The organism is Pseudomonas saliphila (assembly GCF_008638345.1).
In the GTDB taxonomy this organism is placed as follows: domain Bacteria; phylum Pseudomonadota; class Gammaproteobacteria; order Pseudomonadales; family Pseudomonadaceae; genus Halopseudomonas; species Halopseudomonas saliphila.
The window spans coordinates 1-56728 of the sequence record NZ_VTVA01000022.1; the positions used below are offsets into that span (position 1 = coordinate 1).

51 protein-coding genes, 1 pseudogene and 1 CRISPR repeat array are annotated in these 56728 nt (G+C 57.8%); of the genes and pseudogenes, 33 read left to right on the forward strand and 19 right to left on the reverse strand.

Annotated elements, in window-relative coordinates; genetic code table 11:
• Positions 1-213 precede the first annotated feature (213 nt).
• Both FHK95_RS18005 and FHK95_RS18010 read left to right on the forward strand, forming a co-directional pair.
• Entirely contained in the window at positions 214-1161 is a 948-nt protein-coding gene (locus tag FHK95_RS18005; protein ID WP_178114841.1) for a ParB N-terminal domain-containing protein, read from the forward strand.
• A gap of 483 nt (positions 1162-1644) precedes the next feature.
• Positions 1645-2349, forward strand: coding sequence for a recombinase family protein (locus FHK95_RS18010; RefSeq protein ID WP_150306033.1), 705 nt, complete (start codon positions 1645-1647; stop codon positions 2347-2349).
• Between the two features lie 51 nt (positions 2350-2400).
• On the opposite strand, the gene FHK95_RS18015 is transcribed toward FHK95_RS18010, so the two are convergent.
• From FHK95_RS18015 to FHK95_RS18030, 4 genes are all read right to left on the reverse strand, one after another.
• The gene (locus tag FHK95_RS18015; RefSeq protein ID WP_150306034.1) at positions 2401-3681 is read right to left on the reverse strand and encodes a DUF6538 domain-containing protein; all 1281 of its coding nucleotides are present in this window, start codon (positions 3679-3681) and stop codon (positions 2401-2403) included.
• A gap of 765 nt (positions 3682-4446) precedes the next feature.
• Positions 4447-5139, reverse strand: coding sequence for an HIRAN domain-containing protein (locus FHK95_RS18020; protein ID WP_150306035.1), 693 nt, complete (start codon positions 5137-5139; stop codon positions 4447-4449).
• Positions 5126-5950, reverse strand: a complete 825-nt coding sequence (locus FHK95_RS18025; RefSeq protein WP_150306036.1) for a hypothetical protein — start codon at positions 5948-5950, stop codon at positions 5126-5128. The genes FHK95_RS18020 and FHK95_RS18025 overlap by 14 nt, the downstream gene beginning before the upstream one ends.
• A gap of 270 nt (positions 5951-6220) precedes the next feature.
• The gene (locus tag FHK95_RS18030; protein WP_150306037.1) at positions 6221-6412 is read right to left on the reverse strand and encodes a hypothetical protein; all 192 of its coding nucleotides are present in this window, start codon (positions 6410-6412) and stop codon (positions 6221-6223) included.
• A gap of 491 nt (positions 6413-6903) precedes the next feature.
• On the opposite strand from FHK95_RS18030, the pseudogene FHK95_RS18035 reads away from it, so the two are divergent.
• Positions 6904-7134 (forward strand): annotated as a pseudogene (locus FHK95_RS18035) (LLM class flavin-dependent oxidoreductase); the annotation flags it as partial.
• Between the two features lie 70 nt (positions 7135-7204).
• On the opposite strand, the gene FHK95_RS18040 reads toward FHK95_RS18035, so the two are convergent.
• On the reverse strand, positions 7205-8011 hold the full coding sequence (locus FHK95_RS18040) for an IclR family transcriptional regulator (RefSeq protein ID WP_150306038.1): 807 nt from the start codon (positions 8009-8011) through the stop codon (positions 7205-7207).
• Between the two features lie 190 nt (positions 8012-8201).
• Between FHK95_RS18040 and xsc the strand changes: the two genes are divergently transcribed.
• The 3 genes from xsc to FHK95_RS18055 are packed head-to-tail and all read left to right on the forward strand — an operon-like array spanning position 8202 to position 11895.
• On the forward strand, positions 8202-10022 hold the full coding sequence (gene xsc / locus FHK95_RS18045) for a sulfoacetaldehyde acetyltransferase (RefSeq protein WP_150306039.1): 1821 nt from the start codon (positions 8202-8204) through the stop codon (positions 10020-10022).
• Positions 10023-10055: 33 nt separating this feature from the next.
• Positions 10056-11129 (forward strand): phosphate acetyltransferase, encoded by a 1074-nt coding sequence (gene pta / locus FHK95_RS18050; protein ID WP_206668617.1) that lies wholly within the window; start codon positions 10056-10058, stop codon positions 11127-11129.
• Positions 11130-11136: 7 nt separating this feature from the next.
• Complete coding sequence (locus FHK95_RS18055) at positions 11137-11895, forward strand: TSUP family transporter (RefSeq protein ID WP_150306040.1); 759 nt, start codon at positions 11137-11139, stop codon at positions 11893-11895.
• A 35-nt stretch (positions 11896-11930) separates the two neighbouring features.
• Here FHK95_RS18055 and FHK95_RS18060 read toward each other — a convergent pair whose 3' ends face one another.
• The 4 genes from FHK95_RS18060 to FHK95_RS18075 form a co-directional block, all read right to left on the reverse strand.
• On the reverse strand, positions 11931-12305 hold the full coding sequence (locus FHK95_RS18060) for a Lin0512 family protein (RefSeq protein ID WP_150306041.1): 375 nt from the start codon (positions 12303-12305) through the stop codon (positions 11931-11933).
• Positions 12298-12651, reverse strand: coding sequence for a Lin0512 family protein (locus tag FHK95_RS18065; protein WP_150306042.1), 354 nt, complete (start codon positions 12649-12651; stop codon positions 12298-12300). The genes FHK95_RS18060 and FHK95_RS18065 overlap by 8 nt, the downstream gene beginning before the upstream one ends.
• An 85-nt stretch (positions 12652-12736) precedes the next feature.
• Positions 12737-14473, reverse strand: a complete 1737-nt coding sequence (locus FHK95_RS18070) for a cobaltochelatase CobT-related protein (RefSeq protein WP_150306043.1) — start codon at positions 14471-14473, stop codon at positions 12737-12739.
• Positions 14470-15450 (reverse strand): AAA family ATPase, encoded by a 981-nt coding sequence (locus FHK95_RS18075; RefSeq protein ID WP_150306044.1) that lies wholly within the window; start codon positions 15448-15450, stop codon positions 14470-14472. The genes FHK95_RS18070 and FHK95_RS18075 overlap by 4 nt, the downstream gene beginning before the upstream one ends.
• A 261-nt stretch (positions 15451-15711) precedes the next feature.
• Between FHK95_RS18075 and FHK95_RS18080 the strand changes: the two genes are divergently transcribed.
• The gene (locus FHK95_RS18080; protein WP_206668618.1) at positions 15712-16146 is read left to right on the forward strand and encodes a nuclear transport factor 2 family protein; all 435 of its coding nucleotides are present in this window, start codon (positions 15712-15714) and stop codon (positions 16144-16146) included.
• 46 nt (positions 16147-16192) lie between these two features.
• On the forward strand, positions 16193-17638 hold the full coding sequence (locus FHK95_RS18085; protein ID WP_150306045.1) for an NAD(P)/FAD-dependent oxidoreductase: 1446 nt from the start codon (positions 16193-16195) through the stop codon (positions 17636-17638).
• 6 nt (positions 17639-17644) lie between these two features.
• Here the strand turns inward: FHK95_RS18085 and pdxR are convergent, their stop codons facing one another.
• Positions 17645-19111 carry a MocR-like pyridoxine biosynthesis transcription factor PdxR gene (gene pdxR, locus FHK95_RS18090; protein ID WP_150306046.1) on the reverse strand — a complete coding sequence of 489 codons (1467 nt, stop codon included), beginning with the start codon at positions 19109-19111 and terminating at the stop codon, positions 17645-17647.
• A 956-nt stretch (positions 19112-20067) separates the two neighbouring features.
• Here pdxR and FHK95_RS18095 point away from each other — a divergent pair.
• From FHK95_RS18095 to FHK95_RS18125, 7 genes are all read left to right on the forward strand, one after another.
• Complete coding sequence (locus FHK95_RS18095; RefSeq protein ID WP_150306047.1) at positions 20068-21081, forward strand: TRAP transporter substrate-binding protein; 1014 nt, start codon at positions 20068-20070, stop codon at positions 21079-21081.
• 75 nt (positions 21082-21156) lie between these two features.
• On the forward strand, positions 21157-21720 hold the full coding sequence (locus FHK95_RS18100; protein WP_150306048.1) for a TRAP transporter small permease: 564 nt from the start codon (positions 21157-21159) through the stop codon (positions 21718-21720).
• Positions 21721-21722: 2 nt separating this feature from the next.
• The gene (locus tag FHK95_RS18105) at positions 21723-23063 is read left to right on the forward strand and encodes a TRAP transporter large permease (protein ID WP_150306049.1); all 1341 of its coding nucleotides are present in this window, start codon (positions 21723-21725) and stop codon (positions 23061-23063) included.
• A 60-nt stretch (positions 23064-23123) separates the two neighbouring features.
• Positions 23124-23630 carry a universal stress protein gene (locus tag FHK95_RS18110; RefSeq protein WP_150306050.1) on the forward strand — a complete coding sequence of 169 codons (507 nt, stop codon included), beginning with the start codon at positions 23124-23126 and terminating at the stop codon, positions 23628-23630.
• A 65-nt stretch (positions 23631-23695) separates the two neighbouring features.
• Positions 23696-24667, forward strand: a complete 972-nt coding sequence (locus tag FHK95_RS18115; RefSeq protein WP_235906830.1) for a YeiH family protein — start codon at positions 23696-23698, stop codon at positions 24665-24667.
• The gene (gene thiS / locus FHK95_RS18120; RefSeq protein ID WP_150306052.1) at positions 24667-24867 is read left to right on the forward strand and encodes a sulfur carrier protein ThiS; all 201 of its coding nucleotides are present in this window, start codon (positions 24667-24669) and stop codon (positions 24865-24867) included. Before FHK95_RS18115 ends, thiS begins: the two co-directional genes overlap by 1 nt.
• A 63-nt stretch (positions 24868-24930) precedes the next feature.
• The gene (locus FHK95_RS18125; protein WP_150306053.1) at positions 24931-25731 is read left to right on the forward strand and encodes a thiazole synthase; all 801 of its coding nucleotides are present in this window, start codon (positions 24931-24933) and stop codon (positions 25729-25731) included.
• 341 nt (positions 25732-26072) lie between these two features.
• On the opposite strand, the gene FHK95_RS18130 is transcribed toward FHK95_RS18125, so the two are convergent.
• The 8 genes from FHK95_RS18130 to FHK95_RS18165 form a co-directional block, all read right to left on the reverse strand.
• Positions 26073-26360 (reverse strand): helix-turn-helix domain-containing protein, encoded by a 288-nt coding sequence (locus tag FHK95_RS18130; RefSeq protein WP_150306054.1) that lies wholly within the window; start codon positions 26358-26360, stop codon positions 26073-26075.
• Between the two features lie 618 nt (positions 26361-26978).
• Positions 26979-28757: a mechanosensitive ion channel family protein gene (locus FHK95_RS18135; protein ID WP_150306055.1), complete on the reverse strand. Its 1779-nt coding sequence runs from the start codon at positions 28755-28757 to the stop codon at positions 26979-26981.
• Between the two features lie 206 nt (positions 28758-28963).
• Positions 28964-29914 carry an isopenicillin N synthase family dioxygenase gene (locus tag FHK95_RS18140; protein WP_150306056.1) on the reverse strand — a complete coding sequence of 317 codons (951 nt, stop codon included), beginning with the start codon at positions 29912-29914 and terminating at the stop codon, positions 28964-28966.
• Positions 29915-29979: 65 nt separating this feature from the next.
• Positions 29980-30639, reverse strand: a complete 660-nt coding sequence (locus tag FHK95_RS18145) for a TetR/AcrR family transcriptional regulator (RefSeq protein WP_150306057.1) — start codon at positions 30637-30639, stop codon at positions 29980-29982.
• Between the two features lie 60 nt (positions 30640-30699).
• On the reverse strand, positions 30700-31452 hold the full coding sequence (locus FHK95_RS18150; protein WP_150306058.1) for an outer membrane protein OmpK: 753 nt from the start codon (positions 31450-31452) through the stop codon (positions 30700-30702).
• A gap of 52 nt (positions 31453-31504) precedes the next feature.
• A complete protein-coding gene (locus tag FHK95_RS18155; RefSeq protein WP_150306059.1) occupies positions 31505-32431 on the reverse strand; it encodes an ABC transporter permease in 927 nt (308 codons plus the stop codon).
• Between the two features lies 1 nt (position 32432).
• Positions 32433-33521 (reverse strand): ABC transporter permease, encoded by a 1089-nt coding sequence (locus FHK95_RS18160; RefSeq protein WP_150306060.1) that lies wholly within the window; start codon positions 33519-33521, stop codon positions 32433-32435.
• A complete protein-coding gene (locus FHK95_RS18165) occupies positions 33508-35064 on the reverse strand; it encodes an ABC transporter ATP-binding protein (RefSeq protein WP_150306061.1) in 1557 nt (518 codons plus the stop codon). The genes FHK95_RS18160 and FHK95_RS18165 overlap by 14 nt, the downstream gene beginning before the upstream one ends.
• Before the next feature lie 214 nt (positions 35065-35278).
• Between FHK95_RS18165 and xdhA the strand changes: the two genes are divergently transcribed.
• The 10 genes from xdhA to FHK95_RS18215 all read left to right on the forward strand — a co-directional run bounded on the left by xdhA (position 35279) and on the right by FHK95_RS18215 (position 46253).
• Complete coding sequence (gene xdhA / locus FHK95_RS18170; protein WP_150306062.1) at positions 35279-36736, forward strand: xanthine dehydrogenase small subunit; 1458 nt, start codon at positions 35279-35281, stop codon at positions 36734-36736.
• The gene (xdhB, locus tag FHK95_RS18175) at positions 36729-39083 is read left to right on the forward strand and encodes a xanthine dehydrogenase molybdopterin binding subunit (protein ID WP_150306063.1); all 2355 of its coding nucleotides are present in this window, start codon (positions 36729-36731) and stop codon (positions 39081-39083) included. The genes xdhA and xdhB overlap by 8 nt, the downstream gene beginning before the upstream one ends.
• The gene (xdhC, locus tag FHK95_RS18180) at positions 39083-39964 is read left to right on the forward strand and encodes a xanthine dehydrogenase accessory protein XdhC (RefSeq protein WP_150306064.1); all 882 of its coding nucleotides are present in this window, start codon (positions 39083-39085) and stop codon (positions 39962-39964) included. Before xdhB ends, xdhC begins: the two co-directional genes overlap by 1 nt.
• Positions 39961-40461 carry a 2-oxo-4-hydroxy-4-carboxy-5-ureidoimidazoline decarboxylase gene (uraD, locus tag FHK95_RS18185; RefSeq protein WP_150306065.1) on the forward strand — a complete coding sequence of 167 codons (501 nt, stop codon included), beginning with the start codon at positions 39961-39963 and terminating at the stop codon, positions 40459-40461. Before xdhC ends, uraD begins: the two co-directional genes overlap by 4 nt.
• Positions 40458-40799: a hydroxyisourate hydrolase gene (uraH, locus tag FHK95_RS18190; RefSeq protein ID WP_150306066.1), complete on the forward strand. Its 342-nt coding sequence runs from the start codon at positions 40458-40460 to the stop codon at positions 40797-40799. Before uraD ends, uraH begins: the two co-directional genes overlap by 4 nt.
• The gene (gene guaD, locus FHK95_RS18195) at positions 40799-42178 is read left to right on the forward strand and encodes a guanine deaminase (protein WP_150306067.1); all 1380 of its coding nucleotides are present in this window, start codon (positions 40799-40801) and stop codon (positions 42176-42178) included. Before uraH ends, guaD begins: the two co-directional genes overlap by 1 nt.
• A complete protein-coding gene (locus FHK95_RS18200; protein WP_150306068.1) occupies positions 42159-43364 on the forward strand; it encodes a urate hydroxylase PuuD in 1206 nt (401 codons plus the stop codon). Before guaD ends, FHK95_RS18200 begins: the two co-directional genes overlap by 20 nt.
• A 208-nt stretch (positions 43365-43572) precedes the next feature.
• A complete protein-coding gene (locus FHK95_RS18205) occupies positions 43573-44622 on the forward strand; it encodes an ABC transporter substrate-binding protein (protein ID WP_178114843.1) in 1050 nt (349 codons plus the stop codon).
• Positions 44623-44688: 66 nt separating this feature from the next.
• The gene (locus FHK95_RS18210) at positions 44689-45474 is read left to right on the forward strand and encodes an ABC transporter ATP-binding protein (protein ID WP_150306069.1); all 786 of its coding nucleotides are present in this window, start codon (positions 44689-44691) and stop codon (positions 45472-45474) included.
• Complete coding sequence (locus tag FHK95_RS18215; RefSeq protein ID WP_150306070.1) at positions 45471-46253, forward strand: ABC transporter permease; 783 nt, start codon at positions 45471-45473, stop codon at positions 46251-46253. Before FHK95_RS18210 ends, FHK95_RS18215 begins: the two co-directional genes overlap by 4 nt.
• A 470-nt stretch (positions 46254-46723) precedes the next feature.
• On the opposite strand, the gene FHK95_RS18220 is transcribed toward FHK95_RS18215, so the two are convergent.
• Positions 46724-47791 (reverse strand): BMP family ABC transporter substrate-binding protein, encoded by a 1068-nt coding sequence (locus tag FHK95_RS18220; RefSeq protein ID WP_150306071.1) that lies wholly within the window; start codon positions 47789-47791, stop codon positions 46724-46726.
• Positions 47792-48054: 263 nt separating this feature from the next.
• Here FHK95_RS18220 and cas3 point away from each other — a divergent pair, with 263 nt between their 5' ends.
• The 8 genes from cas3 to cas2e are packed head-to-tail and all read left to right on the forward strand — an operon-like array spanning position 48055 to position 56234.
• On the forward strand, positions 48055-50634 hold the full coding sequence (cas3, locus tag FHK95_RS18225) for a CRISPR-associated helicase Cas3' (protein ID WP_150306072.1): 2580 nt from the start codon (positions 48055-48057) through the stop codon (positions 50632-50634).
• A gap of 11 nt (positions 50635-50645) precedes the next feature.
• A complete protein-coding gene (casA, locus tag FHK95_RS18230) occupies positions 50646-52142 on the forward strand; it encodes a type I-E CRISPR-associated protein Cse1/CasA (protein ID WP_150306073.1) in 1497 nt (498 codons plus the stop codon).
• Positions 52143-52147: 5 nt separating this feature from the next.
• Complete coding sequence (casB, locus tag FHK95_RS18235; protein WP_150306074.1) at positions 52148-52681, forward strand: type I-E CRISPR-associated protein Cse2/CasB; 534 nt, start codon at positions 52148-52150, stop codon at positions 52679-52681.
• A complete protein-coding gene (cas6e, locus tag FHK95_RS18240) occupies positions 52678-53322 on the forward strand; it encodes a type I-E CRISPR-associated protein Cas6/Cse3/CasE (protein ID WP_150306075.1) in 645 nt (214 codons plus the stop codon). Before casB ends, cas6e begins: the two co-directional genes overlap by 4 nt.
• Before the next feature lie 13 nt (positions 53323-53335).
• A complete protein-coding gene (gene cas7e, locus FHK95_RS18245; RefSeq protein WP_150306076.1) occupies positions 53336-54370 on the forward strand; it encodes a type I-E CRISPR-associated protein Cas7/Cse4/CasC in 1035 nt (344 codons plus the stop codon).
• An 8-nt stretch (positions 54371-54378) separates the two neighbouring features.
• On the forward strand, positions 54379-55089 hold the full coding sequence (gene cas5e / locus FHK95_RS18250) for a type I-E CRISPR-associated protein Cas5/CasD (protein ID WP_150306077.1): 711 nt from the start codon (positions 54379-54381) through the stop codon (positions 55087-55089).
• Between the two features lie 4 nt (positions 55090-55093).
• The gene (cas1e, locus tag FHK95_RS18255) at positions 55094-55969 is read left to right on the forward strand and encodes a type I-E CRISPR-associated endonuclease Cas1e (RefSeq protein ID WP_150306078.1); all 876 of its coding nucleotides are present in this window, start codon (positions 55094-55096) and stop codon (positions 55967-55969) included.
• Positions 55947-56234, forward strand: a complete 288-nt coding sequence (gene cas2e, locus FHK95_RS18260; RefSeq protein WP_150306079.1) for a type I-E CRISPR-associated endoribonuclease Cas2e — start codon at positions 55947-55949, stop codon at positions 56232-56234. Before cas1e ends, cas2e begins: the two co-directional genes overlap by 23 nt.
• A gap of 47 nt (positions 56235-56281) precedes the next feature.
• Positions 56282-56675: a CRISPR direct-repeat array (repeat unit 28 nt; unit sequence GTCTTCCCCACGCACGTGGGGGTGTTTC).
• Positions 56676-56728 lie beyond the last annotated feature (53 nt).

Sequence of the window (56728 nt, forward strand, 5' to 3'; positions counted from 1 at the left end):
GGTGTGATCGCCGGTCGCTTACGGCGCTCGCTGTACCTGACTCAGTAGCTCCGCACTGGTTAAAGCTCGGCGGCACTGGAAAAGGTCGGGGAGGCGTGCTTTTGCCTCAACCGCTGAGAGGCTGAGGGATCTGCTATGGGACATTCATCCGTACAGCAGATCGAGCTATCAGCCGTTCTCACACACCCGCAGCTGCAGAACCGGAACGTGGGGATGCAGAAGTACAAAGAACATTCTGACGCCAAGCGCTACAAGAGCCATATCAAGGAGCTTCAGAGAAGCATCCGTACAGCTGGTCTACAGGTGCCGCTCAAAGTGGTCGCTGCAGAGGAAGGAGGCGATTGGAAGCTGGCCCCCGGTGCAGATCGGCCTCACTTCGAGCCTGGCCGGTATTGGTTGGTGGATGGCCACCATAGGAGGGAAGCGTTACTCGTTGAGGGTCACCAGATGGTAGCTGTGGAGATACTGCCTGGGCTTGGTTTCGAGGAAGCATTGGACGCCTGTCGTCTCTCGAACGGCCACGTTATACAGCCTATGTCGCCAGACGAGCGTACCGAGAATGCTTGGTCAGCACTCAACCAGAAGCGCGACACATACCGCCGAATGGAACTGAAACAGGCAGCGGAACTGCTGCAGGTATCTGAGCCTACCATCAAGCGATTCAGGAAGACGGTCAGGGATGACGGTATCAAGGCGGGATGGATCGATGCTGATGCTTCCCGAGACAAGCAGAAGCTGCAACTGCAGGAGTACTGGAACAAACCATCCACTCTCAGAACCCTGTCAAAGGTTCCTTGGAGGATGTACAAGCGGAGACTCCGGCAGGGCTCTGGTACGACCAGCGACGCGGCACGACGTCGGATGATCAAAATGGCAATGGTCCAGTACGGCTTCGGGACTGACGGTCGGTTTCGCCCTGAGGACCTCGTGGCAGCGTGGGTTGAACTCGGGAAGGAGGCAGATCGGGCCGATGCCCACCAGTACCTGCTCGACAAGTACAAGCCGAAGATCTCTCAACCGAAGGAGGATGACGATGATGATGATGATGGTAGCGTGCCTGTCTCTTCAGGATTCTCTGTCCATCCTGAGATACGTCAGATGGCATATCGAGGTCTGGAGATTTCAGCGATAGGCGAAGGCTTTGACGAGGGATCTGTATGAGGGGCTCCGAGAGCTCCCGTCTTGCTGGAGACACCATGATTCAAAGGGCGAGAAATTTTTCGCGATAAATCTGAGAGTGCATAAGAGAGACGAGGCTCAGGCTTGTAACCCCCGGTACCCCGGGTCTCGTCTGCTGCGTAGGCAGGCACCACCCCCACAGCTTCGCCACATCGCAGCACCGCTGGAATGGGAGAGAGCAACCAGCTGTGGTCTTGAAGCTGTTCTATTCTCCCAACCTTCCGGTCATTGTCCCTGAGATGCGGCTGGGGCAGGCGTGTTTGCAACATCATCTCGCGAAGCCACCCCGAATCTGACCTCAAGTAGGCCTGAGAGAAGCATCTGGAACTCTCCCTTGCTTTGGTGCTGGGAGAATGACCGGGAAAAAGGGAGGATAGCGATGCCGATGCATAAAAATTGACAAGCGCGTTCTTTTGTACAAAATTGAGCAACGGTCGTTCGTCGGTTATGTACAGGAGAGGATTGATGAAGGTAGTCGCGTATCAGCGAGTGTCCACGGCGCGGCAGGGAGTGAGTGGGCTGGGTCTGGAAGCACAGGGACAGGCGATCAGGGACTACGCAGCGAAGCGCGGAGCTACGGTCATCCAGTCGTTCACTGAAGTGGAAAGTGGCAAGAACAATGCGCGACCAGAGCTGACGAGGGCCTTACATCTTGCCAAGGTGACCGGAGCCACGCTGGTGATTGCTAAGCTCGACCGGCTTTCACGCAACGCCGCCTTCCTACTTACGCTTAGGGACTCGGGTGTCCGGTTCATAGCCGCAGACTTGCCAGATGCCAATGACCTCACCGTAGGTGTGATGGCGCTGGTAGCTCAGCAGGAGCGAGAGGCAACTTCAAATCGGACACGAGAAGCTCTCAGCGCTGCGAAGGCGCGAGGAGTGAAGCTGGGCAACCCGAACGGTGCAGCGGCCCTCAGGAAGGCTGACAAGGGCAACGGAGCGGCAGTCACGGCGATCAAAGCCGGGGCGGACGAGCATGCTTTGAACCTCGCGCCCGTTTTGGAAGCGCTTAGGTCTGAAGGACTCACTTCTCTCGGTGCGATAGCGGACGCCCTGAACGAGCGGGGAATGCTGACACCTCGGAACGGGAAATGGCATCGGTCGTCAGTCAGGAATCTCTTGGAGAGGCTGAAGGGAGCGAGGCAGGTGGGAGGCAGCGTTGTCAATTGAGCAGCTCTTGAACGCTCCCTGCCGGATCTCAGCTGGACAACCGATGCTGGTTCAGCTTGTGGGGTATGCGAGCAACTCCACGGCGCGTCGCTGCGTCTCTTGTACGTTACCGCCGGAGTAGAGTCCGTAGGTAAGGCCAGGTTTGTCATGACCAACGATGTCTGCGGCGAGGTTCTCCGATACATCAGCATTCTCCAACAGCGTCACCATGGTCTTGCGGATGGAGTGGAATACATGGTCCTCCGAGTAACCCAAGCGAGACTTTAAACGGCCGAAGCGTTTTCCTATAGCGTTGGATCGGTCCCCGTATTTGTTTTTTGTGAGTCCACTCAAGAGGTAGCCATCGGTCGACGTTTCGATCAACCGGTTGACGAGAGGCGCGAGCTTCGTATGAACGGGCACCTTACGAATACCTGCTTCGGTCTTGCTGTCGACGATGTTAAGCGCCTCTGTGGTGGCGTTCGCAGTTTGTAGCGAGCACAGCTCTTCGATCCGAGCCCCGGTGTACATACCTAACCAGATCAGGTCGGCAAGCTGGGCGTCTCCTTGTTCCAAGGCAGCTCTGTGCAATGCCACCACCTCCTTCGGCTTGAAGGGAACCCAGCCTTTCTTCCGTTTTCGTTGCGTGGCGTTGTCCAGTCGACGCACTGAGCGAGGGAGCTCGAAAGGCATCGGACCGGCAGAGACTTGGCGATGATCCTCGAAGTACTGCCAAAGGTTACGCCCAGCAGAAAAGATCCGCTTAACGGAGGAAGGCATGTAACCGTTTCCCCCGTCTTCCTTCGGGAGCATCAGCAGTTTCACCCACTCTCGTACCCGCTCAGGTGTGAGGGCCTCAACAGTCTCGAAATGCTTTGCGATGAGCTTCGCATCACTGAGCATCTGATCCATCGTTTTCTCTTTGAGATGCAACGTGGAGTGCCACTCGTGGAGTGACGGAGCGATAAGCGTGTGTCCAGCCAGCGCAACCCCTACCAATGCCTGGGCCTCTGCAGGGCGACCGAGTCTGTCAAGTTCTCGTGCTTTGTCTGCCACTATCCCTGAGATCACCTCGTAGAGATCGAACTCATCTGCGGCCTGCAATCTGCGGAGCTCATCGCGAACCTCCAAGGCGTAGTGCTGGATGGCTGACTCCGTTGTCTGGCCTCGCGCTTTCTCGATCTCCGCTTTCCACTCAACGACCATTGCGAACGCTCGCGCTTGCGCCATTTGCTTATCACCCGTGCCTGTACTTTTGATGAAGCGGAGCTTGTCACCGAAGTGATGCCGGACATCCTGGGGGATTGTCAGCAGGGCGTACCAGCGGTTCTTGCGGCGTTCGAGGTAACTCATAGGGCAGGCTCGTGTAGGTGTGTTTTACCACCTCAATTTACCACACCGGCGGCCGCCAAAGCTCGGTATCCTTGATTCGTGGGGGCTGCAGACCGATGAGCGGAGTGTCCCTCTCTCTCCGCCATATATAAGCTTCAAGGCCCCGTTATTCGGGGCCTTGTTGTTTCTGGAGGTCGATCGGTCCCCCATTCAGTGTCGGTGAGCTTTCTGAATACGCGCCTCCACCACGCCGTAATGGACCATGCCTGCTCGCATTGACGGAGCTGCAGTAGGCTGCACACAGGAGACTCGCAGGGCTTTTAGCTCACGGTTCGTCCGGAGTAGCATTACAGCTCGCATAAGCAGAGTACCGACATGGATATCACCCGACCCAGCCGTACTGCCAGATTCTTCGCCTTACCTTCTTTCTCGTGCTAAGCGTTTTTGCTCTGGCGCTGCTACCCGGCGACAGCGAATCAACCGAGCCTTTTTTGGCCTCTTAGCACTGGCGACGAATGCTGGCCGAGTCTTATTCGCGCTGCTTGCATTCGTCAGCCTTGCTTGGATAGCGATCAACGGCTATCGTCTCGCGCGCTGGGATTCTGGCGTTAGGAACGGCGATTGTGTCGACTGCGGTGGCAAGATGACCCAACTCTCCGGGCGGCATCGCAACTATCGCAAGTGCCCGTTCTGCCTTTAGAGGCGACGGGGGTGGTAGACGGCCCGTCTCGGGAAAGCAAGCATGAAAAAGCCCGCCGAAGCGGGCGTGAGGAGCCTAAAGGGATCCTACCTACACTGCACCAACAGGATGATTTGTGCGTGTGCCTCGCTGGATCCTGTTTTGAGCACGGTGCCGGTTACTGTCATTGCCTCCAGCATCCGGGCAAAGCCCGAGGTGACGGCTTTGTTGATGTAACCAATTCTTCCGTTCTCGCTGTGCACGGCAATCGCCTTGGGGTCGTGCTCGTTCTCCGGCTCTGGTCGAAACTTGACCTGTGTGCCCGGTTGAGGCATCTCAGATGGGCTTATCTGATACCGGACTCCCGTCAGCTCGATTAAGATATCAGCTGGCGCGGTCACGTCCGAATAGTCCGGGCACAGCTCGAAGCTGTCACTTTCCAGGCGTGCCCCGGTGTAACCGAGCAGGGCCATGTATGATCCGGTGAATTCTTCCGGAAGGCCGTATTGCGAAAGGTATCGCCCGAAATCTGCACGCTTGCGGGGTGGCAACCTGGTAGAAAAAGCATCCAGGGCATCGTCCACTGAGCTGACATTCTTCGTGAACGCTGGAAACCCAATGAAGCCTTCTTTTTCGGCTTGCTTGTAGTCATCGCTGTTTTTCGCGTAACGGAATTTTACTGTGTCTCCGTCTCTTAACAGCTCCCCGACGATACGGCGATGCCTTGGGGAGCAATCGCCAGAGTGGTGCCACACAAGAAAAAGCCGTGATGGCTCAAATATGTGGTTAATTGCGCTCATTCAGGTTTTCCATAATCAGCTGAAGCCGCCTGCTGGTAAGCCTCAAAACGAAGTCGGCTCTGTCACGGGTAAGTCTAGCATCTATCGGCATCGGCAATTCAACGAGGCGATCCAGGACGCGTTCTAGCTGGCCGAATTCAAAGTCCTTCAGCCTCTTGATAAGAAGCTGACGCACCTTTGGATTGTGCTCGGCGATGAATCGCATAGACTCCACATGGCCGATTTGCTCAAGCCTGTCCAAGGCAAATCTGATGTGGTGCGTACCCTTTGTGATGAATCCGTCGAGGCGATGGTCGGTCCAGTTGTTAAATTTATGCGGCAGCAGCTGGTAGCCTAGGCTAGTTCCATTATCGAACCACGGCGCAAACTGGAGTCTTATACTGAAGTTCTCCTTCTTCCGGCGCGCCACGCTTTTGGAATTTGGAGACAAGTTGACCAGGTACCCCCAGTTCTCCTGATGCCGGTCGGTATTCCCGATTACGCAATCGAACAGCATCATCGACCAAAAATCGAAGATTTGGTTGTCGCCGATGAATTCCTTGTTCAATTGCATCGCTGTCTGCAGGTTGTGCTGAGCGCCTTTTTCTTTATCAAAATTCCGTATGTCGCGATAGAAAAAATACCCGGCTGCATAAAACATATCCACGCCAGGCTCATAGAACCATTCGCTCAGTGACCCACACTCGCCGGTGAGGGAATCATAAGCGGCGTGCGCAGGAGGGACCGGCACATTGAGCAACAGGCCTATTTGGTACGCGATAAGCTCACACCAGAATTGCTCTGGATATCGAGGGTCTGAGAGCTTAAACATGTACTGCCAGTCAGGCTTGATGACATGCTGCACAGGCTGAGCGGGCGATATGACGATCCTTTTGGGCCGAGCACCTTCCGGATATGCCTCGGAAAACTCAAAGTGCCGCCCCCAATCGCATACGTCTATCGGATTCCACTGTATCATCGGGTGCCTATTAGTCTCGCATGCAAGCTATTGCAGCTCGATTTAAAATGAGCCGACTGCGATGGTTGCGATGGTCAATCTTGCTCACGAAGGAGTTGATCGAATGGCCGATTTGAGTCCGCCTCACCAGTTGCAGCCCCGCCTGATATCGGTAATTGCGCTACCCGTCCCAGATACATCGCACACCGCCATTACCGGGCTCTCGCTATAGGGAGTAACGTAATGGCAGCTTGCTGCCTGAGTATGCTTTGCCTCCCAGCCGGTGATGCCGGCCAGGTTAGCATTGCTGGTGGTGGAGAACGCTTGATATTCCATGGGTGTCTTCCTTGAATACTTAGCTTACAGTTTTACCGGGCCGATAAACATGCATCCTCCTTGCTTCTTCAGCCAGCGAGAATGTATCACCGAAGATGAGCGGCGTCACCGATCCGGACCGGACAGTCACGGGTGGGCTCACAAGCGTTGCCAATTTTTCTTCGATTCTCGCGCCACGTCGATCGTAATGTTCAACAAACTCCACACAAGGACGTCCCTTTGAAGTTGCCCATCGTGAAAAAGGAAGCACTAGACCGTGCGTTGGAGGTGTTCGATCTGCAAATTCGCAACAAATCCGAGTGGGAGGCTTGGGAAAGAAATCAAGCTCACCGATACGCTATCCAAGCCAATGGTTTGCTCTACCCGGCAAAAAAATCGTCTCTCTCACAAAATTGGGGTCAGATGACGACCCCAATTACTCTTTTAAGCGCAAAAAAAAAGAGGGCGCAATGCGCCCTCTGATTAGCCACTTATGGAGTGATCGGTTTTGCCACTGCACCATGGTGGGTACGCCGCAGCAGATTGCGGACAGGATGGAGCACTGGTTTAACAACGAAGGCGCTGCCGGGTTCAACCTGATGCCGCCGTCGCTACCCTCGGGTATTGAAGACTTTATCGAACAGGTGGTGCCAGAGTTGCAGCGTCGCTGGCTATTCCGCACCGCCTACCAGGGCAGTACTCTGCGCGAGCATCTAGGCTTGGCACGCCCTGATAAGTCCTGAACAGGGGGCAGGCCGCTGCAACAAAAAAGCCGCATTCGGATGCGGCTTTTTCGTATCTTGTTGTTCCGGCTCAGGCGGTTTCGACTGCCGGCACGCCTTCCTGGCAAATCGCCGCAATTGCATCTGCGGCGCGCCTCAAGGCCGGTAGGTAGCTCAATGCTTGTTCGCGATTCACCCGCATAATCGGCGCCTGCATGGCCACACCGATGTTAGACACCCCTGTGGGGTTAGACGCCAGCACTGCAATGCACAACAGCCCGGGCAAGAATTCTTCATCGTCAAACGCGTAACCCTGCTGCTTGACGGTTTCAATCTCCCGTTCCAAAGCCTGATGGTCGGTGAGGGTGTTGTGGGTGAACTGTTTCAGCGGAATATCAGCCAATAGGCGGCGGCGCTGGGATGGCGCCATTTGAGCCAGAAACAGTTTGCCGCTGGCAGAGCAGTGCACCGGCACTCGCGATCCCGGATGCAAATAAAATCGCAAGGGTGCCGGTGTTTCAACCCGATCCAGATACAGAATTTCGCCCCCAGACAGCGCGGTGATGTTGCAGCTTTCACCTATATCGTCCACCAGCGAGGTGAGTATGGCGTGACGCGCACCGCGAACGGTGTCGTTCAGTAATAGATTTTCCGCCAGCCGGCGTAAACGCACCCCGCGACTGTAATGGCGGCCGTCGGCTTCGCGTTGCAGCATGCCCAACGTCTCAAGCTGTTGCAGCATGCGATGGAGGGTGGGCTTGGGCATACCTGTTTCTTCGACCATGCCTTGCAACGTGAAGAACTGATCTTTCTCTGAAATGACTTCCAGTAACGTGAGTAAACGTTGCGCCGGCGTGTCGCCTTCCAGACGATTCGCCTCCGATTGAACCGTGCTCATAGTGTGATCTCCTTAATGGTGCCGACTATGTTTTATTTCGAAAAATAAAGCAATTTGTATGATTTTCTGAAATCTATGTTGACGGTGCACTCCGATCCGTCTAGATTCGGTTGTATTCCGTTTTCCGGAATGAAATACACTATAAAATGAATTCTAGGCGAGATGCCTGGCACTACTCCGGAGATAACCCATGAGTACACCCAACAACACAGATAATCGGCAAGTCGTTGAAGGCAAGCAGAAGATGACGCCTTCCGAAGCGTTTGTTGAAACGCTGGTCGCCAACGGCGTAACCGACATGTTCGGCATCATGGGCTCGGCCTTTATGGACGCCATGGACATTTTTGCCCCGGCCGGCATTCGCCTGATTCCTGTTGTTCACGAGCAGGGTTCGGCCCACATGGCTGATGGATACGCTCGTGTATCTGGCCGTCACGGTGTCCTGATTGGCCAGAACGGCCCAGGTGTATCCAATAGCGTGACTGGTATTGCGGCGGCGTTCTGGGCGCACAGCCCGGTGGTTATTATCACCCCCGAAACCGGCACCACCGGCATTGGCCTGGGCGGTTTCCAGGAGTGTAACCAGCTGCCTATGTTTCAGGAGTTTGTAAAATACCAGGGACACGTAACCCATCCGTCGCGTATGGCCGAGTACACCGGTCGTTGTTTTGACCGCGCCATGTCGGATATCGGGCCAACCCAGCTCAACATTCCCCGCGACTACTTTTACGGTGAAATCGAAGCCGAGATTCCCAAGCCGGCACGCCTGGATCGTGGTCCCGGTGGCGCCAAGAGTCTGGATGAAGCCGCTGAAATGCTGGCTAACGCGCGTTTCCCGGTCATTGTTTCGGGTGGTGGTGTGGTTATGGCCGACGGCGTTGAGGCTTGTGCAGCTCTGGCTGAGCGCCTTGGCGCGCCGGTTGTTAACAGCTACCAGCACAACGACTCGTTTCCCGCCAGCCACCCGCTGTGGTGTGGCCCCCTAGGCTATCAGGGCTCTAAAGCCGGTATGAAACTGATGGCTCAGGCCGACGTGGTACTAGCACTCGGCACACGCCTTGGGCCGTTTGGCACCCTGCCACAGCACGGTATGGACTACTGGCCGAAAGATGCCAAAATAATCCAGATTGACGCTGACTATAAAATGTTGGGTCTGGTGAAAAAGATTGCTGTTGGCATCTGTGGCGATGCGAAAGACGCAGCCAATGCGTTGATCGAGCGTCTACAGGGCCGCGACCTGGTAAGCGATGCGACTCGCGACGAGCGCGCTGATCTAATTGCTAAAGAAAAAGCCGCCTGGGAAAAAGAACTGGACGAGTGGACTCACGAAACCGATCCATTCAGCTTGGATGCTATTGAAGAGGCCAAGAGCGAAACACCGTTTTCCGGCGGTTCCTACCTGCATCCGCGCCAAGTCCTGCGCGAGCTTGAAAAAGCCATGCCAGCCGACGTTATGGTGTCTACCGATATTGGTAACATCAACGCGGTAGCCCACAGCTATCTGCGCTTCGAGCGGCCACGCAGCTTTTTTGCACCAATGAGCTTCGGTAACTGCGGTTATGCATTTCCGACCATCATGGGCGCCAAAGTGGCTGCCCCTGAGCGCCCGGCTATTGCCTACACCGGCGACGGTGCCTGGGGAATGAGCCTGATGGAAACCATGACCGCGGTTCGGCACGACATCCCGGTAACGGTTGTTGTATTCCATAACCGCCAATGGGGCGCCGAAAAGAAGAATCAGGTTGAATTCTATAACCGCCGCTTTGTGGCTGGTGAGCTCGACAACCAGAGCTTCGCTGAAATCGGACGTGCCATGGGTGCCGAAGGCATCACCGTAGACAACCTGGAAGACGTAGGTCCGGCGCTGAAGAAAGCGATTAGCATGCAGATGAATGAGGGTAAGACCACCATCATCGAGATCATGTGTACTCGCGAGCTGGGTGACCCGTTCCGTCGCGATGCATTGAAGAAGCCAGTGCGTCTGCTTGAGAAATATCAGGACTATGTCTAACGCATAGCGTTCCGTTAGAACTTACCCCCGGCTTTGTCGGGGGTTTTACGTTATGTCGCCTTTTTAGGTAACCAGGCAGGTATTATGAAAGCCCTGAACCAGATCTTACTCAGTGCAAAGCAATCGCCAAGGCGTATTGTCTTGTGCGAAGCAGATGATGAGCGTGTATTGCGCGGCGCCGCGAAAGCCGCTGAAGCCGGCATTGCGCGGGTCATTATGGTCGCCGCAGCGGATACTATTGCTGCAACAGCGGCACGGTGTGGTGTTGATGCCTCGCCAATTGAAGTGGTGGATCCCGCCAGTTCGCCGTTAACGAAAAGCCTCGCGCAAGCGTTGCACGCACTGCGCGAGGGAAAAGGCATGACTCGTGAACAGGCCGATGCCAGCGTGCTGGAACCCCTATGTTTCGCCAATATGATGGTGCGCGAGGGCTACGCTGATGGCTCTGTGGCCGGTGCAGTCAATACCACCGCCGATGTGGTGCGCAGCGCCATCCAGATTCTCGGACTCGCGCCGGGTACCACTCTTGTATCCAGTTTCTTTCTGATGATGATGTGCAAACCTTTTCACAACCTGAAAGGCGGCATGATCTTCTCCGATTGCGGTCTGGTGATTGACCCAGACGCCACTGAGTTAGCGCAGATCGCCTTGGCTGCGGCCGACAGCGCGGAAGTGCTGCTGGGTGAAGAACCTCGCATTGCTATGCTGTCGTTTTCCACCAGCGGCAGTGCCCGACATGAGCACGTCGACAAGGTTCGCTCCGCGGCCCAGGATGTGAAGCGTCAGCGACCGGGCATTGCCATTGATGAAGATGTACAGTTGGATGCGGCGATTGTGGCCGACATTGCGGAGCGCAAATTGCCGGATTCAAAAGTGAAAGGCAAAGCCAACGTCCTTATTTTCCCTACCTTGGAAGCGGGCAATATCGGCTACAAGCTGGCGGAGCGGATAGGCGGCGCGGAAGCCATCGGGCCATTGTTGCAGGGCCTGAACAAACCCGCCAATGATCTGTCGCGGGGTTGCAGTGTGGACGATATTTATCACGTGATTGCGGTGACAACGGTGCAAGCCCAGGCTGCCGAACAGCGCGCTGGCGCTGTAGCTTGATGCCGCTATGAGTATGTTGCTAGACATACCCTGGCTGTTTTTGCTAATTGCCGCCTTCGCTGGTTACTTTCAAACCGTCACCGGCTTTGGGCTGGGCATGATTGTGATGGGGCTTGCCGGTGGCTTGGGCATCGCCCCAATTACTTCGGTGGCTGCGGTGATCAGCCTGATGACTTTAGTTAATTGTATGGTCGCCTTGCCGGGGCGTTTGCATCACGTTTACTGGCCTTCAGTGAGAGTTGCGGCTCTGGCAATTGTGCCGTCTATTATGACCGGCGTGCTGCTGCTGAACTATCTCAGCGCCAGTGCTTCGCTGATTGTGCGCGTGCTGTTGGGTATGGTGATTATTTACGGAGCCGTCGGGTTGCTGTTGAAGCCAGGCATGCAGGCAGAAGTGGCGGGGAAGGCGAGCTTTGCGGTGTTTGGTGGCCTGTCGGGATTTTTGGGTGGGCTGTTCGGTATTGCGGGGCCACCGCTGATTTATCACTATTATCGCCAGCCACTGGAACCTATCTGCATCCGCAACACCCTGATTTTGTTGTTTGCGGTTACCTCTGGGGTGCGTACGCTGTTTGTCATAAGTCAGGGTCAGATGAACGCGGAGATTCTGCTACTCACCGCCTGGGCATTTCCGCTGGTCGCTATAGCGACTTGGCTGGGGCGGCGCTGGCCGCCACCGTTGTCGGCTAATGCCATGCGGCGCCTGGTGTTTGTGTTGTTGCTACTGATCGGGGTATTGCTGCTGATAGCTGGTTTGTTGCCCTGAGTCGTCGGGGCAAGAACCTGCCAGCGCAACTTACTTTAGCTGACGGGCGCCGACAGCTTCCAAGCACCGGGTTGAATCGGCAGAAAGGCCGCCACTGCTGCAGTGGCGATCACGTGGGTGGTGTTATTGTCTGGATCATGCACGTTCAAGCCGCCATGAACGGCTTTGACCTGCGCCCGGCCACGGGGCAATTCGGCGGCGACCACGTTGCAATCCACTTTCTCAGGATGCTGTACGCCAATAGTGACTTCTACCCGCATCTGCAGGTGATCGTAGCCCAGGGTTTTTATCAGCACCAACGAAGAATGGCGTAGGGCATCCTGTACCGCCCGGCAAGCGGCTTTGGTGTAATCCTCGCCATACAGCGAATTGCTGCTGCCCATTTCCAGAATAATGCGCTGCTCAGTCATCCCTAGGCTCCATATCAAAAGACACAATAATGGCGACATTGGCGATCACGCTGGTGCTGCTACCATCGGGCTTGCTGATATCTAGCCCACCTCTAGTGACGGTGATGCTTGGCTTGCCGTAGGGGAATATGCCCAGCAATACCTCGGTATTCACCTGTTCCGGTTTTTGTACGCCAATTTCCACATCAATCAGCATGGCTTCCCGGGGAAAGCCGAAAGCGCCGGCCACGTTCACCGAATTGTGCCACAGCGCATCGCGAATGCCGCGAGCGCAGGCCTCGGTGTAGTCGCGGCTGCGAATAGAGGTGCCCATGCCAAATTGGTGCACCACGCGGGTTTTTGCCATAAAACGAATCCTCGGTGAGTCTACCTTCGTGCTGTCCGCCGCCACTGCTCCAACCGCTGGCGCAGTTGGCAGTGACAGGCAGCGGTTAACGGCGCCTGCGGTGGCCGATCAGCTTTACAATTTCCTCAAACAGATGGTTGTCCAGCGCCTGGGACATGTCCGTGGCTAGGCAGTGGCGGTAAAACGGGCTCAAGTCCAGGCCCACACCCAACCCCAGGATCTCAATCTCACCCTGGCGCTCACGCCGGGCCAGCACTTCTTTCAAATGGTTGTCTAAATAGAAGGCGTCGTTGGCTAGGTTGGTGGCGCTGTCGGCCGGGCAGCCGTCTGAAATCACGATCAGAATTTTGCGAGCTTCGCTGCGTGCCAGCAGGCGGTTACAGGCCCAGTCGACCGCTTCGCCGTCGATGCCTTCGCGGTACATGTCGCCTTTGAGCAGCGCGGCAATGTCGCGACGGCTGCGGCGCCAGCCCCGGTCGGCCTGTTTGAATATCAGGTGGCAGGTTTCATTCAGCCGGCCAGGATAGGCCGGGCGGCCCTGGCGCATCCATTCGCGATAGGGTTTGCCGCCGTTCCAGGCGTTGGTGGTAAAGCCCAGCAGTTCACTGCTGGCGCCAATCATATCCAGAGCGCGAATCAAGGTGTCGGCCAGCATAGCGACCGGCTCACTCTGGTGGCGCATAGAGCCGGAGCAGTCAATCAGAATGCTTACCACGCAATCGGCCACCGGTTTTTGCCGTTCCTGGTAGAACAGCCGGCGTTCGGTGGGTGAGCTCACCAATTGCGCGAGGCGGCGGCCATCAATGCGGCCTTCTTCCTGGCCGTAAAGCCAGTCATCGCGTTGCCAAGTGGCCAATACCGCCGCCAGTTGGCGCGCGACGCGCTGCACATTGATGCCCTGTTCAGCGATGCCTGCGTCCAAGCGCGCACGGTACTCGTCCAGCAGGGCGGCACGCACTAGGCCGGCTGCGGATACCTCGCGGTCGTGGACGACGGTGTAAACGTTATAGCCTTGTTGATTTTCGCCAAAGGCCTTACTGGTGCCGCTGCGGGCGCTGGCAAAACCATTGTCGTCATCGCCGTCCTGGTCAAAATCTAGCAACAGGGAAAAGCCTTTGTGTTCGTCTTCGTCGTCATCTCTACTATCGTTATTGTCGGCGCTCTGGCCGGCGCGTTGCGCTTCCACAATGTTATCAATCAGCTCGGCGATGGCCAGGGCGTGGGGAATGTACGCGCCTTGGTCGTGTCGGTTGCGGCGTAATCCGGCTAATGCAGTGCCCATGGACGACGCCAGAGAAAAGCGCGTGCTTTCAATGAAGTCTTCGGTTTCTTCCAGCACTTGACAAGCGTTCAGTCTAGCCCAGCACATCTGGGCTACGGTGTATAGAAGGATGCCGCTACTGCTTTCAGCGCTTCCGGAGTTATAGAAATCATGGGACCAGCGCTCAAAGCGCTGCCCTAGGTTGGCGGCCATGCCGGTAAGCTCAGCCGGAACCATGGCTTCTACCCGTAATTGTTCCAGCAGTTCATAAACCAGGCGCGCAATGGGTTTTAGCGGGCGATGAGCTTTATGCAGTTGGCTATCGCTGTAAATTAGACTCAGGGCCATGCCGTCGGCTGCGGCGCGACAGTCGGCAAATGGCGCAACCGCGGTGTCAATGCGGTGGTGGGGCGCGTGCATGGGTAGCTTGTGTTCGCCCTGGTGCAATTGTTTGCCCCGAAAATGCAAATCCGGCTCGCCACTGATAGCTCTGATTGACGCTGCGCACAGTTCCTCCACCCGTTGCTGGCGGCGCGCCTGCTGCTGGGCGGTGGTGTTCATGCCCCGAACGACTCGTGCAGCCAGGATTCGTCCAGCTCTTCTGCAAAACAGCGCTGGAAGTATTCGGCCACAATCGGGCGCTCAGCATCGTCGCATTTGTTGAGGAACGACAGGCGAAAGGCCAGCGCCGGATTGCGGAAAATCTCGCAGTTTTCGGCCCAGGTAATCACCGTGCGGGGCGACATCAGAGTGGAGATGTCGCCGGCGGCAAAGCCTTTGCGGGTCAGGTCGGCTACGCTCACCATGGCATCGATCAGCTTGCGCCCTTTTTCGCTGTCTTTCTCCGGCACGCGCGCGAGCACTATTGCGGCTTCTTCTCTTGCGCTGAGGTAATCCAGTTTGGCGACAATATTCCAGCGGTCGATCTGGGCGTGGTTGAGTACTTGGGTGCCCTGGTACATGCCGGACATATTGCCGAGCCCAACGGTGTTAGCGGTGGCGAACAGGCGGAAATAAGGATGCGGCTGAATAATCCGATTCTGGTCCAGCAGTGAAAAGTGCCCATCGCGCTCCAGAATGCGCTGGATGACAAACATGACATCCGGCCGCCCGGCATCGTACTCGTCGAAGATCAGCGCGATGGGGCGCTGTAGTGACCAGGGCACAATGCCTTCCTGAAATTCAGTGACTTGCACGCCGTCGCGTACCACGATGGTGTCTTTACCCACTAAATCCAGACGGCTGATGTGGCCGTCAAGATTCACTCGCAGGCACGGCCAGTTCAAGCGCGCCGCCACTTGTTCAATGTGGGTGGACTTGCCGGTACCGTGCAGGCCTTGAACCATTACCCGGCGGTTACGGGTAAAGCCGGCCAGGATCGCCAGGGTCACATCCGGATTGAAACGATAAGCTTCGTCGACCTCTGGGACGTATTCGTTGCGCTCGCTGAAGGCGGGTACCTTAAGGTCGCTGTCGATGCCAAAGAGTTCGCGTACCGAACGTAGGGTATCGGGCTTGATACCTTGCAAGTCTGTCATCTGTGTGTCCTCGGGCCGACAAGACGTTCATCACAACATTGTGAGCCCTTACATTGCGTTATTTGTAAGGTCGATAGACTAACTCGCCAAAAAAAATATTAAAAGCGGAACGTCATGTTTCATTTTATAAAAAAGTGAATGAGGTTAAATGCCGTTGTCGGGTTGGCGCCGGTGTTGATTCTGGCCCAAACGGTGTGTTGCAACTGGCGCTAATGGTGATGCACGCCACAGAGTAGGCTTGTTGTTGCTGGTACGCATCCCATGCCTATGGGCCTGAATAACAATGACATTTTCTTTTTAAGTGGAGTTTTTATGAGCCATCCTACCGTTGCCTTTCTTCAAGCATTCAGCGATGCCCTTAACAACCACGACATCGACGCCGTAATGGACATGATGACTGATGACTGCGTGTTCAACGCCGTGGCAGGGCCGGAAGTTCAGGGCAAGAGCTTTGTCGGACAGACGGAAGTGCGCCAAGGCCTTGAAGCCGCCTGGAAAAATGCGCCAGATGCCTGCTGGGTCGATGGCGTGTATCACGTGGTTGGTGATAGGGGCTTTACTGAGAGCACTTACAAGGGAACCGCCAAAGATGGCGCGCGCACCGAAGCACGCATGATCGATGTATTCATCTTTCGCAATGGAAAAATCGCCGTGAAGAACGCATTTCGGAAGAATCGCCCTCCTGTTAATGGCTGAGACTTCCTGCTCTGAACCGAGGTTATTCGATCGCGAGGAACCGGTCATGGAATCTGTAGAACTGAATAATAAAACCGATACAACTAACGGGCAGCGTACTCCACCTTCGTCGGCTTACGACCCGTCTTACGACCCGTTGAAAAATCCAACTCCGGGTGTCGGCCGCGATTACGCGCCCACCTACTGGATTGGGACCGCGGGCGAACCACCGGAAGACGACGGCCCGATTCAGAGCAATGTAGACGCTGACGTGGTGATCGTGGGTGCCGGTTTCACCGGCCTCACAACTGCTATTTTTCTGGCCCAAAATTACGGTATTAAGGCCATTGTACTAGAAGCCAACCGCACTAGCTGGGGCTGTTCTACCCGTAACGGAGGACAGGCCCAATGTGCTACCGGGCGCTTGAAACGGTCGCAGTGGATTGACCGCTACGGTCTGAAAACCGCGCACAAGCTGCATCAGGAATGCCTGGACGGCATGGCAACGTTTAAAGAACTGATCAAGGATATTGATTGCGAGCCACAGCATGGAGGCCATCTTTATATCGCGCACCGCGACAGGCAGATGCCAATTCTGGAAAAAGAAGCCAAACTGCTCCGCGAAACTTTCAATTACGACGCCCGCATCATGGACGCCGAAACGGTGAAGCGTGACTGGTTTGGTGATCAGGAAGCAGCGGGCGCGATGCACGAGCCAGAGGGTATTGGCATTCACGCCGGCAAACTAGCGTTTGGCTACCATCGAAAAGCCCGCGCACTGGGTGTGAAGATTCACCCGGCCAGCCCGGTCCAAGGCTGGGAAACCCGCGATGGAGTGCATTATCTGAGAACACCTGGTGGCGTAGTGAAGGCCCGTGCGGTGGGTATGGCCACTGGTGGCTACACCTCCCAGACCTTGCATCCGCAGCTGAAGAACCGCCTACTGCCGATTTTGTCCAATTCGATTGTGACCCGTAAGCTCACAGACGATGAAATAAAAGCGTGCAACATGCACACCCGACAGGTGATTACCGATACCCGGATACTGCGCCACTACTATCGCCTGCTGCCAGACAATCGTTTGCAGATTGGTAGTCGCAGCGCCATTACCGGCCGCGATGCACCGCAGGGCAAGTACAAAGATATGCTGGTCCGAGATATGGAGCGCAAGTTCCCGCTGCTAAGGGGGATTGGGCTGGACTATTCCTGGTGGGGCTGGGTGGATGTCAGCCACGATATGATGCCGCGTATTTTCCAGGCCAACCCGAAAGAGACGATATATTATGCGTTGGGCTATGGTGGCAACGGGGTCATGTACTCGGCACAGGCTGGCAAGCGCATGGCCCAGCTGATTGCCGGCGACAAGACCGGAATGGGCATGCCGATTTTCGAGTCTAGGTTGCCATACCCCAATGTTAAGGAAATGGTGGAATCGCAGACGTTTGCACCGTTCCGTCGCTTTGGCCAGAGCTTCCTCTATCGCTGGTACGCCTTCAAAGACGAGCGCGTGTAAAGCGGATCAGCGCTCGCGCATTGCTTCCGGTAATAGTCGAGCCAGGCGTTCAAGGCCAGGCTCGATTTTATCTTCCTCAATAGCGGAAAAGCCCAGTCGCAGGTACCCGCTGCACGCTCGATCGAAATAATGAATATCCCCACACTCAATCAATATGCTCTGCTTTCTGGCCAGCGCCTGTAACTTCCGGAAATCCAGACCTTCGGGCGCCTTCAGCCAGAAGCTGGTGCCGCCGATATTTGACGCCGTGGTGAACCCGGGCAGGTGAGTTTGTAAGGCTTCGCTCATGCGCTGCCAGCGCAGTTTAAAGGTGCGGTGAATCTGGCGCAGCAGCACATCGTGATAGCCTCGCTCCAAAAACAGCGCCAGCGCGCGTTGGTTGTTGGTTGGCGGGTGGCGCAACATCAGCCGGCGGATAGCACGGGCCTCCCGAATAAGCGTTGGGTGAGCCACCATATAACCCAGTCGAAGGCCTGGTGACAGGGTTTTTGACAGGCTGCCCACATAGATGACCCGGTCGTGACGGTCCAGGCTTTTTAGCGCCGGCGTCGGGTTGCTTTGATAATTGGTCTCGCTGTCATAATCGTCTTCTATGATCAGAAAGTTATTCATTTCTGCGAGGTCCAGCAGTTGTCGACGCCGTTCCAGAGGCATGGTGGCGCCGGTCGGGCTTTGGTGACTGGGGGTTACATACACCAGCTGGCAATCGCTGAGGCTGTCGTCTGGCCGCATCCCCTGTGCATCTACTGGTAACAGTTGAATGTCGTCCGTCAGTAGGCTGGCGATGTTGTGCATATCCACATAACCCGGATGTTCCATGCCAAAGCGCCGGCCCGGTTTCAGTAACAGCTGAGCTACCGTCCACAGCGCTTGCTGAGTGCCCACGGTTATCAGGATCTGTTCCGGCTTGGCCCATACCCCGCGCCGGGGCAGCAGGCGGGTGCGAATCTGTTCGATCAGTAGCGGGTCGTCTTCGCTAAAGTGGTCTACCGACCAGCTGCGAATAGCCTGCACGCTCAGGGAGTCGCGGCTGCATTCACGCCAGTGCTGGGTGGGGAACAAGCTAGGGTCCAGCTGGCCATACACAAACGGGTATTCGTAGCGATGCCAGTCGGTGGGCTTGCGAATGCTTTGCTGGCGCGAAGGGCGGGCCGTTAACAGGGTTTCCCAGGGCATGGGGTCGGCGTCGATGTCGTTCAGCCGCATTGGTCTTTCAGCTCGGCCTTCCAGCACATCGGCGTTTACAAAATAGCCGCTGCGGCTTTTGGATATCAGATAGCCGTCGTCCAGCAGCTGATCATAGGCCAAAACCACGGTATTGCGTGCAATCTTCAGTTCATCCGCCAGTTTGCGGCTGGAGGGCAGGGCTTTATTCAGAGGAATCTGGCCGTCGAGAATGGCATTGGCGATCTGTTCTCGCAGCTGGCGTTGCAGGCTCTCTGGTAGTTTCGGATCCAAATGGAAAAGCAGCATGGCATCTAAGCTCTGTTTTTTCAGAGAATGTGAACAAGTCTTAATCATCGCACTATAGATTAAATGAAGCGGTCCACGAACCTCATCTTACCGCCTTCCAGAAGCTAAGCGTTGCGCTAGAAGGTCGATGATAATCTACCAACTCACATCCATCCTTCAGAAAAATTGAATCGGATAGGGCCTTATGCGTGATTCCACCCAAGGGAGCACGCGCGTCGCAAGTTCGTGGAGGCCGAAGAAGGTCCAGCCCAGAGCAAGGTCGGACAAGCCGTCGAAGCTTTGGGCTAGATCCACAGCATTTGGCCGTGGAAAAGCGGGACGAATATGTTACCGCTTAAGAAAGGCAGGTTTTTGCGTCAAGAATCAGGAGTCATTCAAAACAACCATTGGCAGTGCCTGAGCTTTATATGATCTGGCTGTGGGTCAAGCTGATTTTCATTCTGACGAATGGTCGAGTTCCGATGGCCGGAGAAATTTTACCCGGCGATTGGTGAGCCATCGTAAGGACGCTCTTGCAGCCAGACGCGAGAAGGTAAGCAGGCCAGCTCAGAGCCTACAGCCTGTTCGAAAACCGCTCGAGCCAGTGGGGCTCAGCCCTCCACTTGAGTGGTGGAGTGCTCACCAAATTGCGATCATCGACAGCCGGCGAGGATCCCGATCAGCTATTGCTTTGAAATCATGGTGCTGCCATTCAGATGCGTGGAGCGGCTACGTTTAGATTGAAAAGTAGATGACCTACCAGGGATTTTCAGATTGGTTTTAGAGTCTGGCCCAACACAAGGTTGCTGGCTGGCTCTATGGGTTAGAGATCTGAGTGCGTACAAAAGAAGCATCAGTCGTTAATGTTGCAGTAATAAAACACAAATCGACTTGTTCGAATGCCAGAGTCAGAACAGGCGTTTATCGAGCACCGCTGGTCATGACTGTCACAACAATAACAAGGCTTGGAGATAATAATGCGTACACACAAACTAGTACTCCCCGTGGTCGTTTCTGCTGCTTGTTTAGCTTTCGGCGCTAACGCCATGGCTGCTACTTGGAAAATGGCCATTGGCGATGCTGCGGGCGGCACCCAGTACGAGCTGGGAAAAACCTTTGCCGAAGAAATGGATAAGCGCACCAACGGCAAAATAGACATCAATTTGTTCCCCAATGGTCAGCTCGGTAGCGAGCAGGACACCATCAATAACGCGAGCATGGGCATTCTTGATCTGTCCATTCTTGCGATCAACAACATCACTCCTTTTTCCCCTTCTGTTGGCGTGATGACGCTGCCGTACGTGATTCAAGGACCGGAAGACGCCAAATTGCTGACCCAGGGTGACGTGGGCAAGCAGATGACCGAAAACACCATTCGCGACGCTGGCGTGCGGATTCTGGGCTGGGCCTATTCCGGCTGTCGTCGCTTGAGCAACTCAGCTAAGCCGGTGGCATCCCCATCGGATCTGAAGGGTCTGGTCATTCGGGTACCGAAGAACGAAATCATGATCGCCTCGTATCAGGCCTGGGGCGTTAATCCAAGTCCGCTGGCGTGGTCCGAAACCTTTACTGCTTTGCAGCAGGGCGTTGTTGATGGCCAGGACAACCCCTACATCACCATTGATGCGATGAAGTTCTACGAGGTTCAGAAATACATCACCGAGAGCTGCTACGTGTTTTCACTGGAGCCGCTGATTATGGGAGAAGGTGCGTTTCAGAGCCTGACCCCGGAAATGCAGACCACTGTTATTGAAGCCGGCCAGGCTGCAACGCAGCACAGCTATGATTACCTGCTGACTAGCGAAGAAGGCATCAAAACGCGCCTGGTTGAAGAACATGGCATGACCATTGTTCAGCCTGCTAATGATGAAAGGGAGTGGATTGAGCAGGCAACCAGCATTTGGCCGCGTTTCTACGACAGCATCGGCGGTAAAGAAAAGCTAGATGATGTGTTGAGTGCCCTGGGCCGCGAGCCGGCACCCGCGAAGTAACCCGTAAACCCGCCCCGGTCTATCTGGCCGGCGCGGGTGTGGTTTCCGGAGGCTTGTCATCAGGTGATCACTGATATGAAGAACACTCTGTTCAAAATAATCGATAACCTTGAGAACTATCTTTGTCAGTTTCTCCTGGTCACGTTTGTGGTGCTGTTGTTTCTCCAAATAGTGCTGAGAAACCTGTTCAACTACTCAATTCCTTGGGGTGATGAGCTGGCAACTTACGCCTTTGTCTGGTTTGCCTATTTGGGTGCGGTCTACGCGACAAAAATGTCTGCCCACAACCGAGTTACCTTTCAGTTCAAGTTTCTCCCCTGTTGGGTAGCAACTTTCTGTGCAGTGCTCACCGATATCATTTGGATTGGTTTTAACGCGGTATTTATCTATCTCAGTTACGACTTTGTGTTTAACAAAATGAATCTGTTCTGGAAATCTCAGACCATGGGGGTTCCCATGAAGTACTTCTACTTTATTTTGCCAATCGCGTTCACCGCCATGACGCTGCGCATTATCCAGAACAATTACCTGCGCTTTGTTAAAAAGATGGATCTTGTCGACCCTGAAGCCAAGGCCCTTGAAAGCCTTAAAAAAGGTGAAGAAGCAAGCGCTATCAACAAGGCCGCAGGGGAGAAATAAGCATGGAATCCACACTGATTTACACTCTTTTTGGCGCGTTCTTTTTACTGCTGGTTCTGGGTGCGCCCATCGCCATTTCTTTGGGCGTTGCCGCACTGGCAACTTATCTCGCCATGGGTGAAAACCCTCTGGCCTTTGTACAAATGGCATTTACCTCAGTTGGTGCTTTTCCGCTGATGGCATTGCCGGCGTTTATTCTGGCCGGTGCGCTGATGGAGGCGGCGGGTATTTCCAAGCGTTTGGTAGATATTGCCGAAGCCTTTGCCGGCCCAATGACTGGTGGGCTGGGTGCGGCAACTATTTTTGCCTGCATGTTCTTTGGTGCCATTTCAGGCTCCGGTCCTGCTACCACCGCCGCCGTGGGCATGCTGATGATTCCGGCAATGGCGAAGCGGGGGTATGACCGTGGCTATGCTTCTGCTATTACCGCGTCCTCCGGTAGCTTGGGTGTGGTGATTCCGCCGTCAATCCCGATGGTGATCTTTGGTATTTCGGGCATGGGTATGCAGCCACCAGCCGAGGCCATTGCCTTGCATGGTGCGTTTCAGACGCTGTCGATTCCTAAGCTGTTTATTGCCGGTATTGTGCCGGGCATAGTAATGGCAAGCTTTCTTCTGGTCGTTAACTACACCATCTCACGTAAACGCGGGTACCGCGGACTGAGCGATCGCTGGTCTTTCCCGGATATCTGGACGGCGTTGCGCAAGGGCGTCTGGTCCATGCTGGCACCCATCATCATTCTGGGTGGCATTTACACAGGCTTATTCACGCCCACCGAGTCCGCGGTCGTGGCGATTGTTTACACGCTGATTGTGGGTATTTTCCTGCACAAAGAGCTGCTGCTGAAAACGGCACTGCGAACTTTGGAAACCACTACTTGGATAACAGGGCGAGTGCTATTAATTCTGTTCACGGCCACTGTATTTGGCCGCCTGCTGGTAGAGAACCGGGTGCCGGCTCACATTGCTGAAGCCATGCTGGGGGTGACCGACAATACCTATCTCATCTGGACCATGATCATCGGCTTCCTGTTGTTTGTGGGCATGTTCATGGAAACACTCGCTGCCATCATGATTCTGACGCCGGTACTGCTTCCCATCATGTACATGCTGGGTATGGACCCGGTGCACGTGGGCATTGTTGTGGTATGTGCCTTGGCCATCGGCTTCCAGACCCCGCCGCTGGGGGAGAACCTATTTGTTGCCTCGGGGATCGGCGGCGCATCGATCGAAGAGATTTCGGTTAAAGCGCTGCCCTTTGCGGCGGCTTCTATTGCTGCCCTGTTCCTGATTGCTTACGTGCCTGAGTTGTCACTTTGGCTGCCCAGCATGCTTGGTTACTGATGACACAACTATCAATGCTTTCGCGATTAAGGGGCAGCCCTGGATCTCTAAGGAGACATTATGAGCCATAACATCAAACGCATTTTGTGCAGTATTGGAATGCGTGGTAATTGCGACCACGTCGTAGAACAGAGCATTCGTCTTGCATTTGCGACTGGCGCCAGTCTGGTCATTCTCCATGTGGTCAAGTCCCTGGCGAACGATGTACTCAACACGCTGCGAAGTAATATCCGCGACCGCGATGTGTTGGGGTCGTTGATGGAGCAACGCATCGCCCAGGGCCGCACCGAGCTTGTAGCGGAGATGGAGGCATTCTGGGGACGCCACCCGCAGCTGAAGGAGCTGATGAAAGATCGCGTCATTGAATTGTCAGTGCTGGAAGGCTATCCCGCGTCGGTGATCAGTCACTTCGCCAGTCGCGGCGAATTCGACTTGATCGTGATGGCCGCCAACAAGAAAACCTATATGGCTACTTACGCCGGTAAGGTAACTAAGGGTGTTATAGCACGTGCCAAAGTGCCCGTTGTTGTTGTTCCGGCCGCACGCACAAGACCTTGGAGTGAATGAGTATGTCGAGTATCCAGTCGTCCTTATCCTCATCGTCGGGCCTGCTTGCGACCGGCCGAAAGCTCATGCCGGGAGTGATGATTTGCGTCACCATCGCCCTGGCGACCACATTTATTGCAGACCACTACGGCGGTCCTACGCTGTTGTACGCCCTACTGTTTGGGATGACCCTGCACTTTCTTACTGAAGAAGGTCGCAGCCTAGCCGGTGTGGAGTTCGCTTCCCGCACTATCCTGCGCCTGGGTGTGGCATTACTGGGTGTGCGCATCACTCTTGAGCAAGTGGCAGAGCTGGGTATTGGTCCTGTGCTAACGGTTATCCTTGGAGTCATTCTGACTATTGCCTTGGGGGCATTGCTGGCGCGGATGCTTGGCCTCAGCCGTGAGATGGGGCTGCTGACAGGTGGCTCGGTGGCGATATGCGGGGCATCAGCCGCGCTGGCGCTGTCTGCGGTGATGCCGCGCAATGAAACTCTCGAGCGCAATACGATTGTGACCGTGGTCGGGGTAACCACACTGTCTACCGTGGCAATGATTGTGTATCCGCTGATTGTGGGCGCCCTGGGTTTGAGCGATACCGACGCAGGTATTCTGCTGGGCGGCACCATCCACGATGTGGCACAGGTGGTGGGTGCCGGTTATATGATTTCGGAAGGTACCGGTGACGTGTCCACCTTTGTAAAACTGCTGCGGGTGGCCATGCTGGTGCCGGCGGTGATGGTGTTCATTTTTTTGTATCGCCGCAACCGGCAGGAATCCGGAGGTGCCAAAGTGCCGGCACTACCGAGTTTTCTGGTTGCGTTTATGGTGCTAGTGCTGATCAATAGCATGGGCTGGATCCCACCGATGGTAACCGATGCATTCACCGATATGTCACGTTGGTGCTTGGTGACTGCTATTGCCGCGCTAGGTATCAAAACGTCATTCCAGAAGCTGGCGGTGGTGGGTTGGAAGCCAGTCATACTGATGATGGCTGAGACCATCTTCCTGTTGCTGCTGGTTATGGCGTGCATCCACTTCGGACTAGCGGGGCTGTGATGAACATTCTACTTAACGGCGAGCTTCTGTCGCTACCCGGCCCCGCCACGGTATATCAGTTGCTGCAGGCCAGAGAGCTCGATGGGCGCAGGCTCGCTGTGGAGTTAAATGAAGAAATTTTGCCCCGTAGCCAACACAAAAATCATCAGCTGCAGCCGGGTGACCGGGTTGAAATTGTTCACGCCATCGGCGGCGGTTAAAACACTGCAAGTGGTAACAATTGGCCCCGCCGAGGCGGCAGATGTTCACAAAGGAAAATTAACATGGCAAAGCAATCTATTGATAAACCCTTGGTGATTGCCGGGCGGCATTTTACGTCGCGGCTGATGGTAGGCACCGGCCGTTACAAAGATTACGATGAGACCGCGCGCGCCCTTTACGAAAGCGGAACCGAAGTGGTGACCTTTGCGGTACGCCGCACCAGCGTTGGGCAGAGTCCCGACGAGCCCAATCTGCTGGATGCCCTCCCACCAAACCGCTACACCTTGCTGCCCAACACCGCTGGATGCTATGACGCACGCTCTGCGGTGCGTACCTGCAAGCTAGCCCGTGAGCTGCTGGATGGCCACAACCTGGTTAAACTTGAAGTATTGGGGGACGAAACCACGCTCTATCCGAACGTCGTCGAAACGTTAAAGGCTGCAGAAGAGCTGATTCTCGATGGTTTCGATGTGATGGTTTACACCAATGACGATCCTATTGTGGCTCTGGAGTTGGAGAAAATTGGATGCTGCGCAGTAATGCCTCTGGGTTCGCTGATCGGTTCTGGCTGTGGTATCCAGAACCCACATAACATTCGCCTGATTATTGAGCGCGCCAGCGTACCGGTGCTGGTTGATGCCGGTATCGGCACCGCCTACGAGGCCGCCATGGCCATGGAGCTGGGTTGTGATGCGGTGATAATGAACTCTGCTATTGCCCATTCTTTAGATCCTATCACCATGGCCCGTGCCATGCGCCTGGCGGTGCAAGCCGGACGTGAAGCCTTCCTTGCGGGACGAATGCCGCGTCGCCAACTGGCTGATCCGTCATCTCCGCTCGCGGGCCGCATCGCCACCGCCTGAGCCGCTACCATTAAGTAAGACTTGCCAGGTTGCGTGTTCTGCGGAGCCTGGATTCTATCAGACGCCAAGTAATGACTGATTGTTGGGGCTTATGTCCTACCCGCAGGCGCGCAGCTTCCCACTTCTATGGGAACACTAATTCTGGGCGTGACCCTAGTGCGCATGCGTAAAACCGGGCGGTCTTCTTCGAATGCGTGAATACCTTGCATTCCGTTGAGCAACCAGATCGACGGGTAATCTCCCTGAATGGGAAGCGTACGGTGAGGTGGCAAGGGTTCGGGGAGACTAATTACAGATAAACTTCGTTTAGTAGTCCGGTAGGCCTGCACTGCGTGATACCGCTATCGCGGTTTGTCGAGCGCTTCGATTTCTTCGCGCACCTGGCGCAGCAGCTCTTCGAGACTGAGCGCTTTGTCTTTTTCAAGATATGTAGCCACAAACAGAGAAAGCGGGTGAACCTCGAGCACTGCGGCTAGTTGCCCTACCTTGTCTATAGTCGGGTTCTTCAGTCCCCGCTCTAGCGCACTGAGATAGGTGCGGCTACTGACTGTGTCGAATGCTTCTTGGGCCAATTTGCGCTGTTTCCTGAATCGCCTGAGGACTGTTCCAAACGCTTCATGATCTTCCATAACGACTGCTCCGTAAAAGAGAGCATGAAGCCTCTTTGCGCACTATAGGGCTACAACCTATAGTGCGCAACGAAGTGGGCTAATACCATGGTGCGGCCTCGTCTAGCTCTGGCATTTCGAAAAGAGGAAGGTTTCCGGACGATTCCACCCAGCTTGGAAGAGCTGCACAGAATGAGCAGATCGCTGGTCGCTCAAATCGACAGCAAGAAACTGGTTGGGCAGCGCAGTCAGCAAGGTGGGTATGGTAGAGCGTGACCCGGGGCCGGGTATTTTATGGCTAGTCTTGGCCAACGTAATTCGTCTGGACCGAACCTTGAGAGCAGCTTTCTAGCCCAGCTACCCAACATCCTACCCAACATTAGCAGTGGGATTAAACGGGACTGGATGAGACGCCAGGAACCATCTTATTTCTAATATATTCATGTAATTCAGTTGCTTAGTGTGCGATCGTGCATAAAAATGTGTGAATATGCATGGGCGGCGGCGGACTCTCTCTCCGGCAGATATTAGCTTCAAAGCCCCGCAAATCGGGGCTTTGTTGTTTATAAGCTTCGCTGTTCCCCCACTTCGCCTTGCTGACCTGTAGAAGATCACCCCGCGCCTTGTGCTGCAGCCAGCTCATCGACGCTTGCTGCTTGAGCCCGGCGGCGGGTAGGGAATGCTGCCCTTGAGTTCATTGACACGCTCGGGCGCGAAGCGCGGCAGAGGCAGTTCGCCGCTCTCCCGCCATTCGTTGACCTTTGCTTCGGCAGCGCGCGACTTGTCTTCGGACACTCCGGTATCGCCAGCCAGATAAACCGTTTGTGATGGAAAGGCGAAACCGGTTCCGCTCTCCTGGACGATATCGGCGATACGCAGATACAGATCTTCCTGAATCTCCAGGAAATCGTCGTAGTCCTTTGCCAACACGTAGGCGAACACTTCGAGATTGACCGAGGTTGCGCCGAACCCGACGAAGCGTACCCGCGCCGGATCTGGATCGACCTGCGGATGTGCGTACAACATTGAGCGAATCTCGACCAGCAGGTAGCGGATCTGATCCGGGGTCGTTTCGTACCGCAAGCCCAGCGCAGGGTGAAACCAGAAGCGGTCGCGGTGCGCGTAGTTTTCGATGACTTGCCCCGACAGGTCTCCGTTGGGAATCACCACCATGGTGCGATCCAGGGTGCGGATACGGGTCGAGCGCATACCGATCTGCTCAATGGTACCGAGGGTATCCCCGACCTTGCAGAAGTCGCCCACTCTTACCGGCTGATCAAGAATCAGGCTGAGGCCGCCGACCAGGTTTTCGACGGTTTTTTGCGCGCCTAGGGCGATGGCGATACCGCCGATACCCAACGCGGCCAGGCCTGTCGTCACATCGAAGCCGATGATATCCAGTACGCTGATCGTACCCAATGCAACCAGCAACACCTTGAGGCTGCGGCGGAAGAACATGATGGCGGATAGCGCACCCATGTTGGCTCTGCGCGTCATGCGCGAAAGCAGTCCGTCGGCGATCACATCAATCAGTCGCCAGGCCAACAGCAGGATGGCGAACCAGGCGACCAGCACAATCACCTGGCTGAAATATTGCCGGACAATAATCGAAATCCCTGCGCGCTGGGCGGCTGCGACGAATAGCATCACGGCCAGATACACCCGAATCGGCTGGGCGAAGGCCTGGACCAGGCCCGCCGGATAGTTCGGGAAACGCCGTTTCAGTACGTGCCGCGCCGCACCGATTACCGCCGCGACGAATAGCCTAGCGATCACATACGTGACGACCGCCAGCAGCACCATGGCCAACCAGTGACCAATCGGCACGCCTTGCCATTTACGCTGAATCAGAACACTCGGCAAAAGCTGATCCACGGTGGTGCTCAGGTTTTCATCGAGGCTTTCAGGCAGGTATTTCAGCGTCTCCGAGGAGATTTGCCATAGCGGCTCGTCGGTCTCCTGGGTCCGCTCCAGGTACAGCGGTACCACCTCGTCCTGCAGCGTAACCGAACCGATTCGTTCCATATGCGGGGCAAGCCCATCATTGAGCTTGCCCTCGGGCTGGTCGCTGAGTGCCACTGACGGTTGTACATCGCCGCCCTGATCCAACGCTATGCGCAAACGACGGGCAATCTCAGCGCCGCCCTGGCGGCTGATTCGCCGCGGCAGCCCGGACAGATCCAGATATTCGGCTGCCTCGTCGTAGCTTTCCTCGGCCATCGCATGGATGTAACCGCCGAAGGCTCCACGCGGGGTCGTTCGCCCCAGCGGGTCTGCGGGTATCGCTGGCTGCTCCTCTGTTGCTTCGTCAGTAGCTTCCGGCGCGGGGTCTTGGGCTGCAACGGGCCCACCGGTCATCCAGGCGATACTGATAAACAACAGAGCTAGCAAACACTGACGAGGTCTGTGGATAGGCATAGGCATCCTTCCGGCAGAGCAGGGTGAGGCAATTCAGAGCAGCGGTCTGCCCACCACTGAACGCCAAGTATAGCTATACCAGGATCGTCGTCAGCGCTGGCTGCCCTCAAACCGGTCGAGCGCCGATTCATGTGTGAATTGGGATCGGGCGCTCTATTAAGCCGCGCAGCTCGCTACCTGTGGCCGCCGTGATGACAGTCCGCATATCAAGCGCCGGGCTGGCGGTGGGCGTAGGTGGCGTTGAGTCGGGCCGCAAGGTACTCGCCGCAGGTCACTGGCGGATATTTCGGCTGCGCATTGGGCACTACATCGCGCGGGTCGACGACTGCATCGGGGTCCACCTCCAGGAAGAAGGCGATGGAGTAGCGCTCACGCTTAGGCGGGCGTACCCGGTGCGGAGTGGACAGATAGATGTCGTTGCTCCAGCGCATCAGGCAGTCGCCGATATTGCACACATAGGCACCGGGAACATAGGGTGCTTCGATCCATTCATTCTGACGGGTCAGCACCTGCAAACCGGCGACCTCATCGGTGGCCAGCAGGGTGATGTTGCCGTAGTCGGTGTGTGCGCCGGCTCCGGCATCGGCGCGCGCCTCCTTGTGGGCGCTGGCGGGATAGCGCAGCAGGCGCAGGGTGGCGACGGGTTGGGCCAGATGCTTATCGAAGTGCGTTTCAGCCAGACCCAGATCGATACTGAAACCCTTGTGCAGCAACCGCCCAAGTTCGAGGCAGTCGTTGAAGTACGCCAGCATCCGGTCCCGCCACTGCGCAAGCTCCGGCCAGAAGTTGACGCCGCGAAAGGGTTTACCCGCCAGTACGTCTGGATGATCGGCAGCGAACTCTGTGCCGATATTGAAGGCTTCTTTCATGTCTGCCCCGGCCCGCGGGTTCAGCCGCTCATCGGCCATTGCGACGTAACCACGGTTGTGCGGGGACAGCTTGATGGACATGGCTTGCTTGTCCCGCAGCGGGAGTTTGAACAGCTGTTGGGCATCACCGAATGCGCGCTGGATGCGCTCTGCGGGTATTCCATGATCCACAACATAAAAGAAACCGACTTCACGGCAGGCGCGGCCCAGTTCAGCGGCGACCCGGGCACGGTCGACGGGGTCAGGACTATTCAGGCCTGCGACAGAAATGATGGGTAGCGATTGCATCGATTAGCCTCCGAGCATGATTGATTTCAGATGACGCTGAGACGCCTGTGCTCGGCTGGACCCGTTCATGGTGGGGGTTCCAGACCGCAACCACGCAGAATCACCTCAGTCAGAAAGTTGGCCGCATGATCGAAATCGAGCTTCTCGTATTCGGCTTTGTTTTCCACCATCAGGATCTGTATATGGAAGTCGGCGTAGTGCTGGGTGGATGACCAGATCAGGAAGATCAGCTGCACCGGATCGACCTTGGCCATGCGGCCTTCATCTACCCAACGCTGGATCACAGTGGCTCGTCCGCGGACCCAGTCGCGCATGGTGCCGCGCAGGTGGTCCATCAGAAACGGCGCGCCCTGGATGATCTCCAGCGCGAACAGACGGGAAGCCAGAGGATGGGTGCGCGATAGTTCGACCTTGGTACGAATGAAGGTAGCCAGTGCTGTGGCGGGGTCGTCTTCCGGCGACACCGAGCTGAATACTTCATTCCAGCGCGTCATGATGTCGTCGAACATGGCGCTGTAGATTTCGTTCTTGTTGCTGAAGTAATAGAGCACATTGGATTTCGGCAGCTCTGCGCGTTCGGCAATGTTTTGTATCGTCGCACCACGAAAACCGTGCTGGGCAAACTCCTTCTCCGCAGCAGCCAGAATAATTTCGCGGTTGCGCTCGCGAATCCGTCCGGGGCGATAGGTTTTTGTTCGAGCTCGAGTTCGGGTCTGGGTGCTCATACCTGTCTCGTCACTTTTAGGCGGTAGGGAGTTCGACGGTAGCCGAACTCCCTGGCTTGATCAAAAGTGCAGCTTGATCAGGGCGCTTGTGGCGCTTTCGGTGTCCATTACGGCATCACCCAGGCCGTACTTGTTGTTCCAGTAGGAATACTCGATCCCTGCGTACAACACGTGCGGGCTGCCAAAGTAGTTGCCGATATCCAGTTTCAACTGCGGGTTGAAGTGGAAGTCCGACTTGTGATCATCGGCGGCGCTGGACCAGTCGATATAGCCGTCGAAGAGGATGCGGGTGGCGCCGAATTCCATGGGTGCGCCCCAGACGACAGTCAGCTGATAGTCGTTGTCCGTTTCGCTATTGTTGACGTGATAGGCCCGGGTGCCGAAGTACTGCAAACCGGGAATGTTCCAGTCCAGACCCAGGCCCAGCATGACGTTATGAACGTCAGTCCCGCCGCCCATTTCGTACTGGCCGGACAAGGTCACGTCCTTGACCAGGCCGTAGCTCAGGTCGTTCCCCGTCAGCCAGCCGAGGCTGATGTTTGGCGCAAATTCGCCGTACAGGTCATTGGAGTCGGTATCCTTGCCGTGGCCCTGATTGCGGTCTACGAAGAAGAAGGTGCTGCCCCAGTTGTGGCCAGTAGCGTTCTCGAAAGTGAAATAGGTGTCGGTGCGTTGCTGCGGGCCGAACGCCTCGTAATCATCACTGTAGAGCACAGAGATGCTCGAGTCGGAGAAGAACTTCTCGGCTTGAGCAGCAGGGACGAAGGAGGCTGCGACGCAGACTGCCAGCAACGTTTTCTTCAATACTTTCATGGTCATATCCTTGATGTGGTTATTTCTCTGGTTGGCACAGGGGTACTACAGCTCACTTGCTTGGCCGATAAGGCTGGCCGATGGATAAAGGGGTGTTCAGGCGCGTACGCGCTGGATTGCAGGACAGCAGCACCAGCACCGCGATGGTCACGATGTAGGGCAGCATCGCCAGCAGCTCGGTGGAGCTGCGCCAGCCGAGACCCTGCAGTACCAGATGCAAAATGCTCGCGGCGCCGAACAGGTAGGCTCCGAGCAATACGCGCTCGGGTTTCCATGTGGCGAATACCACCAGTGCCAGGGCGATCCAGCCGCGGCCTGAGGTCATGTTTTCAGTCCACATCGGGGTGTAGGCCAGCGACAGATAAGCGCCTGCCAGGCCCGCCATGCCGCCGCCGAAGGCCACCGCCAGGTAACGCACCGCGAGCACACGCATGCCATTGGCGTTGGCGGCTTCGGGAGATTCACCCACGGCGCGCAGGATCAGGCCGCCGCGGGTGTAGCGCAGGAAGATAAAGGCCAGCACGAACAGGAGCAGCGAGAGGTAGACCAGCAGGTCCTGGCGAAACAGCACCGGCCCCAGCACCGGGATGTCGGACAGATAGGGAATGGCAATCTTCGGGAAGCCAGAGATGGATTGGCCGACATAACTGCTGCCGATGAAGGCGCTCAAGCCTGTGCCGAAGATGGTCAGTGCCAGACCGGCGGCGTACTGATTGGCCGCCAGGGTGACCGCCATCAGCGCGAACAGCAGCGACATGACGATTCCGGCAAGGATGGCCACCAGCACCCCGACGGCCAGGCTGCCGCTGGTGACAGCGGCGATAAAGCCCATCACCGCGCCCATCAGCATCATGCCTTCCTGGCCCAGATTGAGTACGCCGGAGCGTTCGCACACCAGTTCACCGAGGGCCACCAGCAATAGGGGTGTGCCGGCAATGATGGTCGCGGCCAGAATGTTGGTAATCAGTAGCGTATCCATGTCAGACCTCCTGCCCGATGGCCACACTCGACAGCGGACGACGCAGGCGCAGGCGGTAGTGGATGAAGGCATCGCAGGTCAGCAGGTAAAACAACAACAGCCCCTGGAACAGACCGGTTATCGCCTTGGGCATGTTCATCGCGATCTGCAGCATTTCGCCGCCCATGAAGGTGAGGGCAAGCAGGGCACTGGCGAGGATGATGCCGACCGCCTGCATGCGGCCCAGGAACACCACGATGATGGCGGTGTAGCCGTAACCCGGGGACACCTGCGGGATCAGCTGGCGGATGGGGCCGGATACTTCCGAGGCGCCAGCCAGACCGGCAAGCCCGCCTGCAATCAGGAAGGCCAGCCAGATCAGCCGTTTTTCACCGAAGCCGGCGAAGGCGGCAGCGCGGCTGTCCTGCCCGAGCACGTTGAGCTGGAAGCCGATAAAGGTCCGGGTAAACAACACGCCGACCGCCACGGCAGCGAAGAGCGCGAACAACAAACCGATGTGCAAACGGGTCCCGTCGATCAGCGAGGGCAACAGCGCAGAGGCGGCAAACATCTCGGACTGCGGAAAGCCGAAACCCATCGGATCGCGCAGCGGACCGTGCACTGCATAGAGCAGTAGGTTCAGCGCGATGTAGTTGAGCATGATGGTGGTCAGTATTTCGTTGCAGTGAAAGCGCGTCTTCAATACAGCGGCCAGCCAGGCCCAGAGCGCGCCCGCGATAATGCCAGCACCCAGCACCACCGACAGTACCCAGAATCCGGTGGCGTCGCTCAATTTCAGCGCGGCCACCGAGGCCCAGAGCGCACCCATCAGGAACTGACCTTCAGCGCCGATGTTCCAGATGCGCGTGCGGTAGCACACCGTCAGCCCTGCCGCGCAGAGCAACAACGGCGCCATTTTCAGACCGAGTTCGGCCCAGCCGTGGGTATCGCTTAAAGGGACCAGAAAGAAGAAACCGAGGGCGGCCAGTGGGTCTTTACCCAGGGCCCAGAACAACACCAGACCGGTAAGAATGGTGAGCAGCAACGCCAGTACGGGCGAACCCCACTGCATTAAGCGCGAATCGACCGCGCGCCGTTCAAGCGACAGCATGGATCACCTCCGCTGCCAATTCGGGGGTATCCGACCGCGGAAATTCCCCGGCCATCCATTGCTCCAGCTGCTCGATGCCCAGTTCGCTGGTGGGTACCAGTGGTGACAGGCGACCGCCACACAGCGCGCCGATGCGGTCACACAGCTGATACAGCTCGTCCAGATCTTCGGAGATCAGTAATACAGTTGCGCCCTGATCACGCAGCTGTATGAGGGCTTCGTGGATGGCCACTGCCGAGCCGACATCGACGCCCCAGGTAGGGTGGGAGGCGACCATCAGGCGCGGCTGCTGCAATGCTTCGCGGCCGATGATGAATTTTTGCAGGTTGCCACCGGACAGGCTGGCCGCCGTGCTATCGATGCTCGCGCTGCGCACATCGAAGCGCTCACGGATACGCGCGGTGTACTCGCGGACCTTGGCACTGCGCACCCAGCCGCGCTTGACCAGTCCGCGGCCATAGGCGGTCAGCAGTGTATTGGCTACCAGCGACATGCCCGGCACGGCGCCACGCCCGAGGCGCTCTTCCGGCACGATGGCCACACCAGCCTGCCGGCGCTGGGCGGGGCCGGCCTGGCCTATATCCTTGCCGTCGATGAACAGCCGGCCGACTTCGCTGCGGCGCTCGCCGGACAACGCGCGGAGTAACTCATCCTGACCGTTGCCCGCGACCCCGGCGATACCGACGATTTCGCCGGCGCGCAGCTCCATATCGATAGCGTCGAGACGGGTGCCGAACGGGTCCGTGGTGGCATGGCTGAGCTGGCGCACACTGAGCAGCACGTCCCCGGGTCGGGAGGGCGTGGCCTGCGTGGAAAGTGGGGTGTCGCTGCCGACCATCATCCGCGCGATATCGTCCACCGATACCTCGGAGGGCACACAGGACCCGGTGACCTTGCCGCCGCGCATCACAGTGGCGGTGTGGCACAGATCGCGGACTTCCTGCAGTTTGTGGCTGATAAACAGAATGCTGCAGCCCTCCGCCGACAGCTGGCGCAGGGTGCGAAACAGTATCTGCACCTCCTGCGGCGTCAATACCGAGGTGGGTTCGTCCAGGATGAGCAGGGCGCTCTGCTGGATCAGACAGCGCACGATTTCAACGCGCTGGCGCTCGCCGATCGACAGATTGGATACATGGCGCCGCGGGTCCAGCGCCATCCCATAGCGGGTGGACACCTCCCGAATCCGCGTCTCCAGCTTGCGGGTGTTCCTTGCTTCGCTTGCTGGCAAACTTAAAGCAATGTTTTCCGCGACGGTCAGGGTTTCAAACAGGGAAAAGTGCTGAAAGACCATCCCCACGCCGATATCACGTGCGTGACGTGGACCCCGGATAAGGGTGGGCGTACCGTTCCAGATGACACTTCCTTCATCGGGCTGAACGACACCGTAGATAACCTTCATCAAGGTGCTCTTGCCTGCGCCGTTCTCCCCGAGCAGCGCATGAATTTCGCCAGCGGCTACCCTGAGGTGAACACCATCGTTCGCCCGGCACCCGGGGTACTGCTTGACGATATTCACCAATTCCAGACGCGCGGTACTCGCCATGTTCCCATCCTTAGCCTCAAATTAACTGACCAGTTAATCAACATTTGGCTAAAAGCAATTTGCTTGCCAATAGCGTCACGTCGTCAAAAAAATCGGTTTTCGGACTAAGTGGTCAGTTTTTTGCAGAGGTCAGGGTGAATGTCCCGCCACCCTTGCGGAACCTAGGGGCGCCAAGCGGTGTAACACTTCACGATGTCGGGATCCGGAGACAACAGTGATCGAATTTTATCTGAACGGGCGAGCAGAACTCCTCGAAGGAGTTGACCCAAATCTGAGCATTCTGGAATGGCTACGCACCAGAAAGCGGCTCACAGGTACCAAGGAAGGCTGCGCCTCGGGCGACTGCGGAGCCTGCACGGTATTGCTCGGTACGTCGGAAGAAGACGGCCAAACGCACTACCAGAGCATCAATAGCTGTATTGCTCTGATTGGCAGCCTGCACGGTCGCCATCTGGTCACGGTGGACGCGCTGCGCGATGAGCCGGCGCACCCGGTGCAAACGGCCATGGTCGAATGTCATGGCTCGCAATGTGGCTTCTGCACGCCGGGTTTCATCATGTCGATGGTCGGGCTGCACCGCGAGGTGACAGTAGAAGGGCGCGCTTGTGATCAGGAGCGGTTGATCGAAGCGCTGGCCGGCAACCTCTGCCGCTGTACCGGTTACCGGCCCATCATCGAAGCCGGACGTCAGTCGATCATTGATGAATCGGCGGCCTGGGAAGGCGACGCCCTCTTTGTTAATGCTGCACAGACGCCTGTCGACGCGCAGCCGGTATCCCTGACCCATGCATCGGGCCGCACCTTTCATGCACCGGTATCGCTGGCTGAACTGCGGGAACTGCTGGCAGAAAATCCTGAGGCGCGGCTGATGGCTGGCACCACCGATCTGGCGCTGGAAATCACCCAGCAGCTTCTCGATGTACCGCATCTGGTGGCGGTGGAGCGGGTGCCGGAGCTGCAGCGGCTGAGCAGAACCGAATCCGTGCTTGAGATTGGCGCAGCGGTGACCTACACCCGTGCGGCTGATCTGCTGGTAGGCGATTGGCCGGCATTCGGCCCGCTGCTGGATCGCCTGGCCTCCTTGCAGATCCGCAACCGCGGCACGCTCGGCGGCAACATTGCCAATGCCTCGCCGATTGGCGACATGCCACCGCCGTTGCTGGCGCTGGGCGCCGAACTGGTGCTGGACAGCGCCGAGGGCGAACGCCGCGTGGCGCTGGATGACTTCTTCCTGGGCTATCGCAATACCGCGCTACGCTCGCAGGAATTCATTCGCAGTGTGCAGATACCGACGCCCGGGCAGGACGACCGATTGTTTATTTACAAGGTGTCCAAACGGCTGGATGACGATATCTCCGCTGTACTCGGGGCCTTCTGGTTCCGCTTTGCCGGCAACCAGATCCTTGATTGCCGGCTGGCCTATGGCGGCATGGCCGCCACGCCCAAGCGTGCACAGTCCGCCGAAGCCGCTCTGCGCGGTCAGGCCTTTGATGACGCTGCCGTCAGCGCCGCTATCCAGGCGCTGGCGCAGGACTTCACGCCGCTATCCGATGCACGCGCCTCCGCCGGCTATCGGAGCCAGATTGCCGGCAATCTGCTGCGTCGCGCGCTGCTGGAACACCGCGCCGGCGCCAACGCCAAACCTCTGCTTTCGGTGACCCCTCATGCGTAGACTCCCAAGCGAAACCGCTCATCAGCCAGCGGTGGCGACCGGTCTGGCAGGGCAGAGCGCCCTGCACGACAGTGCCTGGAAACACGTGCGCGGCGAGGCCCGCTACATTGATGACTTGCCCGAGCCGGAGGGGCTGCTGCACGCCGCGGTCGGCCATAGCCAGCATGCGCATGCGCGCATTGTGGCGATGGATCTGAGCGCGGTGCGCAGTTATCCGGGCGTGATTGCGGTGGTGACAGTTGACGACGTACCCGGCCATACCGACATTGGTCCGGTGTTCCCAGGCGACCCGGTGCTGGCTGGCGAGCTTGTCGAGCATGTCGGCCAGCCGATCTTTGCGGTCGCTGCCACCAGCCACACCGCAGCGCGCAAAGCGGCGCGCCTGGCCAAGGTCGAATACGAACTGCTCGAGCCGGTCCTGACAATCGCCAAGGCCCTTGAGCAGGAACTCTTCGTTCGTCCCACCAATACCCATCTGCGCGGCGATCCCGATCAGGCGCTGGCTGCAGCGCCGCACCGGCTGCAGGGTCAGCTGGAGGTCGGCGGCCAGGAGCACTTTTATCTGGAAGGCCAGGCCTGCCTGGTTGAGCCCACCGAAGATGGCGGCATGTTCGTGCATACCTCCAGCCAGCATCCCTCCGAAGTGCAGAAGCTGGTCGCCGAAGTGCTGGGTCTGCCGATTCATGCGGTGCAGGCCGAGGTACGGCGGATGGGCGGCGGTTTTGGCGGCAAGGAGACGCAGGCCGCCGCGCTCGCCTGCGTCGCTGCGCTGCTGGCAAACGTAACCGGCAAGGCGGTGAAGTACCGACTGTCGCGCGCCGATGACATGGTGCAGACCGGCAAACGGCATGATTTCTTCAACACCTACGATCTGGGTTTTGACGATCAGGGCGTGATACGCGGCGCCGATATCATGGTTGCCGGACGCTGTGGCTATTCACCGGATCTGTCCGATGCCATCGTCGACCGCGCCATGTTCCATGCGGATAACGCGTATTTTCTCGATCAGGCGCGGGTAACCGGCCACCGCTGCAAGACGCATACGGTATCCAATACCGCGTTTCGCGGTTTTGGCGGGCCGCAGGGGATGATGATCATCGAGAAGGCCATGGACGACATCGCCCGCTATCTGCGCCTCGATCCACTGGAAGTGCGCAAGCGCAACCTGTACGGCGAAGGCCGGGACATTACCCATTACGGCCAGCGGATCGAGCAGCACGTGCTGGCTGAGCTGATCGGCCAGCTGGAAACCAGCTCGGATTATCAGGCGCGACGTGAGCAGATCAGCGCGTTCAACGCACAAAGCCCGGTGGTTAAACGCGGGCTGGCACTCACGCCGGTCAAGTTCGGCATTTCCTTCACCGCCACGCATCTGAACCAGGCCGGCGCGCTGGTGCACATCTACACTGACGGCAGTATCCATATCAACCACGGCGGCACCGAAATGGGCCAGGGGCTCTATATCAAGATTGCCCAGGTCGTTGCGTCGGCCTTCCAGGTGGACGTGAGCTGCGTTGCCGTCTCGGCCACGCGGACCGACAAGGTGCCCAATACCTCGCCGACCGCAGCCTCTTCGGGCAGCGATCTGAACGGGATGGCGGCGCTGGATGCCTGCGAGAAGATCAAGGCCCGATTGATTGAGTTCGCGGCGGAGCACTGGTCATGCAAGTTCGGTGATGTGCGTTTCGAGAACAACGAAGTAGTCATGGCCGAGCAGCGGGTCAGCTGGGGCACCTTCGTACGTACCGCCTACATGAACCGTATCTCGCTGTCCTCCTCGGGATTTTATTCCACGCCGAAGATTCACTTCGATTACGCCAAAGGCCATGGCCATCCGTTCCTGTACTACGCCAACGGCGCCGCCTGCTCGGAGGTGCTGATCGACACCCTGACCGGTGAATACAAGGTCACCCGTGTGGATATCCTGCATGACGTGGGGCAGTCGCTTAATCCTGCGATTGATATGGGGCAGATCGAGGGCGGTTTCATTCAGTGCATGGGCTGGCTGACCACCGAAGAACTGGTGTACAGCCCGGAAGGCCGGCTGCTGACGACCGGTCCCGCGACCTACAAGATCCCTGCAATTTCCGATACGCCCGCCGATTTCCGCGTGCAGTTACTGGAGAATAGCCCGAACACCGAGGCGACCATCTTCCGCTCCAAAGCCGTGGGTGAGCCGCCGTTCATGCTGGGCATCTCGGTCTGGTGCGCGCTGCGCGATGCGGTTGCCAGTCTGACCGATTACCGCTTTAGCCCGCCACTGGATACGCCGGCCACGCCCGAGCGGATGCTCGGCGCGGTGAACGCGGCGCATAGTTGGTTGGCAGCGAAACAGGAGGACCGGTAATGGACAAGCGCATGCTCTGGTATCAGGCCGTCGCCGACTGCGAAGCGCGCGGCGAGCCTTACGTGCTGGTGACTGTGCTGGGCGTGGCAGGCTCGGTGCCACGTGAGCCGGCCAGCAAGATGGTCATTACCGCAGAACAGAGTTACGACACCATCGGCGGTGGCCACCTGGAGTTCCAGATCATGGCCCGCGCGCGCGAACAACTTGCTGCGCGCCGCTATGAAACGCAGCTGCAACACTTTCCGCTGGGTGCGAGTCTTGGGCAATGTTGCGGCGGCAGCGTGTCGGTATTGCTCGAGGGCCAGCCCGGCAGCGAGGCGCGTTTGGTGGTATTCGGTGCAGGCCATGTGGGCCGTGCGCTGACGACCATCATGGGGCAATTGCCCTGGCAGGTGGTCTGGGTCGATTCCCGGGCCGACGCCTTTCCTGAGGCGGCGGCACTGTCTGCCAACGTGCGGCAGCACCTGACGGACGATCCAGTGGGCGATGCCAAAGACCTGTGCGCCGGCAGCCACGTGTTGATTCTGACGCACAATCATCAGCTCGATTACGAGCTGTGCCGCGCATTGCTGGACGCGGGCAACGCAACCAGCATCGGCTTGATTGGCTCACAGACCAAGGCCGAACGCTTCCGGCTGCGGCTGGAACACCGGGGCTACACCGCCGAGCAGATCGCTGCGATCCGTTGCCCGGTCGGGCGCAGCGACGTGCCCGGCAAGCGACCGATGGAGGTCGCGGTATCCATATGCGCAGAGCTGCTGTCACTGGCCGCGATCGACCAGCCTAAAGCCAGACGGCGCGGCATCAAATGGACCGAGCTGAAGGCGTTACTGCCAGGCCCTGAAGCTACATCCCCGACTCAACCTGTGGAGGCGCAATGACCCTTGAAGAGCTTAATCAGCTGCCTGAGGACGCGGCGCTGACCCTGTTTCGCGACTGCTGCGCGGCGGACGCCTGGGCCAGGCCAATGGTCGAGATGCGGCCCTTTCAGTCGATGGAGTCGTTGCACAGCGCCGCTCACTCGCTGTGGTCGTCTTTGACCGAAGCCGACTGGCTGGCGGCCTTCGAGGCGCACCCCAGGATCGGCGACATCAGCAGTCTGCGCAGCAAGTATGCCAGTACCGAAGCGCTGGCGAGTGGCGAACAGTCCGGTGCCCAGTCGGCTCCGGAAGAGGTTCTGCAGCGCCTGAAGGAGGACAACGAGGCCTACGAAAACAAGTTCGGCTTCATCTTCATCGTCTGCGCCACCGGCAAGAGCGCCCAGCAAATGCTCACGCTGCTTGAAGCCCGTCTGCCCAATTCCCGGGAAACGGAAATCGACATTGCCAGTGCCGAGCAGGCAAAAATTACCCATATCCGATTGGACAAACTGCTATGAGCAAAAGCCCCGTCACCACTCATATTCTTGATCTCGGTAGCGGACAACCTGCCGCCGACGTACGCGTCGTGCTGGAACTGCAAGGTGAGTCCGGCTGGGAGCACATCGCCACTGCCACGACCGATCAGGACGGTCGCGTCATGAATGGCTTCGGCAACGATTTCTCGGCGGGTGTATACCGGCTCAGTTTTGACACCGAAGGGTATTTCATCGCCCAGGGCAAGGAGTGCTTCTATCCCTGGGTGACTATCAGCTTCCGTCTTGGCGATCCCGCAGGGCACTATCACGTGCCGCTATTGCTGAACCAGTGGGGCTATTCAACGTACCGGGGTAGCTGATGAGCCTAGCGACGATTCCAGCGCAACCGATCCACAAGGGTTGCACCGCAGTGCGGGGACCGCTGCTGCATTTTCTTGCTGAACCCGGAGTGGGTGTGCCCGACCCGACCAGCTATGAGTATTTGAAAGATGGGCTGCTGATCATTGCCGACGGCCGCGTTCTAGCGGTGGGGGAGGCCGAGGCCTTGCTTGCGCAGCTGCCCGCCGGCAGTGCGTTCGAACACTGGCCGGACAGTCTGATCGTGCCGGGTTTCATCGATACTCACGTGCATATGCCGCAGCTGGAGGTGATGGCCAGTTACGGCACGCAACTGCTCGACTGGCTGGAAACCTACACCTTTCCAGCGGAGGCGCGCTTTGCTGATGCCGGCTGGGCAACGGAGCGGGCCGAACTCTTCGTTGACCTGCTGCTGGCGCACGGCACCACCTCGGGGCTGGTCTTCAGCACCTCGCACGAAGTTGCCACCGAGGCCCTGTTCACCGCTGCCCATTCGCGCAATATGGCTGTCACTGCTGGCAGGGTGATGATGGACCGTCACGCGCCCGATGGAGTGCGTGATACCGCTGAAACAAGCTATATCGAGAGCCGCCGGCTGATTGAGCGCTGGCATGGCACTGGCCGTCAGCGCTATGCGGTCACCCCGCGTTTTGCTGCGACCTCAAGCCCCGAGCAGCTGGCGCTGGCCGGTCGACTGCTGGCCGAACACCCGGGCGTATTGATGCAGACCCATTGGGCCGAGAACCACGCCGAGATTGCCTGGATCAAGGAGCTGTTTCCTGACTGCGAGAGTTATCTGGACGTGTACGACCACTTTGCGCTGCTCGGGCCGACCAGCGTTCTGGCTCACGGTATTCATATCGATGACCGCGATCGCCAGCGCCTGCGGGAAACGGGTACGCGCATTGCCTTCTGCCCGACCTCCAATACCTTCCTCGGCAGCGGCCTGTTTGATCTGGCCAGTGCGCGGGCGGCGGGGGTGAGCGTGGGGCTGGCGTCGGATGTGGGCGGTGGCACCAGCCTGTCGATGCTGACCACCATGGCCGAGGCCTACAAGGTATGCCAGCTGCGCCAGCAATCGCTGAACCCTTTCCAGGCCTTCTATATGGCCACGCTGGGCAATGCTGAGGTGCTGCATCAGGCCGATCAGACCGGCAATCTGCAGCCCGGAAATTACGCTGATTTTCTGGTCCTGGACCGCACCGCCAGCCCGATGCTGAAGATGAAAGGCACCAAGGCGGCCGATCTGCAGGGCATCCTCTTTGATCTGATGATCCTCGGTGATGACCGCGCCATCCAACGCACCTATGTCGCCGGCCAGTGCCGGTACGATCGTGATACTGCACAAGGAGTTGCACTGAATGCATGCGTACCTGGCTGAGTGGCTGAGTCTGATCATCCGCTGGTTTCATGTCATTGCCGGCGTAGCCTGGATTGGCGCTTCGTTTTATTTCATCTGGCTGGACAACCACCTGCGCGAACCGCCGCAATGGAAGAAGGACAAGGGCATCAAGGGTGACCTGTGGGCCATCCATGGCGGCGGCATCTATGAGGTCGCCAAGTACCAGCTGGCGCCGGAGAAGATGCCCGGCGAGTTGCACTGGTTCAAATGGGAGGCCTACAGCACCTTTATCAGCGGCATGGCGCTGCTGTTTGCGGTGTATTACGTCGGCAACCCCGGCTATCTGATCGACACCAGCAAGGCGGCGTTGAGCGCCGGCGGGGCGATCGCCATCGGGCTCGGCACGCTGGCGGTGGTCATGCTGGTGTACGAGGCGCTGATTCGCAGTCCGCTGGCCCGGCACGGCCTGGCCTTTGGCGCGGTACTATACGGCCTGCTGGTGCTGGTCGCCTGGGGCCTGTTTGAGGTATTTGCTGGCCGCGGTGCTTACATCCATGTGGGCGCGGTCGTGGGGACCATCATGGTCGCCAACGTTTTTCTCGGCATCATGCCGGCGCAGCGCGCGCTGGTGGATGCCATCGAGAAGGGGCAGGAGCCGGGCGCCCGCGTCGCGCAACTCGCCGCGCGAGCCAAGCTGCGCTCGGTGCATAACAACTACATGACGCTGCCGGTCATCTTCATCATGATCAGCAACCACTATCCGATGCTGTATAGCCACGCCCACGGCTGGGCGATTCTGGCGGCGATTGGTTTCATCACGGCCTTCGCCCGGCACTTCTTCAACCTGCGCCACCACGGCGTGACGCGGCCATCGATCCTGATTATCAGTGCACTGCTGACGCTGGCGTTGATCTGGGCGGTGGCACCCGCGCCGCGCACTGGCGGGGAGGTCAGGGCGGACTCACCTGCGGTCACGGACGCGGCGGCAACCACCATTGTGCGCAACCACTGCGTTGCCTGCCACGCCGCTTCACCTGAACATCCGGCCTTCCAGGCGGCACCCGCCGGCATTGCACTTGATGACCTGGCTGGGTTGCTTCAGCACGGGGCCAATGTGCGTCAGGCCGCGGTCGACACGCACTACATGCCACTCGGCAACATGACGGGCATGACGGAGCAGGAGCGCGCCCAACTGGGGCAGTGGTTGAACCAGAATGCCCCCTGATGGGGCGGTCGTGCTGGCGTGTGGAGAAGGTGTCTCGCGCCGGGCAGGACACCTGGATGCCTGACTCGACCATTTGGTCAGCTTTGTAGGGAGTTGACGGTAAAAGCGTTGAAAGTGGTACGCCTATTGCTCTGGAAGTTGTGAACCGTTCAGGCGCTGCGCCTGGCATCAGCAACGATGTAGCAACATTCCAGAGACGAGGTAAGGCATGAAGGAACATTCTACGAAAAGCGGACTTTTCCAGCGTCTGTCCAAGGGGCTGGCGCTGACCGCCGGCGTCGGTGCCCTGGCCCTGAGCATGGCCAGCCAGGCGGCCACCGATATTCGCTTCACCCTCGATTGGCGCTTCGAAGGACCCTCCGCGCCCTTCCTGCTGGCCCGCGACAAGGGCTACTTCGAGGAAGAAGGCCTGAACGTGACCATCGATTCCGGTAGCGGCAGCGCCGGTGCGGTCACGCGCCTGGCCTCCAACAGCTACGACATGGGTTTTGCCGATTACAGCGCACTGACCGAAACCACCGCCAACAACCCCGGCACCGATGTCACCGGCGTGTACATGCTCTACAACGCGATGCCGGCTGCGGTGTTCGCGCTGAAGAAGTCCGGCATCAGTAGCCCGGCGGACCTGAAAGGCAAGACGCTGGGCGCCCCGGTGTTCGACGGTGGCCGCAAGGCCTGGCCGGCGTTTGCTCAGGCCAACGGTCTGGAGGTGGATGCGGTCGACTGGCAGTCAGTCGAGCCGGCCCTGCGTGAAACCTTGCTCGCTCGCGGGCAGCTGGACGGCATCACCGGCTTTTACTTCACCAGCCTGTTGAACCTCGAGTCCCGCGGCGTCAAGCCGGAGGACATTGTCGCGCTCAAATATCCTGACCATGGCGTGGAGTTCTACGGCAACACCATCATCGCCCGTAACGACCTGCTGGAATCCAATCCCGAGGCTGTGCGCGGCTTCCTGCGCGCCCTCAACCGCGCCGTGAAGGAGACCCTGGCCGATCCAGAAGCGGCCATTGCCTACGTCAAGAAGCAGGACGCGCTGATCGATGAAGCGCTGGAGCTGCGCCGCCTGAAGCTGGCCTTCGACACCTACGTGGTCACCGATGAAACCCGCGCCAATGGCCTGGGCAGCGTTGATGCTGAGCGTCTGGCGCGCGCCTTTGACGGCATGGTATCGGCCTATGGTCTGACCGCCTCGCCGGAGCTTGCCAACCTGTTCGACGATAGCTTCCTGCCGGCAACTGAAGACCGCAAGGTCGACTGATACCACCCACCATCCCTACAAGGGCTCGCGCTGCGGGCCCTTGTATTGTGCAATTCCGGAGAGCCTATGGATCTGGTTCATTTTGAGAACGTCAGCATGCGCTATGGCGATGACGGCCCCTTAGCCATCGAAGACGTCAGTCTGCGTGTGAAGCAGAACGAGTTTGTTGCTGTCGTCGGCCCCTCCGGCTGCGGCAAGTCGACATTGATGAAACTGGTCACCGGTCTGGCGCCACCCAGCGAGGGTCAGGTCTACCTGGGCGGCAATCAGGTTAACGGACCGCAGGAAGGCGTGGGTATGGCCTTTCAGGCCTCCAACCTTCTGCCCTGGCGCACCACGCTGGAGAACATCCTGCTGCCGATGGAGATCGTCAAGAAGTACCGCCACCGCTTCCGCAAGGATAAGGCCGAATTCGAGGAGATGGGTCGGGCGCTGCTCAAGCGCGTCGGGCTGGCGGGCAACGAGGACAAGTTTCCCTGGGAGCTCTCCGGCGGCATGCAGCAGCGCGCCTCGATATGCCGCGCGTTGATTCACAAACCCAGCCTGCTGATGCTTGATGAGCCCTTCGGCGCGCTGGATGCCTTCACCCGGGAAGAGCTCTGGTGCATGGTGCGCGATCTCTGGCAGGAGCAGCCCTTCACCGTGGTACTGGTGACCCACGACCTGCGCGAAGCCGTGTTCCTCGCCGATACCGTCTACGTGATGAGCAAGGGGCCGGGGCGCATTCTGGCGAGCAAAACAGTCGATCTGCCGCGCCCGCGGGACATCGCCGTGACCTACACCGACAAGTTCGCCGAGCTGGTATTCGAGCTGCGTGATCATATCGGCCGTATCCGGGAGACCAGATCATGACCCGTGCCCAACGCAAACGCCTGCTGATCAAGGCGTCCCCCTGGCTGCTACTGGTATCCCTGACCCTGTTATGGGAGCTGGTGTGCTTCGCCTTCACCATCCCCACTTACCTGTTCCCCGCGCCGAGCGACATCTGGGCAGCCTGGCTGCAGTACCGCGGCCCAATCATGCAGCATGCGTTGCAAACACTCTTTACCACGGTGGCCGGGTTCGCGCTGGCGGTGGTGTTCGGCCTGTTGCTGGGCATTCTGGTCGGCTCATCGCCGATCATCTACAAGGCGCTGTATCCGCTGCTGGTAGGCTTCAACAGTATTCCCAAGGTGGCCTTTGTGCCGGTGCTGGTGGTGTGGTTCGGCATTGGAACGGTGCCGGCGATCCTGACGGCGTTTCTGATCTCCTTCTTCCCGGTGGTGGTGAACATGGCCACGGGGCTCGCGACGCTGGAGCCTGAGCTGCAGGACGTGCTGCGCTCCCTGGGTGCCAGCAAGCTGGATATCCTGAAGAAAGTCGCACTGCCGCGCTCGATGCCCTATTTCTTCGCCTCGCTCAAGGTGGCCATTACCCTGGCCTTCGTTGGCTCGGTAATCTCTGAAACAGTCGCCTCGAACCTGGGCATCGGCTATCTGATGATGTCCGCCAGCTCAACCATGAACATGGGGCTGGTGTTTGCCGGCTTGGTGGTGATCGGCATCATGGGTGTGGCGATGTATGAGGTGTTCGCCCTGGTTGAGCGGCGCATGACGCGTTGGGCCACGCGTGGGTCGGAAATCGCTTTCTGATTCTTCGGATCTGGTTGATGGCTTGGTGCGGGGCCATACTGACTGGCAGGGCACGCCGACACGCGGCAAGTACGTCCCTGTAGCTCAGCGATGGCATCCATGCCATCGACGGTCGGCTTAGCCCTACCAGCCAGCACAGCCTGCGACTCTGTGCTGGCTGCTCGAAAACCTTTCTAGCTCACCTCTCTTTTCCCGAAGTTCATCAAGTCTAAAGCAAACCCCGGAGTAGGGCGGTCAGATGTCCCGCTCAGAGCCTTGCGTCCCGAACCTGATCGATGATGCTGAGACTCGATGCTCCAGAAGCTGGGCCTTGCTTAACTAATCCACCGCGCTTTGCACAGTCCGGAAGCAACCTCATTGGAAGATGTTCTCAAATGGGGCAGCCGTACCGGGCATAAGTATTGAATCTGGGCAACGAAAAAGCCCCGGCGTAGTGCCGGGGCCTTGGGTGATGCAACAGCGGACCTGCGTTATTGCGGGATGGTGGCTTCAATACCCTCAACGTACCAGTTCATCTCAGCGAGCTCCTTCTGGCTCAAATGCTCGCCTTCCTTCGCCTTCAACTCGCCTGCCTGGTTCTTCAGAGGACCGCTGAAGGGGTGAAAATCGCCGCTACCAATGGACTTGATCAGGTCGTCAACCTGAGTGCGCTGCGCTTCAGTCAGACGGTCGCTGATCGCGGCGATCTTGATCACGTCGTCCGAAATGCCGCCCCAGTAGTCCTCTGATTTCCAGCTGTCATCCATAACGGCCTGGACCTGTTTGATGTAGTACGGACCCCAATTGTTGACCACCGACAGCAGGTGCGCCTCGGGAGCAAAGTGGCTCATGTCAGACGCCTGACCCACGCCCCACTTTTCGCGTTTCTTCGCCGCGAGCAGCGGAGCAGGGCTATCGGTGTGCTGAACGATCACGTCGGCGCCCTGATCCATCAGCGTATTGGCGGCATCCGCCTCCTTGGCCGGATCGAACCAGGTATTCACCCACACCACCTTCATCTCAACGTCAGGATTGACCGCCTTCGCGCCGAGATAGGTAGCGTTGATGTCGCGGATAACCTCCGGAATAGGGAATGACGCGATATAGCCGATGGTGTCCGATTCAGTCACCAGACCCGCCGCCGTGCCCGTGACATAGCGGCCTTCGTAGGTGACGGACAGGTAGCTGCCCAGGTTATCGGCCTGCTTGTAACCGGTGGCGTGCATAAAGGTCTTGTCCGGATAGTCCGCCGCCACACGCGCGGTGGGGTTCATGAAACCGAAAGACGTAGTGAAGATCAGGTCGTTGCCAGCCTGAGCCAGCCGGCGGATCGTACGCTCCGCATCCGCGCCTTCGTTCACGTTCTCCACATAGGTGGTCTGCACCGCCTCACCAAAATGTTTCTCAACCGCGAGCCGACCCTGATCATGCTGATAACTCCATCCGTGATCACCAATGGGGCCGACATATACGAAGCCAATTTTCAGTGGATCATCCGCCAGCACCTGGGTCGAAAAAGCCAACGCAGCCGCTAAGGCCAGTTTCTGCTTCAAGCTCATCGCACATCTCCTGATATCTGTTTTGGTCATGCCATTCGCTTTCGGCGATTCGCACTCAGGGATTGGTCAAGCAAAAAGCTGGCCAATTGATCAGGAAAGTTGTTGGTCATGGACTCACGGAGGAGACATGTTAGTCAGCTGCGGTCGACACGCTTGGGCCCCCGCGACGCATTAAGTCGCTCGATTATGTGATCCTTGTCTCATTCGCTTTACGCAAGCTCGTGGCCGAAGGTAGGGTGCAGTACCAGAGAAGGAGTAAAAGGATGTTGCGGCCTAGGGTTTTGAGCAAGGAAGCGGTAGAGGTTATTCCGTTTCAGCAGTGTCCCGCCAAGACGTTTGTTGACGAACAGGGCGTTAGCCTTGGCCGCTCGGTACCAGAACATTGTCAGATCGTTGGTGAGGTTGCCAAGGCGTTGATCGCTCGCCAACCCGCCAGTCTTCGTGAGTGCCTTTATCCGCAGGGTGCCCATTTGGTTGCCGCTGCACATGACATCGGCAAGGTCAGCCCGACCTTTTACGAAAAGCTGCGGCGAGCCTGTACTGTTTCGATTGCAGGACTTCCAGCACTTAAGCAGATCAATCCGCAACTGGAATCGAGCTGGGGAGGGCATGCCGGGGTCAGTCAGGTTACGACCAAGGCGTTGCAGGTACCGACCCTGATTCCGGAAATACTCGGACAACATCATGGCTTTTCCCCTCCAGTAGCCGGTTTGCGTGCGAACGACGAAAATTTCGGTGGTCCACCCTGGCAGCAAGAGCGCGAGCGGTTGGTGGCATTTTTAAAGTCAGCTCTGCAGGCAGACTGGCCGCAGATTGCTTCGCTGCCCCAGGCTCGTCTGCTGGCTGGGCTGACCTCGGTTGCGGACTGGATAGGTTCGGGCGAGTTTTTTGAAGATCCTTCCTTGTCTTGGACTGAAAGCATCGACAAGGCGCTGGATAGTGCAGGCTTTATCCCGCCGACCTTCAGATCGGGTCTGTCATTCGAAGCCGTTTTCGGTTTTGCTCCGCGCCCGGCACAACAGCTGTTGATTGAACAGGTCGATGGACCGGGCGTTTATGTGCTTGAGGCACCAATGGGGGTGGGCAAGACCGAGGCGGCTCTCTACGCCGCCTACCAGTTGATGCACACAGGGCAGGCGAACGGTATCTATTTTGCACTGCCAACCCAGCTTACCTCGAACAAGATTTATGACCGTTTCAACTCCTTTCTGCAGCAAGTGCTCGCGCCAGATTGTAGCCACCGCTCGCTGTTGCTGCATGCCAACGCCTGGCTGTTGGAAACAGACATGGGAGAGGAAGGGCGCCCCGGCGGCGCCTGGTTCAATCAGGCCAAACGTGGCCTGCTGGCGCCCTTTGCCGTAGGCACTATCGATCAGGCGCTGATGGCGGCCATGAATGTAAAACACGGCTTCGTGCGTGCCTTTGGGTTGGCTGGGAAAGTCGTGATTCTCGACGAAGTGCACACCTACGACGCCTATACCGGAACTCTTTTAGACGCCTTGGTTGCCTTGCTACGCGAGTTGCACTGCAGCGTGATCATCCTTAGCGCAACCCTCAATCAGTCGCGCCGGCAGCAGGTACTTGGCTGCACTCTGACTGCCAGCGAGTATCCGCTGATTACAGCCTGCCCGACAGGGAAAACGGTGCGTGAAGTGCCCGTGGCCAGCGATCCAGGCAATGTGGTGAATATTCTCCTGCAAAGCGATGAGAAGTATGCCGTTGAGGAAGCTCTGCGCCGGGCCGTGCAGGGTCAACAGGTACTGTGGATCGAGAATACCGTGCCGGAAGCACAGCAGCGTTTTCTCGATCTGGCCGCACGCGGGAGCGAGCAGGGCGTCACATGCGGTCTGCTGCACTCACGATTCACACCTCAGCACCGCCAACAAAAGGAAGCCCTGTGGGTTGAGTGCTACGGCAAGCAAGGACATGCAGACCGTGGCGCGCACGGACGAATATTGGTCGGCACGCAAGTACTTGAGCAATCACTGGATATAGATGCTGACTTCCTTGTCACGCGCTTTGCCCCTACAGACATGTTGCTGCAACGTTTCGGGCGGCTCTGGCGGCACGCGGATACTCCGCGTCCGGCGGGCAGCGTGTGTGAAGCCTGGCTATTGGCACCGATGTTAGAGACGGCAATCGACCAGCCTGAACAGGGTTTCGGCAACAGCGCCTTCGTGTACAGCTCCTACGTACTGTGTCGCAGCCTGGAAGTCTGGCAATCGCGCGAGCATGTTCGCCTACCCGAGCAGATCCGTGAGCTGATCGAGCAGACCTACTGCGAACGCGCTGAAACCGGCCCCATGGCGCGCTGGCTCATGGAGCTGAACGAGGGCACCCGTTGGCGTAAGGGTCGCAAATCACTCAGCCAGCTGGCGCGTGTCACCCTGTCCGACAGCGGCAAGACGTTGCCCGAAATCAAGGCACAAACCCGATACAGCGAAACCGATAACCTCGATGTGTTGTTGCTGCGCAAGCTGGACTGGTGCCCGAAGCAGCAGCTCACACGGCTTACCCTGCTGAATGGTCAAAGCCTCGACCTGCCGCGTTCGCGCACGGAACTGTCTCGTCGCCAGTGGCGTGAACTGAGTGCAGCCCTGATGCGTCAGGTGGTATCGGTCCGGATTCAGGATGCGCCGCTGCCTTTGCAACTGAAAACGCTGAATGATTTCAACCTCCAACACTGCTTTTACCTTGGTAATCCGGCAATGGATGAGGCGCTGTTGCGCGTGGCACTGGTGGACGAAACCGGCCGCCTGCAGGGGGTGCAGGGTGCGCCGCTGCACGACAGATATGACTTGGAATACCGCGATGATCTGGGCTACCGGATCATCAAACACTAGGGAAGGACGTAATGGAAAACCGATTCAATCTGATCGACGAAGACTGGGTTCCGGTCGCCGACTACGGGCGGGTCAGTCTACGCAAACTCTTTAGCGATCCGCGGTACCGCAGTCTCGGAGGTAATCCGGTACAGAAGATTGCCATCCTCAAACTTCTGCTGGCCATTGCCCAGGCGGCCGCAACACCGGATGACGACAAAGATTGGCAGGTTCTGGGCGCTGAAGGACTGGCTAAGCGTTGCCTGACGTATCTGGATCAATGGCATGAGCGGTTTTTCCTGTATGGAGATCGGCCTTTCCTGCAGCTGCCCGCCATTGCCGCCGCGCGCGTTCAACCCTTCGGAGCTGTTCTGCCTGAAGTTTCCACCGGCAACACCACAGTGCTCAGTCAGATGCAGGTCCAGCGTACATTGGGTGATGCCGATAAAGCTGTTCTTCTCCTTACCCTGATGGGGTTTGCCCTGTCAGGCAAGAAGACCGACAACAGCGTAGTGCTGAGTCCAGGCTACGGCGGTAAACGTAATGAAAAGGGGAAGGCATCAACCGGCAAGCCGGGGCCGGGCGTTGGCCATATGGGACTGCTGCATACCTTCTTGATAGGCGGCGATTTACAGCAAAGCCTGTGGCTAAATCTGTTGACGAAGCAGCAGCTGGCACAGATGCAACTCTATCCAGAAGGCCTGGGCAATGCCCCCTGGGAGCTGATGCCAGTCGGCGAGGATTGCTCTGCCGCCAGAGCCTTACGCGAGTCGCTGATGGGGCGATTGCTACCGCTGTGCCGCTTTTGTTTATTAACCGAGGACGGCCTGCATTATTCCGAAGGCATTGCGCATCCTGGGTACAAGGATGGAGTGGTAGATCCGAGCATGGCGATCAATTATTCCGGCAAGGAGCCCAAAGCGCTGTGGGTTGATCCGGAAAAACGTCCGTGGCGCGAACTGACCGCTTTGCTCGGTTTTATTCAGCAATCAGACAGCCAGGGTTTTCAGAGCTGGCAGGTGCGCTGCGGATTGGATCGCGCGCGGGACCATGTCGACCTGTTCGCACTTTGGTCAGGCGGCTTACGCGTCAGCAGTAACGCAGGAGAGCAATACGCGTCAGGCACGGACGACTTCGTGGAATCCCAGGTCTGGCTGAACGGGGACATGCTCGGCCAGAGCTGGTTTGCCCAGCTCAAACAGGAGATGGATGCACTGGACGCTCTTGCGAAAAATCTTTATGGCCGGGTGATGGGCTACTACAAGGAGCTGACCGTAGACGGCGGGAAGCTTGCTGCCCAAACCACGCACTTGTTCTGGCAATTATGTGAACGCAATTTCCAGCAACTGGTTGATCAGTGCGATCAGAGCGCGTCCGCGCGGGAAGGCCGTAAACAGTTGCGTCAGCGTTTCGCGAGAAATGTTCAGCAGGCATACGACCAGTTCTGCCCGCGTGATACAGCCCGCCAACTGGGTGCTTGGGCCAAGCAGCAACCAAACAACAGCAAGTATCTGAAGCAGGAGGCTTGAATCACATGAGTGAAACAGACACAACTTTGGGGCAGAGTCGCGAATCGCGGTTTGTTGAAGCCGTGATTGCGCGTTGTAATGCTGACAAGGGCTTGGCTGCACGGTTGCGCCGCGCGGACAATTCCGCCACTGAGTACCAGAGCTGGGATCTACTGGGCCGTCTGGGCATTGATCTCGAGCAGGATCACCAGCGTCTGCCCTTTGTCACTGTCGCTGCTACCATCGCGAAATCCAGGGCAGAACACAACGGAAGCTTCACTCTGGGCAAAGCCATTGCTGCCTGCTACGCCGACGGCAATCAGAGCGACCAGGCTACGGCACGCCTGCGTCGTCTGCTCGCCTGTGACGAACTCGCCGAGGCCTGCCGAATTCTGCGCCCGCTATTGTCACTGATCGACAGCAAGGTCGGCCAGCCGCTGAATTTCGTCCGGCTGCTTACCCAGTTGCGCCAATTCAGCTTCAACGCGCAGCGGGTTAAGGCCCAGTGGGCACAGGAGTTCTATGGCCAGACGGTTACTCTGCCGGAGGTGCCGGCATGACTCTTTTCGCCAGCGTATTGCACCTTGATCGCAAGGCGGTCAAGGCGCTGCGCATTACCGACAGCTACTCCCTGCATCGCGTGGTGTACAGCCTGTACGCGGATGTACGTGACGCTGAGGCGAAGTTAGGCAGCCAACCAAGTGGCATCCTCTATGCCGATCAGGGCGGGGACCACCAGGGACGAAAAATTCTGATGCTTGCCGACCGTGCGCCTGCCGATGCGGTAGATGGCCAATACGGAGAAGTACTTAGCAAGCCCATCCCTGAAAGCTTTCTGGACCACGGCAATTACCGATTCAAGGTCATCATCAACCCGACCCGGCGTGACAGCGCCAGCCGCAAGCTGATTCCAGTGCGTGGCCGTGAGGCAATCGCCGAATGGTTTTTGCAGCGGGCCGAGCAAAGCTGGGGCTTCCGACCAGTTAATGAGAGTTTGCAGATCGACCGGGTCGAGGTGCTGACTTTTAAAGACAAACACCAGCGGCCAGTCACCATCGCCCAAGCACATGTCCAAGGCGTGCTGACCGTGCAGGATCCAGCGCGTTTCCAGCAAAGTTTTTCAAGTGGTATCGGCCGCGCCCGCGCTTATGGCTGCGGTTTGCTGCAGATCGTCCCTGTTATTGATAACCCATTCGCCTAAAAAGGAATTTGCCATGTCCAGCAGCAACCGCTTCACCAACACCCGTATTGAATTCCACATTCTGCAGTCCTTTCCGGTCACCTGTTTGAACCGTGATGACGTCGGAGCGCCCAAAACAGCCATCGTTGGCGGCGTGACCCGTGCGCGGGTAAGTTCGCAATGCTGGAAACGCCAGGTGCGTCTTGGTATGCAGAATCTTGGCGTCAAGCTGGGCGTGCGCACAAAGAAAGCCGCTGAGCTTTTTACTCAGGCCTGCCTGGCCAAGGGCGCCAATGAGGCGCAGGCAGCTGATTGCGGCAAAGCCATGGCAGACAAGCTCAGTGACGACACGCTGTTGTTTATCAGCGGCAGCGAAGCGGCTGCTTTTGCGGATCATGCGGCCGAGTTGGATTTTGACGCGAGCAAGATCAAGGACAAGGAGTTGGCGAAGATTGCCAAGAAAGCCCTGACCCCAGCAGTCGATGCGTTGGATATCGCTTTGTTTGGCCGCATGGTTGCTAAAGCTGCGGACATGAATGTCGAGGCAGCGGCCTCCTTTTCCCATGCCATTTCGACTCACAAAGTCAGCAATGAAGTGGAGTTTTTCACCGCTCTGGATGACCTGCAGAGCGAGTCAGGTTCGGCGCATATGGGCAGCCTCGAGTTCAACTCGGCCACCTATTACCGCTATATCAGTCTGGACCTCGGGCAACTGGCCCAAACCCTGGGTGAAGTGGGGTTGGCACAAGCTGTTGCAGTCTTTACTCAAGCCCTATTCCTAGCGGTACCAAATGCCCGCCAGACCACCCAGTCTGGCGCCAGTCCATGGGAGTTTGCCAGAGTGCTGGTGCGCAAGGGGCAGCGCCTGCAGGTGCCGTTTGAGACCGCAGTACGAGCAAAGGACGGCGGCTACCTGCAACCAAGCATTGCCGAACTGAAAACCTATCTGGACAAGAAGGAAAAACTGGCCGGTTCGCTGTACGGCAAAATCGGGGGTTATGAATGGGGCGAGGATGAAGACTTCAGCATTGATGATCTGGTCGCCGCCCTGCAACGCCATGCACAGTGAGCCAGACGATGACAGATGCTTACCTATTGCTGTGGCTGGAGGCGCCGCTGCAGTCGTGGGGCCATGACTCCAAGTTCGGTCGGCGCGACAGCCTCGACTTTCCTACCAAATCGGGTCTGTTCGGCCTGTTGTGCTGCGCCCGCGGCGCAGCAGGCGAGCAGGTAGAGTGGCTTAAGCACTGGACTGAGCGCGATCTCCAGATTCGAGCCTACGTACGCATGGACCGTCAGGGCCAACCGTTACAGCGCCTGCCGTTGTTGCGGGACTTTCAGATGGTCGGTAGTGGATATGACAATCAGGATCCCTGGGAAAGCTTGCTGATTCCTAAAACGAGCGAAGGCAAAAAGGCTGTTGGCGGCGGCACAAAAATGACCTACCGCTATTACTTGCAGGACATGGCTTATGCAGCGGTGTTGCAGGGCCCGAGGGATGAATTACAAGCACTGGCCGCCGCACTTGCTAACCCGGTATGGGATCTATATCTGGGGCGCAAGAACTGCGTACCCACTGAGTTCATCGGTCAAGGCTTGCATGCTGAGGTACAGGACGCTTTTGCTACGGCCGACCAGCTGGCAGCCAACAAACAGCGTGCTGAGTCCTTTCGAGTGTTGCAAGGCGAACACGACGGCGAGGTGCTGACACTGAACGACGTTCCTTTGCAATTCGGTAAACACAAGAAATATCGGGACCGTCGAGTGACCGTTGAGAGTGTGGAGTAAGGGCATGGCCACAGGGCAGCGACTGTTCGTCAAGGTGACTCGGGACTCACTCCCCCAGGTTAAGGACAAGTACCCCTTCCTATATCTGGAGCGGGGCAGATTGGAGATTGATGACAGCAGTATCAAATGGATCGACTCTGACGGAAATGTAGTGCCGTTACCGGTAGCGACTCTGAACGCATTGCTTCTTGGCCCGGGAACCACCGTAACCCACGACGCCATCAAGACCGCCACCGCAGCCAATTGCGCTGTCTGTTGGGTGGGGGAAGATAGTCTGCTGTTCTATGCCGCTGGCTTTCTCCCCACTGCTGATACGCGCAATCTTAAGGCCCAAATTGGGTTGTCCGCCGATCCGCAGGCAGCAGTCGAAGTCGCAAGGCGTATGTTTGGACATCGTTTTCCCGATGCCGAACTGAATGGCAAGTCGCTCAAGGAGATGATGGGCATGGAAGGCTACAGAGTGCGATCCCTGTACCAAGCCAAAGCCGAGGAATATCAGGTCGGCTGGAAGGGCCGCCAGTTCACACCCGGAAAGTTCGAACTCAGCGATATCACCAATCGGATCATGACGGCCAGCAATGCCGCGCTCTACGGCATTCTCTGCTCGGCGGTTCACAGCATGGGCTATTCGCCACATATCGGTTTCATCCACTCCGGCAGCCCCTTGCCCTTTGTCTATGACCTGGCCGACCTCTACAAGGAGCACTTGTGCGTTGATCTGGCATTCGCGCTCACTCGCGACATGGCCGGTCGTTATGACAAGCACAAGGTTTCTTCAGCGTTCCGCGAGCGGGTTATAGCGATGGATCTGCTCGCAAAATTGGCCGAAGACATACCGGCGATGCTAGGAGGTAAAGGTGCTCGTCGTTCTCGCAAATGATCTTCCACCGGCCGTGCGCGGGCGAATGAAGCTCTGGTTCGTTGAGCCCAGGGCGAATGTGTTCGTCTCGGGCATCAAGGACTCAGTGGCCGCAACAGTGATCGATTACCTGTACAAACACTGCCCGCCGGACTCCGGCATCGTCATTTTTCGCTCACTTCCAGGTCCGCCAGGCTATGAAATGCGAGTGATAGGCCCGCCCAGAAAACCGCTGGTTGCCATCAGTGGTCTGCAGCTGATTGTTGAAACACTGAAAACCCAATAAAGACTGGATGTTGTATTTTGGGCAATGCTCTTTCACAATTTGTTGGTGTCTTCCCCACGCACGTGGGGGTGTTTCTGTCACGCGTCGGCGATTCAACATCCCACTTGCGTCTTCCCCACGCACGTGGGGGTGTTTCTGGGGCGCTATGCCCGACATTCAGGCGCTACGCGTCTTCCCCACGCACGTGGGGGTGTTTCTATCGTGCTGGGGCTCACCTCGATTGCGCCCGGGTCTTCCCCACGCACGTGGGGGTGTTTCCAGTGCAATCCGGCTCCGATACGGACGACTACGGTCTTCCCCACGCACGTGGGGGTGTTTCTAAATCCCGGCCACACACAAGCTGTCGCCGGCTGTCTTCCCCACGCACGTGGGGGTGTTTCCGATTCAGCAAAGACGCATTTCAGGAAGGCGTTGTCTTCCCCACGCACGTGGGGGTGTTTCCACGTCGCGGATATACGCGCTGATCTCGCCGCTGTCTTCCCCACGCACGTGGG

Excerpts from the sequence above, each read along its gene's own strand:
- xdhB (WP_150306063.1), top strand. The coding sequence starts at position 36,729 with ATGCGTAGACTCCCAAGCGAAACCGCTCATCAGCCAGCGGTGGCGACC.
- FHK95_RS18125 (WP_150306053.1), top strand. The coding sequence starts at position 24,931 with ATGGCAAAGCAATCTATTGATAAACCCTTGGTGATTGCCGGGCGGCAT.
- FHK95_RS18220 (WP_150306071.1), bottom strand. The coding sequence starts at position 47,791 with ATGAGCTTGAAGCAGAAACTGGCCTTAGCGGCTGCGTTGGCTTTTTCG.
- uraH (WP_150306066.1), top strand. The coding sequence starts at position 40,458 with ATGAGCAAAAGCCCCGTCACCACTCATATTCTTGATCTCGGTAGCGGA.
- FHK95_RS18095 (WP_150306047.1), top strand. The coding sequence starts at position 20,068 with ATGCGTACACACAAACTAGTACTCCCCGTGGTCGTTTCTGCTGCTTGT.
- FHK95_RS18065 (WP_150306042.1), bottom strand. The coding sequence starts at position 12,651 with ATGGCAAAAACCCGCGTGGTGCACCAATTTGGCATGGGCACCTCTATT.
- FHK95_RS18210 (WP_150306069.1), top strand. The coding sequence starts at position 44,689 with ATGGATCTGGTTCATTTTGAGAACGTCAGCATGCGCTATGGCGATGAC.
- casA (WP_150306073.1), top strand. The coding sequence starts at position 50,646 with ATGGAAAACCGATTCAATCTGATCGACGAAGACTGGGTTCCGGTCGCC.
- FHK95_RS18060 (WP_150306041.1), bottom strand. The coding sequence starts at position 12,305 with ATGACTGAGCAGCGCATTATTCTGGAAATGGGCAGCAGCAATTCGCTG.
- FHK95_RS18145 (WP_150306057.1), bottom strand. The coding sequence starts at position 30,639 with ATGAGCACCCAGACCCGAACTCGAGCTCGAACAAAAACCTATCGCCCC.
- FHK95_RS18165 (WP_150306061.1), bottom strand. The coding sequence starts at position 35,064 with ATGGCGAGTACCGCGCGTCTGGAATTGGTGAATATCGTCAAGCAGTAC.
- FHK95_RS18110 (WP_150306050.1), top strand. The coding sequence starts at position 23,124 with ATGAGCCATAACATCAAACGCATTTTGTGCAGTATTGGAATGCGTGGT.
- FHK95_RS18215 (WP_150306070.1), top strand. The coding sequence starts at position 45,471 with ATGACCCGTGCCCAACGCAAACGCCTGCTGATCAAGGCGTCCCCCTGG.
- FHK95_RS18150 (WP_150306058.1), bottom strand. The coding sequence starts at position 31,452 with ATGAAAGTATTGAAGAAAACGTTGCTGGCAGTCTGCGTCGCAGCCTCC.
- cas3 (WP_150306072.1), top strand. The coding sequence starts at position 48,055 with ATGTTGCGGCCTAGGGTTTTGAGCAAGGAAGCGGTAGAGGTTATTCCG.
- guaD (WP_150306067.1), top strand. The coding sequence starts at position 40,799 with ATGAGCCTAGCGACGATTCCAGCGCAACCGATCCACAAGGGTTGCACC.
- FHK95_RS18085 (WP_150306045.1), top strand. The coding sequence starts at position 16,193 with ATGGAATCTGTAGAACTGAATAATAAAACCGATACAACTAACGGGCAG.
- FHK95_RS18135 (WP_150306055.1), bottom strand. The coding sequence starts at position 28,757 with ATGCCTATCCACAGACCTCGTCAGTGTTTGCTAGCTCTGTTGTTTATC.
- FHK95_RS18130 (WP_150306054.1), bottom strand. The coding sequence starts at position 26,360 with ATGGAAGATCATGAAGCGTTTGGAACAGTCCTCAGGCGATTCAGGAAA.
- casB (WP_150306074.1), top strand. The coding sequence starts at position 52,148 with ATGAGTGAAACAGACACAACTTTGGGGCAGAGTCGCGAATCGCGGTTT.
- cas1e (WP_150306078.1), top strand. The coding sequence starts at position 55,094 with ATGGCCACAGGGCAGCGACTGTTCGTCAAGGTGACTCGGGACTCACTC.
- FHK95_RS18005 (WP_178114841.1), top strand. The coding sequence starts at position 214 with ATGCAGAAGTACAAAGAACATTCTGACGCCAAGCGCTACAAGAGCCAT.
- FHK95_RS18070 (WP_150306043.1), bottom strand. The coding sequence starts at position 14,473 with ATGAACACCACCGCCCAGCAGCAGGCGCGCCGCCAGCAACGGGTGGAG.
- FHK95_RS18155 (WP_150306059.1), bottom strand. The coding sequence starts at position 32,431 with ATGGATACGCTACTGATTACCAACATTCTGGCCGCGACCATCATTGCC.
- FHK95_RS18200 (WP_150306068.1), top strand. The coding sequence starts at position 42,159 with ATGCATGCGTACCTGGCTGAGTGGCTGAGTCTGATCATCCGCTGGTTT.
- cas6e (WP_150306075.1), top strand. The coding sequence starts at position 52,678 with ATGACTCTTTTCGCCAGCGTATTGCACCTTGATCGCAAGGCGGTCAAG.
- cas5e (WP_150306077.1), top strand. The coding sequence starts at position 54,379 with ATGACAGATGCTTACCTATTGCTGTGGCTGGAGGCGCCGCTGCAGTCG.
- FHK95_RS18040 (WP_150306038.1), bottom strand. The coding sequence starts at position 8,011 with ATGAGCACGGTTCAATCGGAGGCGAATCGTCTGGAAGGCGACACGCCG.
- xsc (WP_150306039.1), top strand. The coding sequence starts at position 8,202 with ATGAGTACACCCAACAACACAGATAATCGGCAAGTCGTTGAAGGCAAG.
- FHK95_RS18055 (WP_150306040.1), top strand. The coding sequence starts at position 11,137 with ATGAGTATGTTGCTAGACATACCCTGGCTGTTTTTGCTAATTGCCGCC.
- FHK95_RS18075 (WP_150306044.1), bottom strand. The coding sequence starts at position 15,450 with ATGACAGACTTGCAAGGTATCAAGCCCGATACCCTACGTTCGGTACGC.
- FHK95_RS18160 (WP_150306060.1), bottom strand. The coding sequence starts at position 33,521 with ATGCTGTCGCTTGAACGGCGCGCGGTCGATTCGCGCTTAATGCAGTGG.
- uraD (WP_150306065.1), top strand. The coding sequence starts at position 39,961 with ATGACCCTTGAAGAGCTTAATCAGCTGCCTGAGGACGCGGCGCTGACC.
- FHK95_RS18140 (WP_150306056.1), bottom strand. The coding sequence starts at position 29,914 with ATGCAATCGCTACCCATCATTTCTGTCGCAGGCCTGAATAGTCCTGAC.
- FHK95_RS18080 (WP_206668618.1), top strand. The coding sequence starts at position 15,712 with ATGCCTATGGGCCTGAATAACAATGACATTTTCTTTTTAAGTGGAGTT.
- FHK95_RS18105 (WP_150306049.1), top strand. The coding sequence starts at position 21,723 with ATGGAATCCACACTGATTTACACTCTTTTTGGCGCGTTCTTTTTACTG.
- FHK95_RS18025 (WP_150306036.1), bottom strand. The coding sequence starts at position 5,950 with ATGTTTAAGCTCTCAGACCCTCGATATCCAGAGCAATTCTGGTGTGAG.
- FHK95_RS18030 (WP_150306037.1), bottom strand. The coding sequence starts at position 6,412 with ATGGAATATCAAGCGTTCTCCACCACCAGCAATGCTAACCTGGCCGGC.
- xdhC (WP_150306064.1), top strand. The coding sequence starts at position 39,083 with ATGGACAAGCGCATGCTCTGGTATCAGGCCGTCGCCGACTGCGAAGCG.
- FHK95_RS18205 (WP_178114843.1), top strand. The coding sequence starts at position 43,573 with ATGAAGGAACATTCTACGAAAAGCGGACTTTTCCAGCGTCTGTCCAAG.
- cas7e (WP_150306076.1), top strand. The coding sequence starts at position 53,336 with ATGTCCAGCAGCAACCGCTTCACCAACACCCGTATTGAATTCCACATT.
- pdxR (WP_150306046.1), bottom strand. The coding sequence starts at position 19,111 with ATGCTGCTTTTCCATTTGGATCCGAAACTACCAGAGAGCCTGCAACGC.
- thiS (WP_150306052.1), top strand. The coding sequence starts at position 24,667 with ATGAACATTCTACTTAACGGCGAGCTTCTGTCGCTACCCGGCCCCGCC.
- FHK95_RS18115 (WP_235906830.1), top strand. The coding sequence starts at position 23,696 with ATGCCGGGAGTGATGATTTGCGTCACCATCGCCCTGGCGACCACATTT.
- FHK95_RS18020 (WP_150306035.1), bottom strand. The coding sequence starts at position 5,139 with ATGAGCGCAATTAACCACATATTTGAGCCATCACGGCTTTTTCTTGTG.
- FHK95_RS18100 (WP_150306048.1), top strand. The coding sequence starts at position 21,157 with ATGAAGAACACTCTGTTCAAAATAATCGATAACCTTGAGAACTATCTT.
- FHK95_RS18010 (WP_150306033.1), top strand. The coding sequence starts at position 1,645 with ATGAAGGTAGTCGCGTATCAGCGAGTGTCCACGGCGCGGCAGGGAGTG.
- FHK95_RS18015 (WP_150306034.1), bottom strand. The coding sequence starts at position 3,681 with ATGAGTTACCTCGAACGCCGCAAGAACCGCTGGTACGCCCTGCTGACA.